Origin of the sequence: Actinoplanes sp. NPDC049265, assembly GCF_043197135.1 — a bacterium.
In the GTDB taxonomy this organism is placed as follows: Bacteria; Actinomycetota; Actinomycetes; order Mycobacteriales; family Micromonosporaceae; genus Actinoplanes.
Map to the genome: position 1 here is coordinate 55,729 of NZ_JBICSP010000032.1, position 40,485 is coordinate 96,213.

Annotated in this window: 23 protein-coding genes and 3 pseudogenes (1 of these 26 only partly in view); 15 read left to right on the top strand and 11 right to left on the bottom strand. The window is 71.0% G+C overall.

What is annotated here, in order from left to right:
* The 6 genes from ACGFIO_RS41895 to ACGFIO_RS41920 form a co-directional block, all read left to right on the top strand.
* Positions 1–3,081: the 3' portion of a LamG-like jellyroll fold domain-containing protein gene (locus ACGFIO_RS41895; RefSeq protein ID WP_392836262.1), read on the top strand. It extends 72 nt beyond the left edge of the window; the window shows 3,081 of its 3,153 coding nt (coding positions 73–3,153); its start codon lies off the left edge, out of view; its stop codon occupies positions 3,079–3,081.
* 250 nt (positions 3,082–3,331) lie between these two features.
* Positions 3,332–4,579: a glycosyltransferase gene (locus ACGFIO_RS41900; RefSeq protein ID WP_392836304.1), complete on the top strand. Its 1,248-nt coding sequence runs from the start codon at positions 3,332–3,334 to the stop codon at positions 4,577–4,579.
* Positions 4,576–6,135, top strand: a complete 1,560-nt coding sequence (locus tag ACGFIO_RS41905; protein WP_392836263.1) for an ArnT family glycosyltransferase — start codon at positions 4,576–4,578, stop codon at positions 6,133–6,135. Before ACGFIO_RS41900 ends, ACGFIO_RS41905 begins: the two co-directional genes overlap by 4 nt.
* On the top strand, positions 6,132–7,388 hold the full coding sequence (locus tag ACGFIO_RS41910) for a glycosyltransferase (protein WP_392836265.1): 1,257 nt from the start codon (positions 6,132–6,134) through the stop codon (positions 7,386–7,388). Before ACGFIO_RS41905 ends, ACGFIO_RS41910 begins: the two co-directional genes overlap by 4 nt.
* On the top strand, positions 7,385–9,472 hold the full coding sequence (locus ACGFIO_RS41915; protein WP_392836267.1) for a galactose oxidase-like domain-containing protein: 2,088 nt from the start codon (positions 7,385–7,387) through the stop codon (positions 9,470–9,472). Before ACGFIO_RS41910 ends, ACGFIO_RS41915 begins: the two co-directional genes overlap by 4 nt.
* On the top strand, positions 9,469–10,029 hold the full coding sequence (locus ACGFIO_RS41920) for a hypothetical protein (RefSeq protein WP_392836269.1): 561 nt from the start codon (positions 9,469–9,471) through the stop codon (positions 10,027–10,029). Before ACGFIO_RS41915 ends, ACGFIO_RS41920 begins: the two co-directional genes overlap by 4 nt.
* 55 nt (positions 10,030–10,084) lie before the next feature.
* On the opposite strand, the gene ACGFIO_RS41925 is transcribed toward ACGFIO_RS41920, so the two are convergent.
* The 3 genes from ACGFIO_RS41925 to ACGFIO_RS41935 form a co-directional block, all read right to left on the bottom strand.
* Positions 10,085–12,082 carry a serine/threonine protein kinase gene (locus tag ACGFIO_RS41925; RefSeq protein ID WP_392836271.1) on the bottom strand — a complete coding sequence of 666 codons (1,998 nt, stop codon included), beginning with the start codon at positions 12,080–12,082 and terminating at the stop codon, positions 10,085–10,087.
* Between the two features lie 422 nt (positions 12,083–12,504).
* The gene (locus ACGFIO_RS41930) at positions 12,505–13,551 is read right to left on the bottom strand and encodes a PQQ-dependent sugar dehydrogenase (RefSeq protein ID WP_392836273.1); all 1,047 of its coding nucleotides are present in this window, start codon (positions 13,549–13,551) and stop codon (positions 12,505–12,507) included.
* A gap of 202 nt (positions 13,552–13,753) precedes the next feature.
* Entirely contained in the window at positions 13,754–14,446 is a 693-nt protein-coding gene (locus tag ACGFIO_RS41935) for an SDR family oxidoreductase (protein WP_392836275.1), read from the bottom strand.
* 77 nt (positions 14,447–14,523) lie between these two features.
* On the opposite strand from ACGFIO_RS41935, the gene ACGFIO_RS41940 reads away from it, so the two are divergent.
* The 3 genes and pseudogenes from ACGFIO_RS41940 to ACGFIO_RS41950 all read left to right on the top strand — a co-directional run.
* Positions 14,524–14,877: a MerR family transcriptional regulator gene (locus ACGFIO_RS41940; protein ID WP_392836277.1), complete on the top strand. Its 354-nt coding sequence runs from the start codon at positions 14,524–14,526 to the stop codon at positions 14,875–14,877.
* A gap of 1,249 nt (positions 14,878–16,126) precedes the next feature.
* Positions 16,127–17,122, top strand: a pseudogene (locus ACGFIO_RS41945) (glycosyl hydrolase); the annotation flags it as partial.
* 294 nt (positions 17,123–17,416) lie between these two features.
* Positions 17,417–17,617 (top strand): annotated as a pseudogene (locus ACGFIO_RS41950) (carbohydrate-binding protein); the annotation flags it as partial.
* Between the two features lie 595 nt (positions 17,618–18,212).
* On the opposite strand, the gene fxsT reads toward ACGFIO_RS41950, so the two are convergent.
* Positions 18,213–22,550 (bottom strand): FxSxx-COOH system tetratricopeptide repeat protein, encoded by a 4,338-nt coding sequence (gene fxsT, locus ACGFIO_RS41955; protein WP_392836279.1) that lies wholly within the window; start codon positions 22,548–22,550, stop codon positions 18,213–18,215.
* A 229-nt stretch (positions 22,551–22,779) separates the two neighbouring features.
* Here fxsT and ACGFIO_RS41960 point away from each other — a divergent pair, with 229 nt between their 5' ends.
* From ACGFIO_RS41960 to ACGFIO_RS41975, 4 genes are read left to right on the top strand one after another with little or no spacing between them, the layout of a single operon-like run.
* The gene (locus ACGFIO_RS41960; protein ID WP_392836280.1) at positions 22,780–24,540 is read left to right on the top strand and encodes an aKG-HExxH-type peptide beta-hydroxylase; all 1,761 of its coding nucleotides are present in this window, start codon (positions 22,780–22,782) and stop codon (positions 24,538–24,540) included.
* Between the two features lie 40 nt (positions 24,541–24,580).
* On the top strand, positions 24,581–26,665 hold the full coding sequence (locus ACGFIO_RS41965) for a glycoside hydrolase family 15 protein (RefSeq protein ID WP_392836282.1): 2,085 nt from the start codon (positions 24,581–24,583) through the stop codon (positions 26,663–26,665).
* 46 nt (positions 26,666–26,711) lie between these two features.
* Positions 26,712–28,400 (top strand): protein kinase, encoded by a 1,689-nt coding sequence (locus ACGFIO_RS41970; protein WP_392836283.1) that lies wholly within the window; start codon positions 26,712–26,714, stop codon positions 28,398–28,400.
* A gap of 41 nt (positions 28,401–28,441) precedes the next feature.
* Positions 28,442–30,052 (top strand): diguanylate cyclase domain-containing protein, encoded by a 1,611-nt coding sequence (locus ACGFIO_RS41975; RefSeq protein WP_392836285.1) that lies wholly within the window; start codon positions 28,442–28,444, stop codon positions 30,050–30,052.
* Here the strand turns inward: ACGFIO_RS41975 and ACGFIO_RS41980 are convergent.
* The 3 genes from ACGFIO_RS41980 to ACGFIO_RS41990 form a co-directional block, all read right to left on the bottom strand.
* Positions 30,045–33,032, bottom strand: a complete 2,988-nt coding sequence (locus ACGFIO_RS41980; protein ID WP_392836288.1) for a discoidin domain-containing protein — start codon at positions 33,030–33,032, stop codon at positions 30,045–30,047. The two genes, ACGFIO_RS41975 and ACGFIO_RS41980, sit on opposite strands and share 8 nt — an antisense overlap.
* 11 nt (positions 33,033–33,043) lie before the next feature.
* Positions 33,044–35,176 (bottom strand): transglycosylase domain-containing protein, encoded by a 2,133-nt coding sequence (locus ACGFIO_RS41985; RefSeq protein WP_392836290.1) that lies wholly within the window; start codon positions 35,174–35,176, stop codon positions 33,044–33,046.
* Between the two features lie 156 nt (positions 35,177–35,332).
* A complete protein-coding gene (locus ACGFIO_RS41990; RefSeq protein WP_392836292.1) occupies positions 35,333–35,845 on the bottom strand; it encodes a hypothetical protein in 513 nt (170 codons plus the stop codon).
* A gap of 34 nt (positions 35,846–35,879) precedes the next feature.
* Here ACGFIO_RS41990 and ACGFIO_RS41995 point away from each other — a divergent pair, with 34 nt between their 5' ends.
* Complete coding sequence (locus ACGFIO_RS41995; protein ID WP_392836294.1) at positions 35,880–36,173, top strand: hypothetical protein; 294 nt, start codon at positions 35,880–35,882, stop codon at positions 36,171–36,173.
* A 7-nt stretch (positions 36,174–36,180) separates the two neighbouring features.
* On the opposite strand, the gene ACGFIO_RS42000 is transcribed toward ACGFIO_RS41995, so the two are convergent.
* From ACGFIO_RS42000 to ACGFIO_RS42015, 4 genes are all read right to left on the bottom strand, one after another.
* Positions 36,181–37,074, bottom strand: coding sequence for an NAD-dependent epimerase/dehydratase family protein (locus tag ACGFIO_RS42000; RefSeq protein ID WP_392836295.1), 894 nt, complete (start codon positions 37,072–37,074; stop codon positions 36,181–36,183).
* 100 nt (positions 37,075–37,174) lie between these two features.
* A complete protein-coding gene (locus ACGFIO_RS42005; RefSeq protein WP_392836297.1) occupies positions 37,175–37,753 on the bottom strand; it encodes a DUF305 domain-containing protein in 579 nt (192 codons plus the stop codon).
* A 214-nt stretch (positions 37,754–37,967) separates the two neighbouring features.
* On the bottom strand, positions 37,968–39,260 hold the full coding sequence (locus ACGFIO_RS42010) for a primary-amine oxidase (RefSeq protein ID WP_392836299.1): 1,293 nt from the start codon (positions 39,258–39,260) through the stop codon (positions 37,968–37,970).
* Positions 39,261–39,274: 14 nt separating this feature from the next.
* A complete protein-coding gene (locus tag ACGFIO_RS42015) occupies positions 39,275–39,958 on the bottom strand; it encodes a hypothetical protein (RefSeq protein ID WP_392836302.1) in 684 nt (227 codons plus the stop codon).
* A 225-nt stretch (positions 39,959–40,183) separates the two neighbouring features.
* On the opposite strand from ACGFIO_RS42015, the pseudogene ACGFIO_RS42020 reads away from it, so the two are divergent.
* Positions 40,184–40,485, top strand: a pseudogene (locus tag ACGFIO_RS42020) (hypothetical protein); the annotation flags it as partial.

Below are 40,485 nucleotides of genomic sequence, written 5' to 3' on the forward strand. Positions count from 1 at the left end.
GCCGCGCCGGTGCACGGGCTCAAGGGCGAGTACTACCGGATGTCGCAGGTCGGGGCCCGGGACTTCGCCGAGCTGGGCGGGGTCCTGCTGGACGCCAACGTCGACCTGCCCGGCCTGGTCGCCGCCTTCACCTCGCTGACCGGCCGGGGCGAGCACGTCACCGGCCGGTGGACCGGGAAACTGACCGCCCCCACGACCGGCGACTACACGTTCTACCTGCATGGTGACGACGGGTTCCGGATGTTCCTGGACGGGCAGCCGGTGATCGACTACTGGGAGGTGTCGCGCGGCGCCGAGATCGCCAGCCGGCCGATCACGCTGACCGCGGGCGAGGCGCACGACGTCCGGGTCGAGATGTTCCAGGACTACGGCGGGGCCGACCTGTTCCTGAGCTGGGCCGGGCCGGGCATCGCCAAGCGGATCGTGCCCGAGTCGGCGTTCACCGTGCCCGACGGCTTCCAGGACTACCCGGCCACGATCACCGTCCAGCCGAACGGGCGGCGGCTGACCGTCGACCTCGAGCGGCCGATCACCGAGGTCGCGCAGACCGCGGCGCACCTGGTCGTCGAGGCGGACACCACGCCGCTGCCGGTCACGGGCGTCACCGCCAACGGCAAACGGCTGGTGGTCACCCTGGGTGCGCCCGTCCAGAAGGCTCAGCGGGTACGCGTCAACTACGACGGTAACGGCGGTCTCATGGCGGCCGGCTCACCCGTACCCCTGCTCTCCCGCATCGCGACGAACAGCTCGACCCACCGCCTGACCACCCCCTGGGGCGACCGGGTCGACCCGGCCCAGCCCCTGCCCGAGTACCCCCGCCCCCAGCTGGTGCGCGACCGCTGGCTCAACCTCAACGGCCCGTGGGAGTTCGCCGGCGCCGCGCCGGACGAGCAGCCGGTCTTCGGCCGCAAGCTGGCCGAGCGGATCACCGTGCCGTTCCCGGTCGAGTCGCTGCTGTCCGGGGTGGAGCGCCGCGAGCAGCACATGTTCTACCGCAAGCTGGTGACCGTGCCGCGCGGCTGGCGGGCCGGCACCACCAACCGGCTCGAGCTGAACTTCGGCGCCGTCGACCACCAGGCCCGGGTGTTCGTGAACGGCACGCTGGTCGCCGAGCACACCGGCGGCTACTCGGCGTTCGGCGTGGACATCACCGACGCACTGCGCGGCACCGGTCCGCAGGAGATCCTGGTCGCGGTGACCGACACGACCGGGCCGGACCAGCCGATCGGCAAGCAGTCGCTGAACCCGGGCGGCATCGTCTACACGCCCACCTCGGGCATCTGGCAGACGGTGTGGCTGGAGCCGGTCGCCCCGAACGCGATCTCCGAGCTGACCACCACGCCCACCCTGGACTCCCTCACGGTGACGGCGGCGACCCCGGCCAGCACGCCGGTCACCGCGACCGCCTTCGACCGGGCGGGCCGGAAGGTCGGCAGCGTGACCGGCCCGTCCAACACCGCGCTGCGGCTTCCGGTCCGGCACCCGCGCCTGTGGAGCCCCGACGACCCATACCTCTACGACCTTCGCGTGACCACCGAGGACGACACGATTGAGAGCTACTTCGGTCTGCGTACGGTCGAGGTGAAGCAGGTCGGCGGTTTCCCCAAGCTCGTGCTCAACGGCCGGCCGATCTTCTCGCTGGCCACCCTGGACCAGGGCTTCTGGCCGGACGGCCTGTACACCGCGCCCAGTGACGCGGCGCTGCGCTGGGACATCGAGCAGACCCGCGAGCTCGGGTTCAACGCGATCCGCAAGCACATCAAGGTCGAGCCGGCCCGCTGGTACCGGCACGCCGACGAGCTGGGCGTGCTGGTCTGGCAGGACTTCGTCAGCGCGAGCATCCGGACCACGGCCGGGCGGCAGGCGTGGCGTACCGAGGCCGACCGCGCCATGCGGCAGACCCACAACTCCCCCGCCGTGATCGGCTACGTGGTCTTCAACGAGGGCTGGGGCGAGTGGGACCGGACCGAGACCGGGCGCATCGCCGATCAGGTCAAGGCGGCCGACCCGAGCCGCGTCGTCAACGCGCACAGCGGCGTCAACTGCTGCGACTCCAAGGGCGACTCGGGCCGGGGCGACGTCATCGACCACCACGACTACCTGAACGAGACCCCGCCCTATCCGGACGCGACCCGGATGGCCATGGACGGTGAGCACGGCGGGTTCACCCTGCGTACGCCCGGGCACATGTGGCCGGGAGCGCCGGCCAACATCTACAGCGGAGTGGCCGACAAGGCCGCGCTGACCGCCAAGTACGTCGACAACACGCGACGTTTCTACCTGGAGGCGGCCGGCGCCGAGCTGTCCGGATCGGTGTACACCCAGATCACCGACCTGGAGACCGAGCTCAACGGCCTGTGGACCTACGACCGGCGGCAGAGCAAGGTCGACACCTCGGCCGTACGCGCGGTCAACCGCCAGGTCATCAAGGCCGGCACCACCCCGGCCGGGCGCACGTATCCCGGCCGGGGCGACTGGAAGCTCGACGAGGGCCAGGGCGCGACGGCCGGGGACAGCAGCGGCAGCGGCGCCGACCTGACCCTGACCGGCGACCCGCGATGGGTGCCCGGGGTGTCCGGGACGGCGCTCGCCTTCGACGGTGACGACTCGGCCGACACGGCCCAGCCGGTGGTCGACACGACCAAGGACTACTCGATCGCCGCCTGGGTGACCCTCGACGAACTGCCCGGCAATTACGCGTCCGCGGTCAGCCAGGACGGCCGGGTCACGGAGAGCCCGTTCTACCTTCAGTACGGGCAGGGCGCGTTCGCCTTCAGCACGCCGGGTGGCAACCGGGCCCGGGCCCCGATGACCCCGGCGCTGAACCACTGGTACCACCTGGCCGGCGTCCGCGAGCACGCCACCGGGCAGGTCCGGCTCTACGTCGACGGGCAGCTCATCGGCACCGCGGCGGCCGGTCCGGACGTGGTCAGCACCGGTCCGCTGACGGTGGGCCGGGCCAAATACGCCGGCGACAAGACGGACTACTGGTCCGGGGCGATCGACTCCGTCCATGCTTTTGACCACGCCCTCACCGGCCAGGAAGTAGCCAATCTGTATGACAACGAGCGGGCTCGATAAACCATTTCCAAAATGCGAGGCGGCAAAATAGCGACGGCGCGGTTCTAAAGCTATTATTTGGCTTCAAACCGGACATAAAGGCGTGTCTGAGCTGCATAAAGTCGGGCATCCGACCAGAGATCTCACTGGAATGGGGGAAACATTTAATCGCAGCTTGAATAACGGATGAGGCCTCACGCTAAGGTCATCTCGCCTCCGTTCTGGGGCAATTTACCTTTGCTGAAAGGCGACGAACTTGGCTGCCGCCGTCATGATTGTGGTGTCGGTTCTACTGGCCGTTTTCGCTGCGGTCACCCTGTGGTGGACCATGCACGCGTGGCGAACGCCGGAGATGCTGGCCGCGACTCGCTTCGCGGCCCCCGACGGAGACCATCGGATCACCTTCTCGCTGCTCCTGCCGGCCCGGCACGAGCAGGCCGTCCTCGAACACACGGTGAACCGGCTGGTGCGGTCGTCCCACCAGGGGTTCGAGATCATCATCATCGTCGGGCACGACGACCCGGAGACTGCCGAGGTCGCGCACCGGCTCGCCGCCTCCGCGCCCGACCGGGTCCTGGTCGTGACCGACCACAACGAACAGAAGAACAAGCCGCGTGCGCTCAACACGGCTCTCCCCTACGTACGCGGCGATGTGGTCGGCGTGTTCGACGCCGAGGACGAGGTGCATCCGAGCCTGCTGGAACACGTCGACCACGCGTTCCGGTCGACCGGCGCCGACGTGGTGCAGGGCGGCGTCCAGCTGATCAACTTCCACTCCAGCTGGTACAGCCTGCACAACTGCCTGGAGTACTTCTTCTGGTTCCGCAGCCGGCTGCACCTGCACGCGCAGAAGGGCTTCATCCCGCTCGGCGGCAACACCGTCTTCGTCCGGACCGAAGTGCTGCGCCGGGCCAACGGCTGGGACGGCACCTGCCTGGCCGAGGACTGCGACCTGGGCGTGCGGCTGTCCAGCCGGGGCGCCAAGGTGGTCGTCGCCTACGACTCCGCGCTGGTCACCCGCGAGGAGACCCCCGGCACCCTGCGCAGCCTGCTCAAACAGCGAACCCGCTGGAACCAGGGCTTCCTACAGGTGCTGCGCAAGGGCGAATGGCGCCGGCTGCCCCGGTTCCGGCAGCGAATGCTGGCCCGATACACGCTGACCGGGCCGTTCGTGCAGGCGTTCTCCGGTGCGGTGATCCCGGTCGGCGCCGGCGTCGCCCTCTGGGGGCACGTGCCGATCGCGGTGGCCATGGCCACGTTCGTACCGCTGGTCCCGATGGCCGCCAACGTGGTCTTCCAGGCGGTCGGGCTGCGGGACTTCGGCAAGGAGTACAACCTGCGGATCCGCTGGCACCACTATGCCCGGTTGCTGCTCAGCGCCTTCCCGTACGCCGTGATCCTGAGCGCGGCCGCCCTGCGCGCCGTCTACCGCGAGTACACCGGCCGCCGTGACTGGGAACTGACCGCGCACGTCGGCGCGCACCTGACCACGCCACCGGCCAAGGTCGGTGTCGTGTGACCGCCGCCCTCTCACCGACGCTCGTCCTCACCACCCCGGCCGAACCGGACCCGCCCCGGCGGCGCCGGCGGCTGCCCCGCGAGGCGCTTCTGCCCGCCGGCCTGACCGCGCTGGTGCTGGTGGTGCTGAGCGTCAACATCACCGGGTTCCCGATGACCAGCGACGACGAGGGCACCTACCTCGCGCAGGCCTGGGCGGTCCGGCAGGGCCACGGCCTCGCCCACTACACCTACTGGTACGACCATCCACCGCTGGGCTGGATGCAGCTGGCCGCGCTGTCCTGGCTGCCGGACCTGCTCGGGGTGGACGGCACCACCGTCGCGGCCGCCCGGGTGGCGATGCTGCCGGTGGTGGCGGCCAGCCTGCTGCTGGTCTATCTCGTCGGCCGCCGGCTCGGCCTGACCGTCGTCGCGTCGGCCGGCGCCCTGCTCGTCTTCGGCCTGTCCCCGCTCGCGGTGACCATGGACCGGGGGATCTACCTGGACAGTTTCGCCGTGGCCTGGATGCTGGCCGCGCTGGCCCTGGCCCTCTCGCCCCAGCGGCACCTGTGGCACTTCACCGCGGCCGGGGCGGCCACCGCGATCTCCGTCCTGAGCAAGGAGACCATGCTGCTCACCGCGCCGGCCGTGGCGGTGGCGCTGTGGCAGAACGCGGCCCGCGGCAGCACCCGGCCGTGGGCCGCCGGTGGCTACCTCAGCGGACTGACCCTGATCGGGATGTTCTACCCGCTGTACGCCCTGCTCCGCGGCGAGCTCCTTCCCGGATCCGGGCACGTCTCGCTGATCGGGGCGTGGACGTTCCAGCTGGCCTCCCGCTCGGGCTCGGGAAGCGTCTTCCAGTCCGGCACGGGCACGTCGCAACTGCTGCACTCGTGGCTGTACTACGACCCGATCATCCTGATCGCCGGGCTGGTCGCGACGCTGGTGGCGCTGCCGGTGCGGCGGCTGCGGCCGGTCGTCGTGGCCGTCGTGGTCCTGGTCGTGGTGGCGCTGCGGCCCGGGGGCTACGTGCCGGCCATGTACGTGGTGCAGGTCCTGCCGTTCCTCGCACTGGTCATCGCCGGCGTGCTCGACGAGGGGGTACGCCGCACCGCGCGGGGCCCGCGCTGGATCCGTCCGGCCGCCCTGGCCACGATCGCGGTGCTGGTCGCGGCGACCGTGGCGCCGAGCTGGTGGGCCGGCAACCGCCGCGCGCTCACCGCCGACGACAACGCCGGCTACACCGCGGCCGCGGCCTACCTACGCGACCGCGTCCCGGCCAAGGACTCGGTCCGCATCGTGGTCGACGACGCGCTCTGGCTCGATTGCGTACGGGCCGGCTACCGGCGGGAGAACACCATCTGGTTCTACAAGCTCGACCTCGACCCGGCGATCCCCGAACAGCTCCCGAACGGCTGGCACGACGTCGACTACGTGATCTCAACGCCCATCATGCGCCAGAACCCCGGCGCTCTGCCCACGGTGTCCACGTTGCTGGCCCACTCGACGCCGATCGCGGCGTTCGGGCCGCCGGACGGCCGGATCGAGATCCGTCGCATCATCGAGGAGAAATCATGACCGGTACCGCCAGACCGACCGGCCGCGCGGTGGTGGACGAACCGAGCCGGGCGCCGGTGAGCCCCGGGGACCGGACCGTACGCCTGGCGCCGCTGCCGCGGGGCGGGCGTACCCGCGCTGTCCTGCCCGGGCAGATGGGCGTCCGCCCCCGCCCGGCCACGCTGCGGCAGAGCATCGTCGTGCCCACCTTCAACGAGCGCGACAACATCCATGCCCTGATCGCCCGGCTGGTCGCGGCGCTGCCGCACAGCGAGACCGAGATCGTGTTCGTGGACGACAGCACCGACGACACGCCCGAGGTGATCGCGGCCGCGGCCCAGGACTCGCCCATCCCGATCACCGTCTACCACCGCGACGAGGCCACCGGCGGTCTGGGCGGCGCCGTGGTGGAGGGCCTGCGGCTCGCCGCCGGCGAGTGGATCGTCGTGATCGACGCCGACCTGCAGCACCCGCCGGAGGTGGTACCCGATCTGATCGCGGCCGGAATGCGCGACGGCGCCGACCTCGTGGTCGGCACCCGCTACGCCGGCGCGGGCCGCACCGACGGCCTGGCCGACCGCTACCGCAAACTGGTCTCGCGCGGGTCGACGATGCTGGTCAAGACCCTCTTCCGCAGTTACCTGCTGCAGGTCAGCGACCCGATGAGCGGCCTGTTCGCGATCCGGGCGAGCTCGGTCGAACCCGAGGAACTGCGCCCGCTCGGCTACAAGATCCTGCTCGAGCTGGTGGTCCGCAACCGGCCGGGCCGGATCGTCGAGGTGCCGTACGTGTTCCAGGAACGGAACGCGGGCGAGTCCAAGTCGTCGTTCGCCGAGGGCCTGCGCTTCCTGCAGCACCTCGGCCGGCTCCGGTTCGGCGCCCCGCGATCGCGGATGCTGGCCTTCGCCCTGATCGGGGTGTCCGGGCTGCTGCCCAACCAGGCCACCCTGTTCCTGCTCAGCCACCTGCTCGGCGTCCACTACCTGCCCGCCGCCGTGGTCGCCAACATGGTCGCGGTGCTGTGGAACTTCGCGCTCACCGACCGGCTGCTCTACTCCGAGCACCGCGACCGCAGCTTCCCCAGCCGGTTCGCCCGCTTCTTCCTGATGGGCAACGCCGACCTGCTGCTGCGTATCCCGATGCTGGCCCTGCTGGTCGACGGCGCCCACCTCGGCGTACTGGCCGCCAACCTGCTCACCCTCGTCGCCTCCTTCGTCGTCCGATTCCTCATCGCCGACAAGGTCATCTATCTGGCGCACCGGAGAAACTCATGAATCGACAGTTACCGCTGTTCAGCCGGCGCGACCGCGTCCGGCTCGGCCAGTTCCTCGTCCTGCTCCTGGCCACGCTGATCCTGCTGCCCCAGGTCCCGGCCCACGGCAGCGCCAACCTGATCGCCAACCCCGGCTTCGAGTCCATCGACGGCGGCAACCCGGTGTGCTGGGAACAGTCCGGCTGGGGCACCAGCGGCTACTCGTTCGCGGTCACCCCGGCCGCGCACAGCGGCACCAAGGCCATGCGGGTCACCATGACCACCGCCGGCAGCGGCGACCGCAAGGCGATGATGCTGGAGAACCCGTCGTGCGCGCCCAACGTGACACCGGGCCGCCAGTACGACCTGGGCGCCTGGTACACCACCACCACCCCGAACACCGTGCTGACGGCGTTCCGCCACGACGTCGCCCAGGGCTGGGTCTACTGGACCGACCTGGCCACGCTGCCCACCACCAGCACCTGGACCCGCAAGGTGGTACGCACCCCGGTCGTGCCGCCCAACACCGACCAGGTCGTCTGGGGCATCACCATCTACGGCGTCGGCACCCTGACCACCGACGACTACACCATGGAGGACGTCACGCAGCCGGCGGCCGGCACCGCGTGCAGCGCCGGCGCGGCCTGCACGGCCGGGCAGTGGGCGGTGATGCCGTTCAACTCGCCGGTACGGGCCATCCACTCGGTCGTGCTCCGCAACGGGGACGTGCTGCTGGTCGCCGGATCCGGCAACAACGTCGACGACTTCGCCGCCGGCACCTTCAAGTCGGCCATCTACAAACCGTCGACCGGCACGTTCAACACCGTACCCACGCCGGCCGACCTGTTCTGTTCCGGTCACGTCCAGCTCTCCGACGGCCGGGTGCTGGTGATGGGCGGGAACAAAGACTATCCGGCGGCCGACCTCAGCCACGGCTACAAGGGGCTGAAGAACTCTTACGTCTTCGACCCGGCGGCCAACTCGTACACCCGGGTCAACGACATGACCGCCGGCTCCTGGTACCCGTCGGCCACGATGCTCGGCAACGGCGACGTGATCTCGCTCGGCGGGCTCGGTGAGGACTCCGCCGGCACCGTCGCCACGCAGTACTTCAAGACCGCCCAGCAGCGGTGGCTCGGCCTCAACGAGGCGAACCAGTCGTGGAGCTTCTGGGGTCTCTACCCGTCGATGATCCTGATGCAGGACGGCCGGTTGTTCTACTCCGGCAGCCACGTCTTCGGCAACGGCCTGCCCGGCTCGGGTTCCTCCATCTACGACTACACCGCCAACACCATCACCCCGGTCAACGGCCTGCAGCGCAAGGACGAGCGGGACCAGTCGATGAGCGTGCTGCTGCCACCCGCCCAGGACCAGAAGGTGCTGACCCTCGGCGGCGGCAACATCGACAGCAACCCGGACGCCAACCGGCTCACCGACCTGATCGACCTGAAGAAGGCCACCCCGGCCTACGCCGCCGGCCCGCTGCTGCCCACCGGCAAGCTCACCGGGGGCGTCCCCCAGACCAGCACACAGGGCAAGATGTACGTGTCGGCGGTGCTGCTGCCCGACGGCAAGGTCTTCGAGACCGGCGGTGGCCTGCACAACCGCGCCGACCCGGTCTACGAGGCGTCGATGTACGACCCGGCCACCAACAAGTTCACCGCCGCCATGGCCGTCGACCCGGTGCCGCGCACGTACCACTCGTCGGCGTTCCTGCTGCCCGACGGCCGCGTCATGGCCGTCGGCGACAACCCCGGCAACGGCACGTTCGACATGCGGATCTCGGTCTACTCGCCGCCGTACCTGTTCAAGGGCGCCCGGCCGCAGATCCTGACCATGGCCGACCCGCAGTGGACCTACGGCACCACCAAGAACATCACTGTCGACGGGCCGATCACGAGGGCCGAGCTGATCCGCCCGGCCGCGGTGACCCACTCCAGTGACCCGAACCAGCGGTTCGTGGACGTACCGATCACGGTCAACGGCAACTCCGTCGGGCTCAACCTGACCAGCAACCCCAACCTGGCCCCGCCCGGCTGGTACATGCTGTTCGTGGTCGGCACCAACGGCGTCCCCTCGGTAGCGAAGTGGGTGCATGTCGGATGAGGCGGCTTCGTTACGCCGGACTCGGGATCGCGGTGGCCGGCCTGTCGGTGGCCGGCTGGCTGACCGTCACCCGCCCGTCCCCACCAGCGGCGCCGGCAGCCGCGCCGATGGCCCTGGAGTCGCCCGCTCCGATCACCCCCGACCGGCCGGCGCCCTCGGCCACGCCATCGGCGAAGCTCCGCGCGCCGTCGACGGCGGCCCGGGACGGCGGGCGGTGGCCGGAGAGGCTGGGCGGGACCGGGCGCCCGCGGGCCGCACAACTGCCGCCCGGCTCGAAGGCCAAGGCGCAGCCGTACACCCAGCCGTTCGCCGCCCAACCCGGCACCCGGCCACTGGCCCGCAAGGCCCGCCCCAAGAGCGCGACACCCATGCCGCCGAACACCGACGGCTGCGACCACAACTACGGCACCCGCGTGCAGTGCGTGCCGTGGACCTTCCCGGACGACGTCACCGACAAGTGCGCCTGGCTGACCGGCCACGGTTACCGGGACCTGAAGGTGGTCGGCCGGGACCGTCAGAAACTCGACCCGGACGGTGACGAAACCGCCTGCGACTGACCGCCGACGTGTGTTTCATGACCCGCGTCGCTCTCGACCGGGTCGTGAACACGCCTCAACTGGTGGCGCGCACGTCGAGGTTGGCGAAGCTGACGTCGGCCGTACCCGTCTGATCCCCGGTGGCGACGCCGAGCAGGACCTGGCCCGACACCAGCTCGGCGTTGCCCGAACCGGCGCGCAGCACGTCACTGCCGTCCACCGCCACCGACACGCTCTGGCCGGTCACCGTCACAGTCAGCTTGTGCTTGGTGCCCGGCTGGAGCGCGGCCGACTGCTTGCGGCCGGTGGTGGACAGGATCGCCCCGTCGACGATCTCCATCACCTGCCGGTCGGCGCAGGCGCTGAGCTGGTAGCTGCTCGCCGACTGGTGGCGGAACCACACCATCGCGCACGAGTTGGCCGTGCCGACCGTCAGATCGACGTTGATCACCAGGTCGCCGGCGAACGTGTCGGCCGGGCCCAGGCACTGGTAGGTGACCCGGCCGGTGGTGCGGGCCCGCAGCGCACCGCCCTGGTAGGCGCAGCTACCGGCCTCGGTGGAGCTCGGCGGGAACTGGGCCGGCTCGGTGAGCGGGTCGAACAGCGACGGCCCGGCGAAACTGAGCCCGTCGGCCGAGGCGGCCGGGGACGGCGGCGGCCCGGCGGCGGCCCCGGTGGGTTCGTCGTTGTCGTTGGTACGGGCCAGAGCCACCGTGGCGCCGGCGACGATGGCTACCGCGATCGCCACCGCCGCGTAGAGCGCCCGGCGCATGACCGGCTTGCGCGGCTGCTCCGCCGGCGCGGTGCCGGCACTCTGATGCGGCCGGGCCGGAGGCGGGGACGCCGGCTGGGCCTGCACCGGAGCACTGACCAGGCCTTCCAGCAGGTCACGGGCGCCAAAACGAGCGCCGTTGGCCGGCCCGGCGGCGTGCCGGCCGTCGGCCGGTGGGCCACTGGTGGGCCGGTCCGTGCCGGGCTGGCCGCTGACCGGTCCGGCCGCCATCGGCCCGCCGCGGCCCGGCCGGTCGACCGTCGCGTGCTGGCGGCCGGTCGGCTGATCGGGAGCGGCGTGCTGGCCGCCGGCGGGCCGGTCGATCGTTCCGGGCGGGGCGGTGCCCGGCCGGTCGGTGGTCGCGGACTGGGCGCGGCCGGCCCAGCCCGCGGCCGGCTGCGGGGCCTCGGCGATCAGCTGTTCCAGCAGGTCGCGTGCACCATAGCGGCTGGGCGCGGGGCGGGACACCGGCGCCGGTGCCGGTGCCGGGACGGCGAGCAGCCGCTGGACCAGGTCACCGGCGGCGGGCCGGTCGGCCGGATGCTTGGACAGCGCCAGCCCGACCAGCCCGGCCAGCGACTCCGGTAACCCGGTCAGGTCGGGCTCGGCGGTCAGGATGCGGCCCGCGGTGGCCATCGGCGAGTCACCTTTGAACGGGCTGTGGCCCGTACCCGCGTAGGTGACCACCGCGCCCCACGCGAAAATGTCCGCGGCCGGCGTGATCTCACCGACCGTGGGGTCGAGCCGCTCCGGCGCCATGTACGCCACCGTGCCCACCATCTGATCGGTGCGGGTGTGCCGGCTGGTCACGTCGAGCGCCCGGGCGATCCCGAAGTCGATCACCTTCGGTAACCCTAAGGAGAGCAGGACGTTGGACGGCTTGAGGTCGCGGTGGATCACCCCGGCGCCGTGGATCGCGCTGAGCGCGGCGGCCACACCGACCGCGACACTGTGCACGTCACCGGCCGGCACCGGGCCACGCTCGGTGACCACGTCCTGCAGGCTCGGGCCGTCCACGTACTCGACGACCAAATAGGGGACCTCGCTGTCCGGGTCGGCGTCGATCACCGCCGCGGTGCAGAAGGACGGGACCTGACGGACGCGGTGGACCTCGCTGCGGAACCGGGCCCGGAATTCCTCACGGTCGGCGTACTCGGCGCGCACGGTTTTGACCGCCACCGACCGCCCGGCGGTGTCGCGGCCCAGAAAGACCACTCCCATGCCGCCCTCACCCAGGCGAGCGATCAGCTGAAACTCGCCGAGTCGCCGGGGATCCTCGGGTCGCAGGGGCCTACTGCCCATGGGTAGCGCTCCCACTCCTGTTCCGGCGGTCCCGACGCGACGCGACAGTACACGCTTCCACGCCGTCCGCGCATCGGCATGCCCGATCGGCACAGCGCCAAAAGTACAGAAGTGAAAGTGACTGACCAGTAACTTTGCCCCTTCGGACCGTCCACGTTGTACACACAGGACGGCGATTGTCCGATTGCCGCCGACCGGCGGGAGGCTCCTGGACTGGATGGACACGATCGGGTGACCAGGCGCTCGCCGGAACCGCGGGGCGAGGCGCCCGGCCGCCTCCACGATCCGCTCAGCGGCGACCCGGCGGTGACGACGGCCGGGAGGACGGCATCGGCCCGAGCCCGCGAGCGTGGGCCTCCCCCGCGACCACGCCGCCCGGCAATTGACCGTGACGGGTGGCGCGTGACCGCGGCGGGCGATTGTCAGGACGGTGGGAAGCGGAGTACCCGGTCGTCGTCGGTAGCCGGGGTTCCGCGGCCGTCGCGGTTACTCGTCGTCAGCCACACCGCGCCGTCGGGGGCGCGTTCGACGGTACGCAGCCGGCCGTACACACCCTGGAGGAGCGCGACCGGCGTGCCCGCGCCACCGGCGCCGTCGAGCGGGACCGACCACAGACGCGTGCCCCGCAGCGCAGCGACGTAAAGGGTGTCGCCGTCGATCGTGGCGCCGCTCGGTGAGGCGTCGGCCGTCGACCAGGTCACGATCGGGTCGTGGAAGCGCGCGTCGCCGGCCCGGCCCTCGACGATCGGCCAGCCGTAGTTGTCGCCCGGCACGATCTGGTTGACCTCGTCCCAGGTGTTCTGGCCGAGCTCGGCCACGTACATCCGGCCGTCGCCGTCCCAGGCCAGCCCCTGCACGTTGCGGTGACCCAGGGTGTAGACCAGCGAGCCGGGGAACGGGTTGCCGGTCTCGGGCACGCCGCCGTCCGGGCGCATCCGCAGGACCTTGCCGTTCAGGCTGTCCGGGTTCTGGCTGTTCGCGGTGTTGCTGGCGTCGCCGACACCCGCGTAGAGCATGCCGTCGGGCCCGAACGCGATCCGGCCGCCGTCGTGGATGGACGCCTTGGCCAGGCCGGACAGGATGACCTCGGGCTGGGCGGGGGCGTCGAGGTGCAGGCGGGCGATGCGGTTGTCGGTGGCCGCGGTGAAGTAGACGTAGACGTACCCGTCGTCGGCGTAGGTGGGTGAGACCGCGAGCCCGAGCAGGCCGCCCTCGCCGGACGGGCGGACGCCGGGGACCGTGGCCACCGCGACCGGCGCGCTGCCGGGCCGCAATCGCAGGATCCGTGCGCTGTCGCGCTCGGCGACCAGGGCACTGCCGTCGGGGAGAAAGTCCAATCCCCACGGTACGGTCAGCCCGGTCGCCACCACCTGCGGGTTCCCGAAGTCGGGCTCGGCGGCGGACGCGGGCACCGCGCCCGCGACGGTGAGTGACAGCGTGACCAGGCCGATGACCACCTTGCGGCGCATTCCACACCTCCGGCTCTCCATTGAGTGCCGTCAATCTACCTCAAGGCCGCCAACCGGGCATCCCGGACCACACCCTCTACAGCATCCTAGGCAGCTAGGTCAGCAGGTGCCGCGCCCGCATCCGCGGCGAACGACAAGGCCGCTGGGGCCAACCCGCCGCTCGGGCAGGCTGACCCCAACACCTCACAGCATGGTTTGGGCGCTAGAGGCTCAAGGTCGTCGGGGGGCCGGACAGCGATGCCTTGGCGCGCCGCGCAAAGTCGTCGGCCACGACCTCGATCTCGCCGGCGGCCAGACCGTCGAGCACGGTGGTCACGAACTCCTCGGCGCTGATCTTGGGGAAGTCCCATCCCGCGCTCATGTCGGTGTCAACCAGTCCGACGTGGGCGCCCAAGACCTGGGTGCCCTGCTCGGCGAGCTCGACCCGGAAAGCGTTGTTCAGGTTCCAGGCGGCGGCCTTGCTCACCGAGTAGGCGGCGTTGCCGGGTACCGCGTACCAAGAGGCCGCGGACAGCACCGTGACGATGGCGCCGCCATCGTTGCGGCCGAGCGCGGGGGCGAATCCGCGCGTCACCTGCAGGATGCCGAAGACGTTGGTCTCGACGTCCCGCCGGATGGTGTCGAGGTCTCCGGTGAGCACAGGCTGCAGGGTGGCGATGCCGGCGTTGTTGACCAGCAGGTCGACGTCGGGAGCCGCATGGACCGCAGCGTCCACGCTGGCGGCGTCCGTGACGTCCAGCTCGAGGGGCACGGCTCCGTCGACGTCGATCGAGCGGGGATCGCGGGCGGTGGCATAGACCCGTCGCGCGCCGCGAACCAGCAGCTGGCGGGTGAATTCGCGACCCAGCCCGCGATTGGCCCCGGTGACCAGCGCGGTGGAGTTTTCGATTCTCATGACCCGACTGTAAAATCTGACACGTATGTCAGGTTCAAATGTTTGTCGCGAGACGTGTGTCACGGAGGTGCTGAGTCGTGCGGATCGGTGAACTGGCCCGGCTGACCGGGGTGAGCCCGAGGTCGCTGCGCTGGTACGGCGAGCAGTCGCTGCTGCGGGAGACGCGCACCAGTGGGGGACACCGGGAGTACGACGACGACGCGGTGGACCGGGTCCGGACCATTCAGTTGCTGTTCGCCGCCGGCGTTCCCGCCCGGCACATCGTGGAGATCCTGCCCTGCGTCGACACCGGGACGACGACCCCGGCCATGGTCGCGCGCCTGGAGGAGGAGCGAACCCGGCTGCGGGCGCAGGCCGTGCGGCTCGCCGCCACCCTCGAGAGGCTCGATGAGGTGGTCGTGGAGACGCGCCTCAGGCTCCTGGCGGCCTGACGTCGGAGCACGTGGTCCCCCACCGGCGTGGGTGACTCCTGGGCGCCCCGCCGGCGCCGGCCCGCGGACAGATGACCAGCGGGCCGAACTCGTCGAAGGCGAACGACATCGATCTTGATCTCTGGTTTGAGATATTCACAGTCTTTAACATTACGGCTACTGTGAGAGCGCTCTCCCGCCCCCGCTCCCCCTCGGAGGCCTCACCGTGAATCCCCGCCGTTTCCTGTCCATCGCCGCCGTCGCCGTGCTCGCGGCCGGAGCCCTCGCCGTCACCGCGAACGCCGAAGCCGCGACCGTGGGCGCCGGCAGCTACGCCGAGGCGCTTCCCGCCGGGGGCAGTCTGCCGACCGGCTGCGGGTCGCTGTCCACCAACCCGCGTCAGTTCGTGACCGCCAACGCACCGTCCGGCGCCGTTCCGACCAACGACTGGTGGTCCTCGCTGCTGTTCAAGCGCGGCGACGACTGCAACTTCTCGCAGCCGCTGTTCGCGGGACCGGCCAGCTACCGGCCGGGCGCCGGCGGGCTCGGGCTCAGCTACCAGACCGACGCGGCCATCAGCGGCAGCGGCACCGGGGTCGGCGAATACCACTACCCGTACGCACAACACATCGTCGTCGGCGTGGCCGGCCTCAACGCGCCGCGGGCGCTGGTCGACGGATGGAGCGACTGGACCGTCACGCCGTCGTGGAGTGACGGTGCGCGGACGATGAGGGCGACCATCGGGCACGGGCTGCCGCTGTCGTACTACCGGATCACCGGCGGCGACGCGCAGCTGTCGATCACCGGGCCGCCGACGGTCTGGCAGAACACCGGTGGGCGGGTCGGTTTCTCGATCGGCGGGCACGACTTCGTCGCGTTCGGGCCGGCCGGGTCGAGCTGGACGCTGTCCGGCACCACGATCCGGTCCAGCCTGAACGGGCAGGGCTACTTCTCGGTCGCGGTGCTGCCGACGCTGACCGGGTCGACGAGCACGGCGGACAAGATCGCTGTCGCCGATCAGTTCCAGCCGTACGCGCACAACCACGTCACCGGCACCCGCATGACGTACTCGTACAACGCCTCCAACGGCACCGTCACCACCACGTACGCCTTCACCACGCAGGCCATGGCCGGCGGCGGTTCGGGTACGGTCGTCGCGCTCTACCCGCACCAGTGGCGCTACCTGACCGGCGCGACGCCGCTGTCCCGCACCTACGTCTCGCCCCGCGGCGCGATGAAGATTCTCACGGGTACGCAGTTCCAGACGTCGATGCGCTACTCCGGTGTGCTGCCCGAGCTGCCCGCCGCCGGTGACTCCAGCGGCGCCGACCTGACCCAGATCACCACCCTGCTCAACAACGAGCTGAACAACCCGGCCGACTTCCGTGGCGACGACACCTACTGGACCGGCAAGGGGCTGGGCCGGGCCGCCCGGATCGCGGAGATCGCCGACCAGCTCAACCTCACGTCGGTGCGCGACTCGGCCCTCAACGTCATCCGGACCCGGATCACCGACTGGTTCACGGCCTCGCCGGGCAAAACGTCGCGGCTGTTCTACTACGACCGCAACTGGGGCACGCTGATCGGCTACCCGGCGTCGTACGGGTCCGACCAGGAACTCAACGACCACCACTTCCACTACGGATACTTCGTCGCCGCGGCGGCCACGCTGGCCAAGTTCGACCCGTCCTGGGCGTCGGGCTCGCGCTACGGCGGCATGGTCGACCTGCTGATCCGGGACGCCAACAACTACGACCGATCCGACACCCGGTTCCCGTACCTGCGGGACTTCGACATCTACGAGGGCCACGACTGGGCGTCGGGGCACGGCGCGTTCGGCGCGGGCAACAACCAGGAATCGTCGTCGGAGGGCCAGAACTTCTCCAACGCGCTGATCCAGTGGGGGCAGGCCACCGGCAATACGGCCGTCCGGGACGCCGGCATCTGGATCCACACGACGCAGGCGGCGGCGATCAACGAGTACTGGTTCGACGTGCGGAACGAGAACTTCCCGGCCAACTGGGGGCACAACTACTCGGCGATCGCGTGGGGTTCGGGCGGGGCGTACGCCACCTGGTTCTCGGGCGAGCACGAGATGATCGTCGGCATCAACATGCTGCCGATGACCGGCGGGCAGCTGTACCTGGGCGAGTACCCGGCGGCGGTGCGCAACACGTACGCCGAGATGGTGCGCAACAAGGGCGCCGAACCGGGCGCATGGCGGGACATGCTGTGGCAGTACCTCGCGCTCGGCGACCCGGACGCGGCCCTGTCGAAGTTGCGGGCGGCCGGCTCGTACACGCCGGAGGAGGGCGAGAGCCGGGCCCACACCTTCCACTGGATCCGCAACCTGGCCGCCCTGGGCCAGGTCGACGCCACCGTCGCCGCGAACCATCCGCTGGCCAAGGTGTTCAGCAAGAACGGCGCCAGGACGTACGTGGCGTCGAACATCACAAACACGGCCCTGACGGTGACGTTCACCGACGGCCGGACCCTGAGCGTGCCGGCCGGCCGGACGGTGGCCGGCGGCGCGGTCAACTGGTCGGGCGGCAACGCCTCCGGTGGCGGCACGACTCCCCCGCCGACGGAGCCGACCGACCCGCCGCCGCCGTCGAACGGCACTGCGTGGGCGGCCAACACGCCCTACGCCGTCGGGGCGGTCGTGACCTACGGCGGGGTCAGTTACCGGTGCGTGCAGGCGCACACCTCGCTGGCCGGCTGGGAGCCGCCGAACGTGCCGGCCCTCTGGTCACGGGCCTGACATTTCCACCACAATCGGGCCGTCCGACTCCCGCCCAGCAGCAGTTCGCGGTCGCCTGTCTCAAGGCTTTCTACGGGTACGCCCGCCGAGCCCTCCCGACGCTGACCGGAAAGGATCCCATCGAGGGCGTTGTCGGCGAAGATCACCACCCGGCCCTGACCGGAAGGCCGGCGGTAGACCCGGCCGGTAGCCTGCATTCCGCATTGACCTGCGTCATTTCGGGTCCGGATGTTCCGAATGATCGACCAAACTCACATCACTACGCTTCGGCTACCAAAAGCTGACGATAGTGGGCATGATGCTAGGTGTAGACGACCAGAATGACGTCACGGAGGAAGGTGGCGCCACTTGGATCAGTCCCATGCCGACATCGAGACCCACTTGGTCGACATTCAGGACATGCCCCTCGACAAGCTTCGAGAGTGCGACCCAGCGCTGTTCGCGCCGCATTTCGTGCGGCTCTTGGAGCAGGTCAGGCGTCCACGGTACAACCTCGGATCAGGGCCTCCGGGCCGAGTGGACTGAGCCGGGGAACCGGCTCCGGGCCCGCATCGCAATGGTGCGAGGGGCCCGGAGCTCAGATCGGTGACCGGCGCTAGATCGGCATCGGGTCGATGTCGCAGTCGGCCCGCACGTGCCTGCTCGCGTTGACGGTCGCGGGGTGCCCGGCTCCGAGCTTGAGCCGGTACCTCTCGACGACGTCCCGGTGCTGGGCGTCCGCCTCACCGACCCGGCCGAGCGCCCGCAGATCCAGGGCGAGGTTGGCCACCACGGCCAGCGTCGATGGGTGGTCCTCGCCGAACACCCGCCGCGCCCGGTCGAGCGTGTCGGAGTCGAGTTCGAAGGCGATCTGGTACTCGCCCAGCGCGTAGTGGTCGCTGGCCAGGTTGGTCGCCGCGGTGATCGACAGAGGATGGTCCGGCCCGATCGTGGTCCGCAGCCCCTCGCAGGCCTCGTGGTTGTGGTTCTTCGCCTCGGCCGCCTCACCCAGGAGCCGGAGCGTGATGGCCTGATTGGTGCGGGCCGCCAACGCGAACGGATGCGAGCGTCCCAGCAGCTTCTCGTAAATGCGCAGGGCGTTCTCGCCCATCTCACGGGCCGCCGGCAATTCGCCGTTCTGCCGTAGGTCGACCGCGAGGTTCATGGCCGACGCGACAGTGTCCGGATAGCTCTCGCCGTACCGTTCCCGGAAGCGTTTCTCGATCTGCCGGCTCAGGTCGAGCGCACCGGCGTGGTCGCCGGACTTCCGCCGGGCCACGGCCAGGTTCCGGCCGGCGCGGGTGGTGGCCGGGTTGTACTCGCCCCACTTCAACCGGTGCTGGGCGAACACGTTCTCCTGATTGCGCCAGGCGCCGTTGTAGTCGCCGCACTCGCGCTGGTCGATGGTGAGGTCGTTGTTGGTGTGCAACGTCTCGAAATCGTCCGCGCCGAGCACCTCGATCCGCAGGCGGAGAGTCTCCTCGTCGATCTCCCGCGCCTCCTGGAACCGGCCCTCGAGGCGCAGGCTCACGCCGAGCTGGTGGGCCGCGTACAGGGTCTTGGGATCCTCGGGCGTCAGGAAGCGCCGGGACGCGGCCAGCGCCTCGCGGACCATCACCGTCGCCTCGGCGAACCGGCCGGCCGTGTGCAGGTCGCGGGCCACCTGCAGCTTGGCGTCGATCAGGTCCTCGTCGCCCTGGTCGAAGTGCTCCTGGTAGATGCGCAGAGCCTCCTCGCCGATCTCTCGCGCCCGGCTGAACTCGCCGTTGACCCAGAGGATGTAGCCGAAATATTTGGCCACCTTGAGGGTCTCCGGGGAGTCCACGCCCAGGGTGCGCTTCCACGTTTCGTAGGTCTCGCCGGCGAGCCGCTCACAGCCCTCGTGGTCGCCCCACCGGTACAGGAACTTGATCAGGTCGAACACCAGGTCGCGCACCCACGGGTCGTCGCTCTCCCCGGTGCCCGAGGCCAGGGCGTGCGAGATGAGGGCCTGGTAGCGGTCCCAGTGGTTGGAGTTGTCGGGCTCACGGGGATCGGCCGAGGCGAGCAGCTGATGGCCGCGGCGGCGGACCTCGTCGCGTCGCTCGGCGTCGACGCCCTCGCGGACGACGGCCTGCACCAACCGGTGCAGCTCGATGGTGCCGGTCCGGTGGTTGATCCGGGCGAGCGCGTACCGCTGGATGTCCCGGAAGGCCTTGTTCAGCTTGATGGGGTCACGCAGCGCCTGCTCGAACGGCTGGTTCGGATCCTGTCCGGGCGAGGCGCCGGCGTTGGAGAAGAAGGCCCGGCTGATCGGTTCCGGGGCGAAGAACGAACAGATCTCCAGCAACCGCATGGCGGCCGGGTTGGCCTCCCGGAGCCGGTCCAGCGACATCGTCCAGGCGGCGGCCACCGACCGCTCGTAGCCCGGCGACGCGGTGGCGTCGAGCAACTCGACCCGGTCCCGCAGCAGCTCGAGGTATTCGGCGGCGGTCATGCCGGTGGCCACTCGCCAGGCGGCCGCCTGTTCGATCGCCAGCGGAAGGTCGCCCAGCGCCTCGGCCAGCCGGACCGCGTCCTCGTCAGCGATGTCGGGGTCGCGCCGCCGGAGCAGGTTGACGCTCTCGTCGCGGCTGAAGACGTCCACCTCGAGCGAGTTGCCCTGCAGCGACCAGTCGGCGTTACGTGAGGTCACGAGGACCTTTCCCCGGCCGCCGGTCGGCACGACACTCTGGACGGCCTCGAGATCTTCGGCGTTGTCGAAGACCAGTAGCCAGTTGCCGTAGGGGCGGCCCAGACGAAGTGCCTCGCGGACGGCGGGAACCGCCGCGTTCGCCTCCGGACCGACCGGTAGATCGAGATACTGCGCCAGTTCGGCCAGCGCGGCCAGAATCTGCTGCGGGCGCTCGGCCGAGATCCACCAGATGACGTCGTACTCGCCCTGATGCCGATAGACGTACTCCACCGCCAGTTGGGACTTCCCGACGCCGCCCATGCCATGGATCGCCTGCGGCAGGACCGCCGTGAGATCGGTTTTGCGTAACCGGTCGGACAGGTCGTCGAGCATGGCCTGCCGGCCGGTGAAATGAGGGTTCCTCGGAGGCACGTTGCCCCACACCGGGGGCAATGCGCGCGGCCCGATGGCGGGCGGCGGCTGGACCGCGTCGCCGGCCAGCGTGCCGGCACCGCCGGGATCGTGTGAGTCAGGGACCTCCGCGAGGGCCGACACTTGTGGTACGCGCACAAAGTCCGATTTTGCCATAGAATCGGTCACCTCTTGGACAACTCCCACTGTCCTCTTGTCTACGGGCGTGGCACCCGGGTCGCTCAAGGCGGAAGCCCGGCTGCCCAGATGGATCGGATTCCAGACGACGACGCCCTCGACACCACCCAAATGGGTGGCGACCTGCTTACGCCATCGAGCCAGGCTCGCGTTCGACAGGTCACCGCCCACGGCCTCGAGCAGCCGATCAGCCATCGCCAGCAAGGTCCGGACGTTCCTGGGGTGCGCGAAGGAGCCCAGAACCTCGTCGAACGCCGCTTGTGGCGACGCCGGCACCGTGCCGGCGCGCGCCTGGACGTCGTTGTGGGACGCCGCTATCGCGGCCATGTCAACCGTCGGAGCCTCGGACAGAATACGCATCAGCTCCAGGGCCGCCGGGCCGGGGAGAAGATCACGGACCTTGAGCCCCTCGAGTGCGGCCACAGCCCCGCTGACCTGGGCCTGAGTGGGCATAGCACCGAGCGCCTCGAGGATCGCCACCAGTCCTTCGGGCCGGTCGAGGGCTCGGACGAGAACGGTGTTCAGGTGGGCGGCCGGGTCGGACTCGTCGGCGTCGGACAGGTCGAGCTGGACCTTGGTACGCAGAACGTTGGTGAAGCTGCGCCGGTTGGACAGGCTCTCCCAGAACGGAGTGCCGAGAAGTTCCTGCACCGCTTCCTGACAGCGCAGTTCCGTTCGCGCCGCGCGTTCCTCGCCGAGCACCTCGCTCCGGACCGGCCCCTCACCGTTCACCGACGGAATCGCGGCATCGAACGGATGACAGGCGGCCAGCATCGCCCGCACATAGGCGGCCGCCGCGAGTGACGCGTACGGATGCCACAGATCCGTCTTTCCCGCGTTGTCGCAGTAGTCGGAGATGCCCCGGACCATGAACCAGTGCTTGCCGGCCGTGGCCGTTCCGGCGGCGATTCCGGACGCTTCCATCTCGACCGCCAGCACGCCGTACTCGACAGCCAGCTGATCACGTTTGATCTCGTCGCGCAGCAGGACGTCACCGGTGGCGATGGAGCCGTAGTGCACCTTGGGCAGCCCGGCGACGTGTCCGGACTGATGCCGGCTGGGATGCCGGACCCGCTCCCCGCGCACGAGGAGCACGTCGGTGGCCGGGCGGGGACGCTGGAAGTTGGCCAGATCGGGACGCTGGTGCGCGTCCAGCAGCGCGCGCCAGCGTGGCTCGTCCCGGAACTCGTCGCCCCGCAACTCCAGGACCGCCCTCATCATGGCCTCGGACAGGCCGTCGATGTGCCGGCGCGGCGTGGTGACGCCGTCGACCTGCCGGACGTGGGTGAAGTCCATGACACCGTCGATGGCGACGACGATGTCGCCCAACCGGACGTGCCGTTCGGGACGGTGCGGCGACGGGATCCCGCCCGCGATACCGACCATGATCACACATTGGACCTGCGGAAAACTGCGGATCAGGTTGGTGCAGATCGCGGCCGCGTTGCGCGTGCTGTCCCGGGGCATCGTGGTCAGCACGACCCGGTGCGGGATATTTTCCTGACTACTCGGAAGGCGTCCGATGTGGTAATGGTTCGGGTCGCCGGGCACCGGCGGCAACGCCGACAGATCGGGAGCGAGTTCGCGCAGGGCGAGGCCCTCGATCCACAGGGCAGCGACAATTCCGATCGTGACCTCGGAAGATGGCGGCGTGACCCCGCCGCCGTCGATCTTCCTCGCCGCCTGCGCCATCAGGTCCCCATCTAAACAAGATCCACTTTTTCACCTTCCTCTGTCCACAGAGTAGCGAAAACGCTCATCAACTTCGCCTCTGGGATTTTCGGCGGATTGATGTGCATGATCGTCGAAAGTCGCGGTGCGGTCGTACCATCACGATCGGGTAGCGACGATCGAATTCATCCGCCCGGGTGACCGGCGAATACGGGGGTAGGGACCTGTGACCACTGTCGACGACAGGTCCGTGCCATCCACCTACCGGCTGTCCCGGGCGCGGCTCGCCGAACTCGCCGCGGGCGGCGGCCGCCCGGAAACGATCAGCTTCCTGGCCCGGACCCAGCTGAGCCGGAGGCTGCTGCTGCTCCGCCTGCTCCGCGACCAGGCCCAGCCCGGACTCGGCCCGCTCCCGCCGGTCGACGACGCCTGGACGGTCCTGGAGCGGGCCCGGGAACACGACCGGGCGGCCTTCGAGTCGGTCGTCATGTACCCGCAGATCGGCAACTGGATCGCCTACACACTGCGAGTGCACGACAAGGACGGCGCGCCGGGCGGTGCCGCGCCGGCGTGGGCGGACTACGGGCAGATCCACACCGTGGCCCTGGTCGCCGCCGCCCGCAGCGGGCTGACCTGGCGCACCGGCGTCCCGTTGCGCGACGGCCGCGTCACCCTTCCGGGGCTGGGGCAGGCCACCTTCGGGCCGGCCGGCGAGTGGGACCACGCGACCGCCGAGACGCACGCCGGGAGGATCCGGCTCGGGCACCGGGGCCGCACCATCACGGTTCCCGCCGACTTCCGCCGGGACGCGGACGGCTGGCAGGGGCTCCGCCTGCTGACCGCCGGCACCGATCCCGGGCTTCGGGTCACGCTGGACGATCTCGACCCCTTTCGCAACCTGGCCGATCCGGTCGGGCCCGAGCGGCTGACCGAGGCCGAGGTGGCGTCGTGGCAGGGGGTGCTGGCCGAGGCCTGGGCGCTGTTCCGTGACACGGTCCCGGCGGACGCCCGGCCGCTGTCGATGGCCGTGTCGTCGCTGGCGCCGCTGGCCCGCGCCGATCAGGACCACGACGAGGAGATCCGCAGCGCCTCCACGGCCGAGGCGTTCGGCGGCATCATCCTCTCGGCGCCGTCGAACGCCGTCGACCTCGCGGCCACCCTGGGCCACGAATACCGGCACATCCTGCTCGGCTGCCTGATGCACCTGTGCGTCCTCAACGACGAACACGGCCGGGCCCGGCTCTACGCTCCGTGGCGCGACGATCCGCGGCCGATCGGCGGCCTGCTGCAGGGCATATACGCCTTCCAGGGCATCGCGTCGTTCTTCCGTGCCCGGGCCGGCCGGACCGACGGCACCGAGCGCCGCGCCGCCCTGTTCGCGTACGCCCTGACCCGCGCACAGACCCGGGCCGGTCTGGCCGCCGCCCGCGCCTCGGGTGAACTCACCGACCTCGGCCAGGAATTCCTCGACGGCCTGGAGGCGGCGATGCGTCGGTGGGCGAGCGACGAGCTGCCCGCCGACATCGTCCGGCTCGCCGGCCTGGCCACCACGGCGCACCGCATCACCTGGCTGCTGCGCAACCGGCGGCCCGCCCCCGGCTCGGGCGCCGCGCTCGCCCGCGCGTGGTCGGCACGGACACCGGCCGACCGCCCCGCGCCCGGCACCGGAACCGTCGAACCGGCCGCCGACCCGCCCCAGCTGTCGACCACCTGGACCAGGCCGCTCCGGCTGGCCGTCAACCGGCCGGTGCCGGTCACCAGCCCCGAGACCGCCCTCATCGCCGGGGACGTGGCGGCGGCCCGGTCCGCCTTCCTGCAACGGATCAGCGCCGACCCCGCCGACCCGGACGCCTGGACCGGGCTCGCGCTCTGCTTCGTCGACGCGGGCGCCGCCGAACAGGCGCGGGCTCTGATCACCCATCCGGATGTGGTCGTCGCCGGCTACCGGGCCCTGGCCGCCGCCGGTGACCCGCCCGCCGCCGACGCTCTGGTCGCCTGGGCCGGCCGCTGACCGCCGTTTATCGATCATCATCACGGGAAAGGCCGGGTCCGTGGTGAACTCGCGGGGCCGCATGGTGGCGGCCGGGACGGTCGGGCTGTTGGCGATCACGCTGCCGGCGGTGCCGGCGACAGCCGGGGCGGGCGGCCCGGCGCCCGGTGCGCCGGGAATCGACGAACAATATCGGCCGGCGGACAAGTCGGGGTTCGGGACGGCCCGGAGCACCGCCAGCAAGGTCTGGTTCACCGTGCAGAAGGAAGGCGGGCTGGGCGAGATCTACTATCCACGGATCGACTCGCCGGCGGCCCGGGCGCTGGAGTTCGTGGTGGCCGACCGGCGCGGGCACGCCGTACGGGTCAGCGACGCCGCCGTGGTGCGGACCAGCGTGACCGATCCGCGCAGCCTCAGCTTCCGGCAGACCTTCGCCGAGCGGCACGGGAAGTGGCGCTTCTCCGCCGCGTATGCGACCGACCCGGCGCGGCCGGCCGTGCTCGTCGATCTGCGGTTCGACGCGCGGGGGTACGACCTGTACGCGATCTTCGATCCGGCGCTGGGCAACACCCGGGGCGGCGACAGTGGCCGCACCGAGGACGGCGCGCTGGTCGCCACCGACGGGGACAACCGCAGCGTGTTCGCCGGCGGGAACGGGTTCGCGGCCACGTCGAGCGGGTTCCGCGGGGTCAGCGACGGCTGGACCGACCTGCTCGGCGACGGGCGGATGGACTGGCACTACGCGAGCGCGGGGGCCGGCAACCTCGTGCAGACGGCGAAGCTCAAGGCGGGGCGGACGACGCTGGCCGTGGCGTTCGGCGGCGGGGCGCGGGCCTCGCTCGGGCGCGGCTTCGACCGGGTCGCCCGGGACTACGCCGACGGCTGGCACCACTACGTCGACGGGCTGCGGGCGGCGCCGGCCAGTCTGCGCGGCGCGGACCAGCGGCAGCTCTACCGGACGTCGGCGATGGTGCTCGCGGCCAGTGAGGACAAGACCCACCGGGGGGCGTACGTGGCCGCGCCGGCCATGCCGTGGGCGTTCGGCCGGGACGATCCGTCGGGGCCGTACCATCTGGTCTGGTCCCGTGATCTCTATCAGATCGCCACGGGTCTGATCGCCGCCGGTGACACCGCGGGGGCCAACCGGGCGCTCGACCACCTGTTCGGCGTGCAGCAGAAACCGGACGGCTCGTTCCCGCAGAACGCCCGCACCGACGGCACCCCGGTGTGGGAGGGGCTGCAACTCGACGAGGTCGCCCTGCCGATCGTGCTGGCCCACCAGCTCCGGCGCTACGACACCTGGCCGCACGTCAAACGGGCGGCCGACTTCCTGCTGGGCTACCAGCGGGCGCCGTGGTCGCCGCAGGAACGCTGGGAGAACCAGTCGGGCTACTCTCCGGCCACCATCGCGGCTGAGATCGCCGGGCTGGTCTGCGCGGCCGACCTGGCCCGCCGCAACGGCGACCCGGCGTCGGCCCGGCGGTACGAGGCGACCGCCGACGAGTGGCAGTCGCACGTGAAGGCCTGGACGGTCACCTCCACCGGGCCGTACTCGTCGAAGCCGTACTTCCTGCGGCTGACCAAGGACGGGCAGCCGGACCGCGGCACCACCTACACCATCGGCGACAGCGGGCCGTCCGATGTGGACCAGCGGCGGGTCGTCGACCCGAGCTTCCTGGAACTGGTGCGGCTCGGTGTGCTGCCGGCCGGCGACCCGGACATCAGGAACACCCTTCGGGTGATCGACGAGCAACTGGGCGTACGCACGCCGCACGGCCCGTTCTGGCGCCGGGCGTCGTTCGACGGCTTCGGCGAGAAGCGGGACGGCTCGCCGTGGGACTACGGCCTGCCCGACGACTCGCGGCTGACCCTGGGCCGGGCCTGGCCGCTGCTGACCGGCGAGCGGGGCGAGTACGACCTCGACCCGGCCCGGATCGGCACCATGGCCAGTGCCGCCGGCCCCGGCTTCATGCTGCCGGAGCAGGTGTGGGACGGCCGGCCGCCGAACCGCGAGCCGGGCACCCCGACCTACTCGGCGACCCCGTTGACCTGGGCCCACGCCCAGTTCATCCGGCTCGCCCGGAATGTCGAGGCGGGCCGGGTCACCGAACGGCCGGCCGTCGTTGCCCGCCGCTACCTGAACTGACGCCGGATCCTCCCGCCGCTGGCCAGGGGGCATTACCCTCCGACCGATGGAGGAGGCCAAGCACCGTCGGCACGGCGATCCGCTGCGTGCCACCGATCCGTCCCAGATCGGGCCCTATGCCCTGATCGGCCGCCTCGGCTCGGGCGGGATGGGCGTGGTCTACCTGGCCCGGGACCCGGACGGGCGGCCGGTGGCGGTCAAGGTGGTGCACGCCGAGCTGGCCGGCGACGACGAGTTCCGCCGGCGGTTCCGCTCGGAGGTCGACCGGGCCCGGCAGGTGCCGTCGTTCTGCACCGCGGCGGTGCTCGACGCCGACCCCGACGCGCCCCGCCCCTACCTGGTCGTCGAGTACGTCGACGGGCCGTCGCTGTACGCCGTGGTACGCGAACGGGGCCCGCTGACCGGCTCGCACGTGCACTCGGTGGCCATCGGGGTGGCCACCGCCCTGGTCGCGATCCACGACGCCGGCATCATCCACCGCGATCTCAAGCCGCAGAACGTGCTCCTGGCCCCGGGTAGCCCCAAGGTGATCGACTTCGGGATCGCCCGGGCACTGGAGGCGACCACCGAGCACACCCGGACCGGGCACATGGTCGGCACGGTGTCGTACATGTCGCCGGAACGCTTCGACGGGCACGGTACGGCGCTGACGCCGGCCGCGGACGTGTTCGCGTGGGGGTGCGTGGTGGCGTACGCGGCGACCGGCCACGGGCCGTTCGACGCCGACTCGCCGATGGCCACGGCCGCGCGGATCATGTCGCAGCCGCCCGACCTGCGCGGGCTCGACGGGCCGCTGCGCCGGCTGGTGGCGGCCGCGCTCTCCGCCGACCCGGCACGCCGGCCGACGGCGCGGCAGCTGCTCGCCGAACTGATCGGTTCCGGGCCCCCGCCCGGGCCCGAAGAGCTCACGCAACCGCTCCGGGCCGCGGTCGACCAGGTGACCAGGCCCCGGCCCCGGCGCCGCCGGCTGCTGATCGGGGTGTTCGCCGCCCTCGGCGCGCTCCTGCTGTTCGGTGCGGGCGGGCTCGCGGCCACCCGTGTGCCGGATGTGCTCGCGAAACTGCGGCCACCGGCGGCGACACGGCCCAGCGCGACCCCGCCCAGCGCCACCCCGCCCAGCGCCACCCCGCCCAGTGCGACCGCGACGCCGCTGACCCTGCCGGCGGGCAAGCCCTTCATCGCCGACGCGCTGACCGTCGCCGGGCAGTGGAACGGGACGTTCATCGTCGGCGAGGAGAAGTCGAACTGCGACGTCACCGAGGGCGCCCTGCGCGTACATCGGGTCTCCCCCGGCTTCTACACCTGCGACGGGCCGCCCAAGGAGGTGGCCGGCGACCACACCCTCGCCGTCACCGGGCGGATCGAGGAACCGGGCACCTGCCTGGGCGTCTGGCTCTACTGGCGGGTCGAGCGCAGTTACCGGATCACCGCCTGCGAGGACGCGTTCCGGCTGGCCGTCGACCGGAACGGCGAGATCACCTACGTGGCGCGCGAGGTGCGGCTGAACGCGGCCGAGACGCTGCCGGTGGGCCGGCCGGTGCGATTGCAGGTGGTCGTGCGGGACGGGGTCGTGCGGTTCGGGCACGACGGCGTGCAGGTGGGCGAGGCGCCGCTGCCGGAGGCCGACATCGACCGCGGACGCCCGATGATCGGGCTGGTCAGCGCCCCCGGCCGGGACGTGCCGCCGTACAGCGCGTCGTTCAACGACATCGAGGTGCGGACCCTCGGCGGCTGATTCCGCTCAGATCCGGGTGGCCGGCGGCGATAGGTACGACCATGACCGCCCCGGCCCACGCCGTTGACGTCGCCGAACTGCTTCGGCGAGCCGAGCAGGCGCGGCTCGCCGGTGACTACCGGGGCGGCTGTGACCTGGCCCGGCAGGCGGGCGAGCGGGCCGCCGCGCTCGGCGACGTCGCGGGCCAGGCCAAGGCGCTGCGGTCCCAGGCGACCCAACTGCTGCGACTGGGCGGGCAGGAGGAGTCGGTCACCCGGGCCCGGGACGCGGTGGCGCTGCTGGAGCAACTCGGCGACGAGGCGGCCATCTGCGACGTGCTGACCGTCGAGGCGATGGCCCTCAACGAGCTGGGCATGCACGAGGAGGCGCTGACCGCGCTGACCCGGGGCCGGGACATCGCGCACCGGCTGGGCGACCGGGACCTGCTGTTCTGGGTGCACAACCGCACCGGCGTGGTGCAGAGCAGCATGGGCGAGTACGAGCTCAGCACCACGTACATGCTCAACGCCCTGCATCTGGTCTCGGGCATGGACGCCGAGGCGCGGTTCTGCATCCTCAACAACCTCTCCGACAACGCCATCCACCAGGTCACCCGGCAGCTCGCCGAGCACGACCAGGAACGCGCCGCGGTCACCCTGAAGGCCGCCCTGGACCACGTCGACCAGGCGCTGGAGCTGGCCCGCGCGTCCGGCAACCCGTTCCGGGTGGCGATCAGCCTCGACAACTCGGGCATGCTGCGGGCGCTGAACGGCGACTTCGCCGCCGCGCACCGGATGATCGCCGACGCCCGGGCGATCGCGGTGGCCAACGGCTACGACTCCATCGAGCTCGGGTCGCTGCAGCACGAGGCCCGCCTGCACCTGCTGCGCGGCGACCACGACGCGGCGATCGACCTGCTCCGGCAGGCCCTGGCCCACGCGGTCGTGGCCGGTGAGGCGCCGGTGGCCCAGCTGGTCCACCGCGACCTGTCCGAGGCGTACGAGATCATCGGTGAGTACGCGTCCGCGCTCAAGCACTACCGGGCCTTCCACGACCTGGAACGCTCGGCCCACAGCGACGTGGCGGCGGTCCGGGCCCGGATGGCGGTGCACCAGTTCGAGCTGGACAACGCCCGCCTCGAGACCGAGCTGGCCCGGATACGCAGCGCCGAGTTGGAGCAGGCGACGCTGAGCTGGCAGCGGCAGGCGGTCGAGGACGCGCTGACCGGCCTGCCCAACCGCCGCCACGCCGAGCAGCGGCTGCCCGAGATGGCGGCGGCCGGCCCGCTGTGGCTGGCGGTCGCTGACATCGACCACTTCAAGGCGGTCAACGACCGGTACGGCCACCTCAGCGGCGACCTGGTGCTGAGCCGCATCGCCGCCGAGCTGCTGGCCGGCGTCCCGGACACCGACCTGGTGGCCCGGATGGGCGGCGAGGAGTTCCTGATCGCGCTGCACGCCGCGGACAAGTTCGACGCGGAGGCCCGCTGCGAGATGCTCCGCGCCCGGGTGGCCGCGCTGACCTGGCCCGAGCTGGACCCCGGCCCGTCCATCACGGTCAGCATCGGTATCGCCGAGGTGTGCGTGGAGGGCGACCTGACCGCGGCGACGGCCCGGGCCGACCGCAACCTCTACCGGGCCAAGCGCGCCGGCCGCAACCGCGTCGTCAGCTGACCGGGCGGGTCCGGACGGTGAAGCGATCGACGGCCAGGGTGCCCGGGTCGAGGCGGACGCCGAAGGCGGGTGACCACGTCGCCAGGGCCGGGTCGTCGACGGCCTCGCTGATCGGGGCGTCGTGGATCTGGGTCCAGGTGCCCTCGTGCTCGGCCCAGGTGGTCAGGTGACCCCAGCGGAGCAGCACGGCGAGGCGGTCGCCGGGTTCCCAGCGGTACGCCGCGCAGCAGCCCCCGGTCGCCTCGGGCCGGCCGGCGCCGCCGCGCCGCACGTCGGCGCCGGACGAGCCGTGGAAGTTGTTGTACCAGGCCAGGGCGTTGTCAGGGTCGCCCGCGGAGGCGCCCAGGAACAGGCTGTCCTCGGGCGACGCCCCGGAGAAGCGGCCGGGCGTCAGGATCAGCGCGGTGCCGTCCGGCGCGACCGGGACCGGCGCGGACAGCACGGCGAACGACCGCTTGTCCGCGGTGGCCGTCAGCATGCCGTCGGTGACGGCCAGCGCCGGGGACGGCTCGGCCACCGGGTGGTCGGCGCGGTACGAGCCGAGGCGGTCCGTGGTGAAGTCGTCGTCCCAGGTCACGGCCGGATAGTCGGCCGGGTCGAACTGGTACGCGGTGGTGGTGACGGCCGAGCTGACCCGGCCCAGGGACCCGCCGGAACGGGCCAGGGCGCGCAGCGGAAGGCGGTCGGTGAGACGGGCGTCCGGCGGCACGGTCACCTTCCAGGTGGTGGTCAGGGTGTCGCCGGCGGCCAGGCTTGACGCGGACGCGCTGGTCCGGGGCGTGGCCGTCCATCCGCGGGGCGTGGCCAGCTCCACCCGTACCTCGGGCGTGGTCCTGCTCGCGGTGACCCGGCTCTTGATGCGGAAGGTGGAGCCGGCGTCGACGTTCACGGTGGCGGGCAGGTCGACCCGGAGGCGAGGGTCGGGGCGGCGCCACGACTGCAACGCGGTGATGCCGACGGCTCCCCCGTTATCGCGGGTGGCGGTCACGCGGAGCCGGTCGGTGCGGACCGGCGGGTCGATCACGACGCGGTTGATCGTGCCGGCGGCGGGGGCGGAGACGGGGACGTCCTGCCAGACGCCGTCCTTGTCGTAGGCCAGCGTGAACGAGTCGGGCGTGCGTACCCCGCCGCCGTCGTCGTAGAAGTCGACGCGTACGTCGGACACGATCGACGCCGCGCCCAGGTCGACCTCGAGCCAGTCGCCGCGACGGGGTGACTGCCACGTGGTCCAGCGGGTGGTCGGCGTGTCCAGGTGGAAGTTCTGGCCGTCGATGGCCTGGGCCGGCCGGTCGTCGCCCCACGAGTAGGAGGCCCGCGCGGCCGGGTAGCCGCTCTCGGCCGGGTTGGCGGCGTCGTCGACCAGGGCGGGGAGGCTCTGGCCGGCGGCCGCGCCGACCCTCACCCGGGTGTCGGCGGGCGTGGCGCTCTGCGTGGTGAGCACCCCGTCGACGTAGATCCTGAAGCCGGCGCCCTGGCCGTACACCGCACCGGTCCTGTCCCACAGCACGGTCAGGTTGTGGCCGTGGTAGGGCACGTTCTCGACGGCGTAGTGGTCCCACGACGCGGGGGCGAGCGGCGCGATCCGCACGGTGTTGTCCGGCTGCGGGCGGATGCCGAACAGGCCGGACAGCACGATGTCGGTGAACGTGGAGTGGTTGTAGTCCTCGCTGTGCCCCTGGCCGTCGTAGATCCAGCGGTCCTCGTCGGGGTGGTGCGCCTCGGCGACGTAGGGCCGGCCGTTCTTGCGCTGCGTCAGCGCGTACCCCCGCAGCAGGGTGTTGAAGTCGTCCCGGCTCACGTAGGGCTGGGCCGGATAGTCGAGGAGCTGGTTGCTCAGCGCGGTCAGCGTCTGGCTGGTCGCGTACGGCCAGCTCGGCCCGTCCCACCGGCAGCATCCGGCCAGCGCGTCGTGCATGAACCACGGGCTGCGCCGCTCGGTCGTGGTGGGCCCGTAGGTGGCGGCGAAGCCCTGCGGGTCGGTCAGCTGCGCCCAGGCCTTCGCGTCCGACGCCGGTGGCATGTGGAAGTACCACGGCACGTAGCCCATCAGCTCGCGGTCGGCGATCGGCGTGGTCGCCTCGCGCTGCACGTGCTTGTAGAAGTCGCCGTCCCACAACTGCTGTCGCGTGTTCCGGCTCAGCGCGGCGGCCTCGCGTTCGTATCTCGACGCCGCCGTGGTGTCGCCGGCCTTGCGCAGCAGCAGGGCCAGAGCGCGGGCGTCGCCGTACTGGTACGCGTTCAGGGTCGGCCGGAAGCCGTCGCCGCCGTGGTACGGGTCGGCCGTCTGGTACGAGCCGGCGGTGTACTCCATCGCGTCCCACACCGGCGTCTGCCAGTACAGCCCGCGCGAGGCGTCGAAGTTGCTCTTCTTCCAGCCCTCGTACTGTTTGCGCAGCGCCGGCAGCCGGTCGAGCGGGAATCGCCAGTCGCCGGTGACCTCGGCCCGGGCCACCGCCGCGTCGACCGCCCAGAAGGAGTACTGGTGGGCCCAGTCGGTGGTGTTCCGGTTCAGTCCCTCGGTGGCCGGCTTGGCCTCGGAGCCCGAGCCGGTGAGCCAGTAGTCGAGGTAGTCGTCCAGGTAGCGGCGGTCGCGCAGCCACCGGCCCTCGTAGATGTGGTGGCCGGCGGCCGCGTTGATCCCGCCGAACGGCGCCGAGTAGCCGACCGGGCCGAGGAACTCGGTGACGATCCACCCGTCCTTCGGCCCGGTGAACTTCAGCGCCTCCTGGAAAGTGCGCCAGCGGTAGTAGTACGTGTCCCGGATCTCCTGGTCGGGCAGATCCACGAACGGGATGTTGGCCTCGTACCAGCCGGGCTCGCGGACGTCGCCGAGGAGCGCCCCGTGGTCCAGGAAGGCGGTCCCGTTGCCGGTCGCGGGATACCGAGGATCAGATCGAGCCGGGTACGCCGGGACGGCGGCCATCGCCACGGCCAGCGAGGAGACGGCCGCCGCCGCACCGAAACGCACGAAGAGGCTCACATTCGCAGAACTTACTCCCCGGGTTTCTTGAACTCCTCGTCCGCCTTGCCCTTGAGGTAGTCGGCCATCGTGTTGTAGACGATCGGGTTGATGACGTGGTGATCCATCTTGTCGTTGTGGTTGGCCCAGTCCGGGTTGACCATGTACCCGGCGATCACCAGGTGCTGCGAGCCGACCACCAGCGACGCTGTCTTGTCGCCGTCGGTGGTGCCGGTCTTGCCGTAGATCGGGTGGCCGATCACCCGGTGCGCGTTCGGCTCGGTCGACCCGCCGCAGCTGCCCAGCTGGGCGCGGTCGCCGACCGGGCAGCGGGCCGCGTCGAGCGCCTTGCGGGCCACGTCCGGTTCGGTCGCCCGGGTGCAGGACGGCTGCCCGGCCGCCACCTTGGACTTGTCGGCCGCGTAGATCTGCTTGATCGGGGTCGGCGAGCAGAACATGCCGTCACCGGCCAGGGTGGCGTACGCGTTGGCGATGTCCAGCGGCGTCGACGCGGTCACGCCCAGGGTGAAGGCGCCGAAGTCGTGCGCCGCCGCCGGCGTCTTGATCAGGTCGCGGTCGCCCGACGACCGGTACACCATGCCGAACCGCTTCGAGACGTCCACCACCTTTTCCGTGCCGACCTGCTCCTGCAGCGGCACGAAGTAGGTGTTGACCGACTTGCCGAAGCCGGTCCACATGTTGAACGTGCCCTGCTCGCTCTTGGAGGCGTTGGACACGCAGTAGAAGTGCGTGCCCGGGCAGGCCGCGGGCGAACTCGGAGCGATCGGGTAGTTGGTCTTGTAGGTCGAGCCGGACGTGATCGAATGGCTCAGGCCGTAGCCCTTCTCCAGGGCGGCGACCATGGTGAACATCTTGAACACCGAACCGGCCTGGTACCCGTCGATGCCGCCGCCACCGGTGATGATCGGGTTGGTGGTGTTCGGGTAGGTCGCCCGGACGCCCTTGCCGGCCCGCGGGTTCGAGCTCTTCGGGTTCTTGCCGTCGTCCAGCTTGAACTTGCGGTTGGCGGCGAGCGACTTGATCCGCCCGGTACCCGGCTCGATCCCGGCGATCAGCACCGCGTTGCGCTGGTTGTCGCTGGCCTTCTCGAGGATCTCCTTGCGCGCCGACTCCTGGGCTTTGACGTCCAGCGAGGTGACGATCGTGTACCCGCCGCTCTTGAGCTGACGCTCCCGCTCGTACGGGTTGGCGCCGAACTCCTTGCGCCCCTGCCACCAGCGGTAGAAGTAGTCGCAGAAGAAGCCCCAGCTGTTGGTACGCACCTCGGTGCAGCCGTTGCCGGGCCGGTGGGTGGTGCGGACCAGCTTCTCCTTCTTGGCCGCGTCGGCCTGCTCCTTGGTGATCTGCTTGAGCATGACCATGTTGTCGATGATGTAGTTGCGCCGGTCCAGGGCCTGGGGGTAGCCGCCCTTGGTCGTCGGGTCGAACGCGGTCGGCGCCTTGACCATGCCGGCCAGCAGCGCGGCCTCGGCGATGGTCAGATCCTTGGGCGACTTCTTGAAGTAGACCTGGCTGCCGGCGTAGATGCCGTACGCGCCGTTGCCGAACGGGGCCAGGTTGAGGTACCGCTCGATGATCTGCTTCTTGCTCAGATCCTTCTCGATCTGCAGCGCGTTCTTCATCTCGGCGACCTTGCGCTCGGGCGTGTCCTTGGTCGCGTCGATCGCCTCCTGCGGCGTCTTCGCGCCATAGGCCTGGGCCATCCGCACGTACTGCATGGTCAGCGTCGAGGCGCCCTGCTGCGCGCCGCCGTTCTGGTTGTTCACGAACGCGCGGGCGATGCCCTTGGCGTCCACACCGTGGTGGTTGTAGAAGTTGTGGTCCTCGGCCGCCACGATCGCGTTCTGCATGCTGACCGCGATGCCGCTGATCGGCACGTCGCTGCGGAACTCGTCGTACATGGTGGCGATCAGGGTCCGGCCGTCCGAGGCGTACACCCGGGTCACCTGGGGTGCGGATTGATGCACGACCGCGCTGGGCAGCGCGGCGAACTCCGCGGCGCCCTCCTTGGCCACCAGACCGGAGAGCGCGGCGGCCGGGAACGAGGCCGCGGAGACCACGATGCCGGTCAGCAGGCCACACAGCGCCAGCGCGCCGGCCTTGGTGAGGAACGATCGGGTTTTCGGCCGGTTACCGCTGGACACAAGGCCCCTTTCCCATTGTTCGACGACGCCACGGGGCCGTTACCCAGAGCGCACGTCTTTGAATCGCCGGACGGGAAAGGATACGTCGGTTTTCTGGGCGCCCCGCACACCCCCGGTGAGACGTACCCGGGGCGAGACGGAGATCACTGAGGGTGGTCAGTAGGCCGGGGTCACCGGGTCGGACGGAGCACCGGCCGGGATCGGCTGGAAGGTCAGCGTGCTGTCCCGGGCCTGGGTCGTCACGGTGATCTGCCAGCCCCGGCCGGCCAGGGCCAGAGCGCCGCCGGCGTCGCCGCCGACCCGGTACCCGGCCTTCGGCCCCTTGTCGCGGTAGTGCGCCAGGACAGCGTTCGGTCCCGGCGCGGCGAGGATCACCGTCGTGCTCTCGCCGGTGACGAAACTGTCGCTGACCTTGCTCCCCGGCGGCAGGTCGAGGCCGGGGGCGATGCCGCCGATCGTCCGGCCGCCGACCTTGACCTCGTGGCCGCCCGGCGCCGGAGTGCCGGTGGGCGCGGCGAAGGAGGCCGGCGGCGGCAGCAGCGACGCCGGGGCCGTGGGTGGCGTGGAGGCGGGCGCGGGCGCCGGTTCCCGCACCGACGGCGACGACGCATCGCAGGCACCGAGCCCGAGAAGCACGGCGGTCATCAGGGCGGCTCGTCGCGTGGTCACCGTCACATCATGGTGGTTGGCGTAGCATCCCGCCATGGATGATCCGACCAGGACGCTGCGCTTCTACGGCGGACTCGCCGCGATCGTCTTCGCGATCGGCCCGGCGCTGATGCTCGCCCTGCTGGTCACCCGGGGCAGCACCCCACGCTCGGTCACCGGCCTGCTGATCGCCGGCGTACCCGTCGCCGTCGCCGGTGTCGTGTACGCGGTCCGCGGCATGGCCGAGCGCCGCCCCGAGGTCTCCGCCCGGCGCCTCCAGGTCGCCTGGGGTCTGGTCGCTCTCGGCCTGGTCGTCATGCTCGGCGGCAACGCCCTGCTGCGGATGTAGGCGAGCGTCAGGCCGCCGGGGCGAACGTCTCGGCGAACGCGGCGTCCAGCGGGCGCCCGGTGACCGGCTCGATGTAGAGGTCGCGGAGCATCAGATCGGCCAGCTGGCCGGTGTTGATGCCGGTCTCCTTGCCGCCCAGGGCCTGCAGCGCGCCGCCGAGCCGGGAACCGCCGCGGGCCAGACTCGCGGGCAGGCGTCCGACCCGGCGGGACCGGCCCACGGCCGCGGCGATCCGGGCGAACATCTCGTGCCAGCTCAGGTTCTCGTCGGCGATCGGGATGTCCTCGGCCGAGGCCGCCTCGAGCGCGTCGGCCGCGGTCAGCGCCACGCTGGTCGCCGAGGCCACCGCGGTGCCGCCGACCGGGGCGTAGAGCGGCGCGCGGGAGCGGGCCCACCGGTCCAGCGGGCCGGCCCAGTTGGTGGTCGGGCCCAGGATGAACGGCAGCTCGAGGACTGACACCGGGAAGCCGGCCGCGGCCCGGGCCTCGACCGCCTGCTCGGCCCGGCACCGGACGTAGGTGTGCCGCTCGGCCAGCTTCCACTCCGGATGCAGCCGGTCGAAGTACGTGTAGTACGAGCCCAGGATCAGGCCGCGGCTGACGCCCTCCTCGCGGGCGGCGGCGAACAGCCGCACCACCGGATCGACCATGGTCCGCCGCAACCGCGGATGCAGCGGCCGCTTCAGTGGCAGCTGCTCGTCGGTCCGGGCCGCGAACACCACGGCGTCGTGCTCGCGCAGCAGCGGGCGCAGGTCGTCGACCGAGGCGTCGGCGAGATCCAGGGCGTGGCCCGACTTCGAGGGGGTACGCGACAGCGTGGTCGTCCGGTGGCCCCGCTCGGAGAGGACGCCGACGATCCGACCGCCGATCAGACCGCTTCCACCCACGACGAACGCCCGCACGGCCCAACCCCTGACGAGAGAAACGATGAAGTCCATCCGTACGATACGGACGGTCGTCGCCGCGCCCGCCGGCGCCTTCGCCCTGTTACACGTGCAGGTGTCAGTGCGAGAGCTGGCGCAGCAGGGCGGTCATGGCCGCGTTCTCGTCGGTCTGCTCGTTGACCACGTGCTTGGCCACGCGGTGGGTGAAGACGTTGCGGCCGCCGCCGTCGAGCAGGTCGCGGGCCATCGTGATGGCCCCGGTGTGGTGCTCGATCATCAGGCGCAGGAAGGTCGGCGCGGCCCTGGGACCGGTCGCGTGGTCCAGTTCGCGCAACTGCGCGTCGGTGAGCATGCCGGCGCCGTCGTGGTCGTGGTGGCCGGCGGGCATGTCCCAGGCGGTCAGCCAGGCGTTCATCTCGTCGATCTCGCGCTGCTGATCGTGGACGATGAACTGGGCGATCGCGGTGACCCGCTCGGGCTGGCCGGGCTTGGCGATCAGCGCGCGGCTCATCCGTACCGCCTGCTCGTGATGCTCGATCATCATCCCGGCGAAGGCCAGGTCGGCCTCGGTGGGCGGGGCGACGACCTGCCCGACGGGCGCGGGCGGGGCGGCCGGCCGGTCACCCCGGTGCAGGACGGTCGCCAGCAGGCCGGCCGCGATCAGCACGGCCAGTGCGGCGTACCGGTGAAAACGCATGGTCCCTCTCGTTTCCCGGTGGAAGCCCAGGGCGGCATCCGGGTCCCGGACACCGCCCCCGGCTACCACTACCACAGCTCAACCCAGTGGTAGCCCAGGGCGGTGCCCGGGTCCCGGACACCGCTCCCGGCTACCACTGGCCATTTCGGTGGTGGGCCAGGGCGGCATCCGGGGTCCGGATGCCGCTCCTGGCTACCACTGGGAGGTGCCGGTGTCAGCGCGGCTGGCCGTTGACGTCCTTGCGGCCGTCCGGGGTCAGCGGGTTCTGCGCGGTGAAGTCCCGGGGCGTCAGGTCGAAGCCCTGCCAGTGCAGCGGCATCGGGCTCTGGTCCTCGTCCCGGGGCACGTGGTGGAAGCCGACCCGGACCCACATCACCGGGTCCTTGAGCTCCTCGTCGTTCGAGGCGAAGTCGAGGATGCCCTGGCGGCGCGGGCACTCGGGATCGGCGTTGCCGGTGGCGTACATCTCGCAGGCGTGGTTGTTGGTGAACGTGACGTCGGGCTGGGTCTCCGGGTGCGCCTCGTACGTGTCGCCGCCGTTGGTGACCAGCTCGTAGGAGCGCAGGTGCCGGTCGTCGTTGCGGCTGCCGGGGCTGGCCAGCCGCCACCAGCGCTGGTTGGCCTTGGTGAAGCTGCCCTCCTTGGCGATGGTCTGCTTGGAGGTGACCAGCTTGGCCGACATCTCGCCCTGGCCGTCGGTCTTGGTGTCGTACTGCTCGACGGTCTCGTGGCCCTTGCCGTCGATGTTGAAGTCGACCCGCCAGAACGCCGAGTGGTAGTGCATGGCGGCGAAGTCGCGGGCGCCCTTGCCGATCGGCCAGCCCTGGTCGGCGTTGTAGTAGTTGCCGGGTGACAGGTCGCCGGTCGCACCCAGCCGGGCCGAGATCGCACCGTCGTCCTGCAGGCGGTACTCGGTCACGTACTCGTACCAGCCGACCTTGCTGATCGCCCGCAGGACCAGGTCGTGGCCCTGTTTGGAGTAGATCGTCTCGGTCGGCTCCTCGGCCCCCTCGGGGAAGTCGTAGCTGTGCAGGCGGTAGGCCAGGCCGGACTTCTCGGCGCTGACGCAGAGGACCCGGCGCTGGCGCGGCTCGGCCGAGCCGTCCGAGCCGGTGCGGGCCGAGCCGCCCTTGCAGTCCTCGCCCTTGAGGGTCTCCAGGTCACCGCCGCCGAAACCGTAGTCGGTGAGGTCGTTGTACTCGGTGTCGCCGGAGTCGTAGGGGACGTTGAGCTGGGCCAGCCGGATCGACTGGAGCACCTGCGTCGCCTGCGGATATTTGGTGTACGCGACGGAGACGTTCTCCAGGACCAGCCCGGCGCGTTCGTCCATGTGCCAGCACAGGTCCCAGACCGTGCCGTTGGGCAGCGTCTCGTGGACCGTCGACTCCGGGGCGCACGGCGGCGCCGGTTCCGGCGCCCGGGCCGAGGCAGCGGTGGCGTGCAGGCCGAGCCCGGCCGTGGTGAGCAGGGCCGCGACGGCGGCGCCGGCCCTCTTGCGGAAGGTCATGCGTTGTCCCGTGTTCAGCTCAGCCGGACGACTTTGCGCCCGGACAGGTCGACGATGATCTGGTTGATGTCGATGAAGACGTTGTCCGAGCTCTCCACCACGAGTTGCAGGCACCGGTGCTTGCCGCACTGGGCGGTGCCCGAGTCGGCGTGCCGCGCCTTGTAGACGTGGGCGGTGACCGCGACGGTGTTCTTGCTCGCGAAGTCCTTGCCGGTCGCCTTGCGGTAGGCGGCCTTGAACTCGGCGGCCAGCGGGTCGGCCAGCAGCATGTCGAACGCGGTCGACAATTCCTGCTTCGAGGCCGGCATCTGCATGCCCGCGCTGGCGAACGATCCGGTGACCGTGCCGGCTTTCAGGTCGACCACCTGCTTGACCAGCTTGTCATTTCGGTAGTCGTAGAAATAGACGTCGGCGCGGCGGTCCCCGTCCTCGGCGATCTGCGCGGTGAGGTATTCCGGGCCGCCCTTTCCGGTGACGTCGGTGGCGCCCGCCTTGAGCTCGGCGGTCAGCGCGATGGTCCGCGCCCGGGTCACCTCGTCGCCGGTCAGCGCGTCCGAGCCGATGCCGGCGGCTCGCGCCGGGCCTGGCTGCGGGTCCGACACGCTCGGTTGATCCGCGGACGCACCGCCGGGCTGGCCCGGCGTCGGCGCCGCCTCGGCCTGCCAGGACGCGACACCGAAGGCTGTGACGGCGGTCACCGACGCGACGCCCAGCCCCCATGCCCATTTTCTGAAACGGCCCACTACCTGCTGCCTCTCCCCCTGGTCGGTGGTATCGGCGACAGAGAATGCCAATCAATAGGTGTGCTGACCGTAAGATCGAACATGATCACCGTCTAAACAGGTACGACTATTCAAATCGCTCGATGAGAGGTTTAGGCTTCTCGACGATTCCACATTAGATTCCGTTAAGGAGTCCGTTTGATGAGATCCACTCGCTCACGCAGGTCCGTCGCGGTCGCGGCCGCCGCGGTCCTGGGCATCGGCGCCGTCCCCGCATCGGCGAACGCTGCCCCCGCTCCCGACCCCGGTGCCGTCGCGGCCCGGCACAAGCAGGATCGGCGGGCCAACTTCGACGGCCGCACGCCGGACGCGCGTACGCTCACCGCGCTCAAGACCGCCCGCAAGCCCGCCGAGGTCGTCAAGCTGCACGAGAGTCTTGGTGTGCAGGGGATTGTCGATATTGATCCGGTGACCGGGACGGCTCGTCGGGTGGCGAGGTTGGA

What these genes read in the sequence shown, in the direction of transcription:
- ACGFIO_RS41900 (WP_392836304.1), top strand. Translation starts at nt 3,332, where the DNA reads ATGATTGTGGTGTCGGTTCTACTGGCCGTTTTCGCTGCGGTCACCCTG.
- ACGFIO_RS41910 (WP_392836265.1), top strand. Translation starts at nt 6,132, where the DNA reads ATGACCGGTACCGCCAGACCGACCGGCCGCGCGGTGGTGGACGAACCG.
- ACGFIO_RS41915 (WP_392836267.1), top strand. Translation starts at nt 7,385, where the DNA reads ATGAATCGACAGTTACCGCTGTTCAGCCGGCGCGACCGCGTCCGGCTC.
- ACGFIO_RS41920 (WP_392836269.1), top strand. Translation starts at nt 9,469, where the DNA reads ATGAGGCGGCTTCGTTACGCCGGACTCGGGATCGCGGTGGCCGGCCTG.
- ACGFIO_RS41925 (WP_392836271.1), bottom strand. Translation starts at nt 12,082, where the DNA reads ATGGGCAGTAGGCCCCTGCGACCCGAGGATCCCCGGCGACTCGGCGAG.
- ACGFIO_RS41930 (WP_392836273.1), bottom strand. Translation starts at nt 13,551, where the DNA reads ATGCGCCGCAAGGTGGTCATCGGCCTGGTCACGCTGTCACTCACCGTC.
- ACGFIO_RS41935 (WP_392836275.1), bottom strand. Translation starts at nt 14,446, where the DNA reads ATGAGAATCGAAAACTCCACCGCGCTGGTCACCGGGGCCAATCGCGGG.
- fxsT (WP_392836279.1), bottom strand. Translation starts at nt 22,550, where the DNA reads ATGGCGCAGGCGGCGAGGAAGATCGACGGCGGCGGGGTCACGCCGCCA.
- ACGFIO_RS41970 (WP_392836283.1), top strand. Translation starts at nt 26,712, where the DNA reads ATGGAGGAGGCCAAGCACCGTCGGCACGGCGATCCGCTGCGTGCCACC.
- ACGFIO_RS41975 (WP_392836285.1), top strand. Translation starts at nt 28,442, where the DNA reads ATGACCGCCCCGGCCCACGCCGTTGACGTCGCCGAACTGCTTCGGCGA.
- ACGFIO_RS41995 (WP_392836294.1), top strand. Translation starts at nt 35,880, where the DNA reads ATGGATGATCCGACCAGGACGCTGCGCTTCTACGGCGGACTCGCCGCG.
- ACGFIO_RS42005 (WP_392836297.1), bottom strand. Translation starts at nt 37,753, where the DNA reads ATGCGTTTTCACCGGTACGCCGCACTGGCCGTGCTGATCGCGGCCGGC.
- ACGFIO_RS42010 (WP_392836299.1), bottom strand. Translation starts at nt 39,260, where the DNA reads ATGACCTTCCGCAAGAGGGCCGGCGCCGCCGTCGCGGCCCTGCTCACC.